This is a genomic window from Pseudarthrobacter sp. MDT3-1 (assembly GCF_054510755.1).
This window is the reverse complement of sequence record NZ_JBTNDX010000029.1, coordinates 1-42,168: the sequence shown is the minus strand read 5'-3', so window position 1 is coordinate 42,168 and position 42,168 is coordinate 1. Positions and strand designations below refer to the sequence as shown.

Below are 42,168 nucleotides of genomic sequence, written 5' to 3'. Positions count from 1 at the left end.
GGTCGGCTGTATCGGAGCCGCGCTACGGGCCGATCTCATGCCCGACCGCCGCACACGCACCCGGCCCCGCGTGATCAAACGCGCGATCTCGAAATACCGGGCCGAAGGCCGTGCCATCGACCGCCGAACCTACCCCGCGACACTCGCCACGAGAATCTTGACACCCGACCCAGACGACTAACCGAACGGCATTGCCGTTAGGATCACCCGCCGCGATGGGGAACCCCTCGTTCTTCTGACATCCACCGAGTTCGACCGGATACACGAAGGGGCAGAGCTGGCGGCTCACCTCGTGACCGCTTCTTTGGGAGATCCGCAGGTCCCGTTTGTGGAGCGGCTCCGCGGCCCCTTCCCCTGGATGGCATTCCTCAGCGAGGCAGACGAGGCCGCCTTCGCACGCGAAATTGTCGCCTCACCCGCGCATGTGCCTCCGTCGGCCGGTTCGACAAGGCATTGGTTTCACTTCGGGCCTGGCGATCCACCGCAGAGGCCATTAGCGCCGGTTACACCCCCGATGACCAGTTGGACTGGATCGAGCCCACGGCCGTTGCCGACCCGCGCACTGCATGAGCGCTAAGAGATCCGGCGTTCCACGGCCCCTCAAGAAGGCAGAGTTCGAAATTCAGTTCGGCGCCAGTCAGGCCGAAAAGGCGTGGAAGGATCTTCTCGCCACCACGCGGAATTCCGTCGTCGACGCTTGGGACTTCCTGACCAAGACACCGCTGGAAGAGTCGGCGAAGAACCATCAGCTCAAAGGCGAGTTGTCTACCCTCACACATAAGGGCGGCACTTTCGGCCGCTGGCAGCACGAACTTCCGGCGGTGCACGGCTTTGGTTCTACGTCGACGGGCAAACCGTCTGCTCAGTTGATGTGCACACGCATCACCCCAACGCCACCAAGTAGCAACCGGCCTACGCGGGCCGGACAGCGAACACGCTGGTTCATCAAGCGCCTGCAGGAGACACGGCCGCTGCAGTAGGGCGCGCCGTCGTTGTTCGCTTATTCAGGCACGTCCATATGGAAGCCGCAGGAACAACGCAGAACCTGAGCCGTCAGGGACACACCCGACGCGTCCTCCGGCGGCCCGTCCGAAAAGCCCCGGGCGCTAAGTCTCCGCACCTTCGAGCCGATCTTGTGCATCGGCTGCTCGCTGTGGACGTAGTGCCCGCCGAAGACCAGGACGCCCTTGGGGCTGTGGAGCCGGCTAAAAACTGCAGCCACAGCAGCCACATCCGCCCGCCCGACATAGTGGAGGTTGCAGGCGTCGCAGGAATAGCCCACCTCCACCAGGACGTCCGACGGCGGGCTGACGGCGGTGATGGAGTGCAGCGTCAGCCCGCCGTCGGCGCCGCAGCGGACGCAGGCAACCGGACCGCCGCCAGCTGGCCCTTCGGGCCGGCTATTTCCGGGCCCATGGGGATGGATGGGCGCCGTCATGCGGCTGCGGGGCGGCTGGACAGACTGGTGGCTTGATCAAGGAACTGGCTGAAATGCGAGGCGGCCATGGCTGGCTCTCTTTCGCTCCGTGCATTCCGGCCGCCGCGTGGCTACAGCGGCAACTCCAGACGTCCCTGCACCGGGCGAACGGGGATTCATCAACTGAAGTGATGTATGCCACTTTGAATTTAGCATTGCCTCCCGCGATGGCCAACGGCCCGTCCTAAGGACCGTGCCTCACGTGAGCCCGTTCGGTTAGACCTCAGGCATGATTGTTTGGGTGATCACAGAACATGCACTGCTCTCCGTCCGGCCCGGCATGGAGGACGAATTCGAGACTGCTTTTGGCAAAGCGAAATCGATCATTGGCTCCATGCCAGGATTCCAGGGCCTCACGCTGTCCCGCTGCATCGAGAATTCATCCACGTACCGAGGCAAGGCTGGAACCGACACCGATGACCCCGTTGGGGGTGGCCACGTTCAGGGCGCCAAGGCCGCTGGTTACCAGTGTCACGAAGAGGATGAGCCACCAGAACTCGGCCACGCCGGCGCGGCCCCCAAACTCGGCATACTGCCGGAAGCCCGCGAGGATCGCGTCGCCGAACGACATGGTGGGGTGCCCTGCAGCCTGGGTCATGACCGGATTCTACCGCCGCGCGTGGTCTGTGGCGATGGCGTTCCGGGCGCCGCGGCACACATCAGAAGGCCCAGCCCGCCCGTGAATGTGGTGGTGTGGAACCGTGGCCCGCGCCACCTCGGTGACGTTCCTGCGGCGGTGCAGCTCGATGGACACGAGGTTGTCCGCATTGACCACGTACCAGGCCTCCGACGCCCGGGCCCAGATTCACTGCAACCGCTCCTCTGTCAGCGCCGCGCCCACCCCGCGCCTGCGCCAGGCCGGCAGGACCGTCACCCCGGCGAGGTAATGCCCGGAAGGTGCAGGCCCGTCGTCGTGGTCCCAGTACCGGCGGGACGCACAGCGGCGACCGTCCCGGCGTCGGGCGTTACGTCCTTTTTGGTGAGATCGGCAAACCCGTGGGAGTCCATCTGGACAGTCAACCGCATCGCGCCTCCGGCGGCCATGGAGGTCACATTTGGAGCGACTTGAGCAAACCTTGAGCCTGTGTTCATAGCCTTGCGGCATGGGTAAGTATGGGGGTCCACAGTACGCGCGCGACACACGGAGCGAGCTCCGCCGTCGCCGACTTCAGGCGGTTTCCTACGTTGCGCTGGCCGCCCTGGCAGTGGCCACGGCAGCGGTGGTGGTGATCGCGCTCAACCGGTGAGCGGCTGCTGCCCTAGGGCGCCTTCTCAATTCCTTGGTTCTGTCGGGACGCCGAGAGAAGCAAGGAAGTGAAATGGCCGAATTCTAGGCGACGCGTTGTGTAGGAGCGCGCGGGCAGGGCGCGAGGGAACAGGCAACCTGAATTCGCACTGAGGGTCGCTCTCAGGCTGTTTGCGGTGGGATCTGTTCGTGGCGGTGGTGGGATCTGAGTTGGATGATCCGCCCGGCGCCTGCCACGGCGACCAGGAACCCGCCGCTGACGGCGGCGATAAACAGGGCCATGCCCAGGGAAATTGTCCCGTCCAGGCCAAAGAACCTGACCCTGACGTTGTCCTGGTTCTGCACGATGAAGGCGATGAGCAGGATCAGCAGCATCAGGGTGGCCACGGTGGCCACCCAGATCATGCCTGAGCGGGTTACTGCCGGCCGATTCGCAACGGCCGGACCGGGCCGGGGGCCGTGCACCGGCTCCGGCGGCGGAAGCGGTTCAGCATTCATGAGGTGGTCCCCTCTTTGGTTCCCCCGGACGTGCCGGGCGGGGCCCGGGGCCAGGCCGGGAAGGCTCCGGGCCCCGGGTTTCGGGTCAGTGTTTCTTGAAGGCGTCTTTGATTTTTTCCCCGGCCTGCTTCAGGCCGGCCTTCGTCTGGTCGGTCTTGCCTTCGGCTTTGAGGCTTTCGTTGCCGGTGGCCTTTCCTGCGGCTTCCTTGCCCTTGCCGCCGGCTTTCTCGGCGGCGTGCCTGATCTTGTCACCTAAACCCATGATGGCTCTCCTATCCATGGCCGGTCCGCCGGCCCATGCCGGCGGGACACTTTCATCCTATCGCCGGGCGAACAAGGCGAACGGGCGAGGGCGATAACATTCACTCGGCACCGTGGTCAGGGCCGCCACCGCCGCCTTGCTCAGCGATGACTACTGCATCATCCTGGCCCGCCGGATCCTGGACGCAGCCCGTGCCATCCGCGATTTATGCGGAGGTGCCGCTGAGCCGGGCTCCGCTCTCTTCCGGGGCACGGGCGGTACCCGGGATGGCGCAAAGTGCCCCGCTGTTCACGGTTGTACGGAGTCAAAGAACCGGTACTCCGGGGGATCGGTCCGGGCCTCGTGTGCCTTGGCCTGGATGAAGTCACGGTCGTCCTGGGAGAGCACCGTCTCGCCGTGCCGGTCACCCTCGTCGGTTCCGCCGGTCTCCTTGCAGATGGTCGCTGTGATCGTGCGCGGCAGGATGAGGCATCCCGGGTGGTCGATGAGCCACTGCTGTGTGGCGTGATCGAGCCGCGCCCATTGGCCTTTGATGTTCATCCCCATGAATGCTGCCTTCCCGAGAACACGTATTGAGGGCCCCGGCGTCGCGCCGGTACCCGGTATGCGCTCAGGGTACGCCCCGCCGGCAGACGAAGGACAGGACCGCGGGACGGAACCGTGCACCGCGGCCCGTCGAACCGTCCCACCAAGGCACGCCGGCTGCGCACAGGCACCTGTTGCCTCATTGGGGACTAAAGATTTCGGTCGTTTGTGAATCAGAGGATCCGTTGCCCAGGATCCTCCGGAAGACGTGCATATGCGGATAGTGTCCGGGTGGTGAGGGCTGAGCTTTTCATGCACTGCCCCGTCGTTCCTGTCGGGGATTCGTTTCGATGGGAGTTCTATGTCTGCTGTTCAGGTCCATCCGGATGTCGCCATGGTGATGAGGGTTCTCGGCGGCCTCGCCCTCGACTGTTCTCCCGCCATAGTCGAGGCCGACAACGCTGAGTACGGTGCCGCGATCTCGGAAATCGGTCGGTCTCCGGTTCGGTTCCGGGTCGGCAAGCTGACCCCGACGAAGGTGGGATTGTTCGTGACGGTGTGGCGGCGCTCTCTCCGTGGGTCGACCGAACCTCTGGCTGCTGAGGAGGACCCCGACATGCTAGTGGTCTGCGTGCGGGAGGATTCCCGAGTCGGAGCATTCGCGTTTCCGAAGGCGGCGCTCGTCAAGCATGGCGTCGTGTCCGTGGGCGGCGCCGGAGGCAAGCGAGGATTCCGCGTCTATCCGCCATGGTCAGCAACGACGAATCGGCAGGCGAAAAAATCCCAGCAATGGCAGTGTAATTACTTCTTCGAGATGGCTGACGGATCCGCCATCGATGCGCAGCGAGCCATTCGACTCTTCGTTGCGGCCTAGCTAGGAGGAGCGCTGGGGAATAGCTCCAGACGCATCCCGTGCAGAAAGCCGGAGATCAGCTCGCGATGATGATCTCCGGCTTTCTGATGCCCGGAACCATATAGCCCTTACAACGCCAGCACTTCGTCGGAATTTTCTGGCTGCTGATCTTCATTCTGGTGGCCGTCTCGTCCGCGCGCCGGCCGTTAGGAACAGCTGCGAGACGGAAATCAATCTTGTCCGGAGGGATCCATCTGGTGACCGGAAGCATGCCCAGCGCGCCGCGTCAATGACGCGATTTGTCAATCCCGTGACGGACCGATAGCGTGACCTCTGATCGCATGGGGGATCACTCTAACGTTCGGAGACGGTTGTGGCTCTCATTGACTATGTCCTGGCGCTGTGCGCACTGTTGGGCACACTGCTGATTCCCTTCTCTGCGATGTACCACGTGCTGCGCCGGAAGCGACGCGCAGTGCGGGTGACCGCCACGAGAAGTATCCGCAGCTAGCCATGCCCTATATCGATATCAACCCGCATAAGGGCCGCCCCAAATGGCAGGCCTACGCCATCCTGGCCGTGCTTCTGGTCCTCACCGGCGCCGTGGTGATTGCCGCGCTCACCCGCGGCTAACCTCGCAATTCCGCCCCAGCGCCTAGACTTACTGATTGAATCAGTCCGTAAAGTGCCGCAGAACCTTGTGCCGAAAGTCCTGGGGGGACAGACATGCCCGATCCGGCGGATCAGAACGCACGCCCCATCGCAGAAGATGCAGGGCTACCGCAACCGCCCCGGCGACGCCGTGACCTCCGTCGCGCCGACAGTGCGCTGCAGGATGCCCAGACAGGAACCATGCCAGCCGTAACGCCAGATCTTTCGAGCACCCCCGACGCCGGCACCCCGGTACCGCGCCGCAGTTCCTGGGCGGAGGCGGCGGCCGCCGCCGACCAGGCCAGTCCCGAACCCTCTGCCCCCATCACCTCTGCCCCCATCACCTCTGTCCCGGCGCCCACCCGCCGGCCCGCCAGGCCGCCGGTGACCCCGCTGCCGCAGTCGACGCCGCAGGACGGGCAGCCGGCCGAGTCGGACTTGGGCGCCCCCGCATGGGCGTACGACGGCGACGAAGCCGCGCCGCCGTCGTCGTACCTTCCTGAGGAAGCACCGGAGCCGGCACCGGCGTTCCGGCGCATCCGCCCCACCACCGCGGACATCATCGCCGACAGCCCCATGCCCGACTTCATCAGCTCCCCGGGCCTGTTCGTCAAGGAGCAGAAGCCCCGGCCGGTGGGCGGCGTCCGCGGCGCCCTCTACTCGCTCACGGGCGGGGCCTGGAACATGGGCCCCAGCGCCAAGCAGCGCGAGGAGGACGAACTGGGCCGCCGCATCTCCCGCCAGCTGCAGGGCAGCTACAACACGGCGGTGCTGAGCCTCAAGGGCGGCATCGGCAAAACCTCCACCACGGTGGGCGTGGGCCTCACGCTGGCCGAATTCCGCGGCGACCCGCCCTGCGCCATCGACGCCAACCCGGACTCCGGCGACCTCGTGGAGCGCGCCCTCGGCGAGGGCATCTACCAGCAGGCCAGCCCGCGCACCATCACGGACCTGCTGGCGAACATCGAGGGCGTTGACTCGCTCACCGCCCTGGCCCGGTACATGCACCACGCCGGCCGGCTGCACCTGATCGCGGGGGAGCAGGACCCGGAGGTCTCCGACTCGCTGACGGCCGCCGAATACCTGCGGATCCGCAAGCTCATCTCCAACTACTACTCCGTGGCCCTGACCGACTGCGGCACCGGCGTGACGCACAACGCCATGAGCGGGATCCTGCAGTCGGCGGACAACATCATCATCGCCGCCGGGTATGCGGTGAGCGGGGCCAAGCGTGCCCGCAGCACCCTGCACTGGCTGGCGAGCCACGGGTACGAGGACCTGGCCCGGAACGCCGTCGTTGTCATCACGGACAAGGATGAGGTCTCCTCCCGCGTGGACAAGGACGCCATCGAGGAACACCTCGCCGGGATCTGCCGCCAGCTGATCGCCGTCCCTCATGACCGCGGTGTGGCCGACGGCGACCTGGTCACCCTGGACGTGCTGAAGCCCGAGACACGGCGGGCGTACAAGGAAATCGCGGCGTCGATCGTGGACGGGTACCGGTAGCTTTCCCCTTCCCCCCGCCCCCTTCCCAACTAGGTAGCGCTAAGTGTCGTTTTGAGCCCTCAAAACGACACTTTGCGCTACCTACTTTTGGGTGAGCAGATCCGGGCTGAGTTCGGCGTTCCCAAGCACCGGGGCTGAGCCCCGGTGGCATATGAGATTATTTTCTCGCCCACCGCACGCCGGGACCTGCAGTCTGTGCCTCCCCGGATACTGCCGGCCATCATCGCATTCGCCTACGGCGACCTCTCCAGAAACCCTCAGCTGGTAGGCAAGGCGTTGGAGCGGGACCTGGCTGGCTTCCACTCGGCCAGGCGTGGCCCCTACCGCGTCCTGCACTCCATTGATGAGGAACACAACAGCATCAGCATCCTGGGGGTCGACCACCGAGCCGACGTGTACCGGCCCAGATAGTCCCGAGTGCGCGCTTGGGGTGTGCGCGACATATCTGAGCTCAAATGTTGCGCAGATCATATTCGTTGCCTACGCTGAATGAGGCTGCAGAGGCGCGGCCATTGGCCGCAGCGTAGCGGCCTCCCCGGCTGCAGCGTCGCAGCCACGCAAGGAAGGCATGATTATCTTGTCCGAAAAGCTCAGCATTCTTGTCCGTGTAGATCTCGACCACGCGAAGGCCCAGGTTCTCGCCAAGGGCCACGTCACCATCCACAGCATCCAGGCCCTCTACGTTGTGGTGAAACGCGCCAACGCATTGAAGCACAACCTGGACCTGGAATTGGACGTGCGGAACGCCCGCGTCGATCCCGAAGCCCTGCGGCAGCTGCAGGCCTGCTCCGAGACCCATCACCTGCCCGCCAGGATCGACCCGCAGCAAACTCACTGCACGCTGAGCATCCTCGCGCCCCGCCGTGTCACCGCCAAGGCCACCGAGTTCAGCCACGCCGCAGCCTGACCCACGCCCTTAGCGCGAACTCCCTTTAGCACGCCTCTTCTTAGCGCGAACGGGCGCCACAACGCGCTTGAAGGAGGGCCGCCGTCGGGGGTTATCCGACGGCGGGAATCCCGCCGGCCAATTCCGCCGCCGCGGCGAGGGCCCAGCGGTCGTTCTCCGGATCGAAGAAGACCACCATGGATGAATCGGCTTCGCGGGCCTCGTCGAGGGCGAACAGCAGGGCATCCTCCAGATGCTGCGCGTGTTCCAGCCGTTCGGGAAGCGTGCCCGGAAGACCGCCGTCGTCAATGACGACGTGGGCCTTGCCGTCCACGATGACCTTCAGCGCAAAACCCTGGTCCTCATGAAGGGACCCCCGGGTGGATGCGATTTCCGTGACTTTGTCGGCCCGGACCAAACCGTTGTTGATGGTGCGGATCCACACTTCACCCATGAGACCTCCTTGGCTGAGAGGGGCAGGCGGAAGCGCCCCACAAGGCAAACGTTAGTCCTCGCGGGGCCGCTTGTGACCCCCTAAAAGCTGGCGAATTTCCCGCGGCATAAGATAAATCTGATGACTTCGCCAGGAACCCCACAGCCGTTCAACTTCCGAAGCATCGCCATACCCGCGTTCGGGCCGGCGCTGCTGTTCTGCATCGGCGAAGGCGCGGTCCTCCCGGTGGTGGTCCTCTCCGCCCGTGACCTCGGCGCCTCGGTGGCGGTCTCCGCGCTGATCGTCACCCTGATCGGGCTCGGCTCGTGGTTTTTCAACCTGCCGGCCTCCCTCATCACGCTCAAGTTCGGCGAACGCTGGTCCATCGTCGGCGCCGCGGCTGTGGGTGCCTTGGCGCTCGCGGCCGCCGCCATGTCATCCATGATTCCCAATGGACTGTGGCTGCTCGCGGTGGCGATGGCCGTCGTCGGGATGGCCGCCAGTGTCTTCAGCCTGGCGCGGCAGAAGTACCTCACCGAGGCGGTGCCCGTCCAGTTCCGGGCGCGGGCGCTGTCGACGCTGGGCGGGGTCAGCCGGATCGGCGTCTTCATCGGGCCGTTCATAGGTGCCGGCGTGATGCAGTTCGCCGGGATCGCCGGAGCGTACTGGGTGGGGGTGGTGGGCATGGCGGCCGCCGCCGTTTTGGCGGTAACCATCCCGGACCTGGTGGTCCCGCCAGCGCCCGACGGCGGCCACAAGGGTCCGGAGCCGACGCTGCGGAATGTGGCGGTTTCGCATGCCCGCGTGTTCCTGACGCTGGGTGTGGGGGTCCTGCTGCTCAGCGCGCTGCGCGCGTCCCGCCAGGTGGTCATCCCGCTGTGGGCGGACCATCTGGGCATGGATCCGGCCCAGGCTTCCGTGATTTACGGACTGTCCGGGGCGATCGACATGCTGGTGTTTTACCCGGCCGGCAAGGTGATGGACCGCCGCGGCAGGCTGTTCGTGGCCATCCCGTCCACCATCGTCATGGGCATCGCGATGCTGCTCATCCCTTTGTCTGCGTCCTTTGGCGGGCTGCTGCTGGCCTCGCTGCTTATCGGCTTCGGCAACGGCATCAGCTCCGGCCTGATCATGACCCTCGGCGCAGACTTCTCGCCCGACCGGGGCCGCGGCCAGTTCCTGGGGCTGTGGCGGTTCATCGCCGACGCAGGATCAACCGGCGGGCCCGTTTTGCTCTCCGGGGTCACGGCGCTGACCACCCTCGGTGCGGGAGTCTCGGCCACCGGTCTGCTGGGGTTTGCTGCAGCTGGTGTGTTTGCCGTTGTGCTTCCGCGGTTGCGGCACTGGCGGAACTACTAACGGTCAGCGCCCCCACTGAGAAGCAAAGTGGTCGCGGAGCAGTTGCACGAAGATCTCTCGATCTAGCTATGCTGGCGCCCTGGGTTGTCGAATCTTAGTTGAGGGCGGGCTGATCAGCTGCAGGTGTATGTGCGAAGCAGCGGCGGACTGGTCCAAGCGTGAGTGGCGTCTAGTTTGTAGATTGCTCGGATTTCGAGCTTGAACACGACTGTCTGACCGCCCGAGTTTGCCGTAAATACCTGATTTCCGTTGTATGTCAGCGCTTGATCCTTCGAGGACACGGTTCCACCGGCGTCCGCCGTGACCCGTAGTGCGTTCGCGTACGGCAGCGAGCCCGTGGCGGCCAAGGTGACAGTGAGCGTCCTCTTGTTCTGGCTGCAGCTGGCATTCAGCGAAATCGTGGAAGTCGTCGGCGTGTTTAGGGTGGCCGTAGAAAAGCCTGTTGACGCTTGGCTGGCGGACCTGAAGGAGGCGCTTGCTGCGGGGGCGAGGGTCAGGCCCAGAACGACGACGAGCGTCACGCCGATGGCGCGCACCACCCTGCCGGCAGCCGAAGTGCGGCTACTCACGGACTGCTGGTTCCGGATCCTTGCGCCAGATGGACGCCAGCAATCCAATCACCAGCACGGCCGGTGCGCCGTACATGAGGGTGTTCAGGACAACCGGCCGGCGCAAAGTGCGAATGACTTGACCCACGTAGGGGACCGTGAGGACGTGCCGGTCAACGGTCGCTCCGTTGAGCGTTGCGGTCCATGGATCTACGCCGTTGTTGCCGTCACCTTTGGTCCGCACAGCCGTCGTCCCGTCCGCATTTGTGAGTATCTGCGTGACGCGGTGGGTTTCCACCCGGTGATTCTCGACAGGAATGAGATAAGTGATGACGTCGCCCACTACGATGTCACCAACTGCGGTGGGGACCGTGACCACAACGTCGCCCGCGTGGATCAGTGGGGACATCGAGCCGGTGAGCATCGTGGACGTCTGATAACCCAGGGCCCGGGGACCAACAGCAAGGAAAAGGAACGCGGACACTGCCACGACGAACATCGTCGTTGTGAGGACGTTGGCCCCGCGGCGAAAGCCGGTTTTGACGCGCAACGCAGCCCGTGCAGAGATGAAGGTCCCAGCGCCGCCGCGGGGGGTGCGGGGGCGCTGGGACAGCTCAGTTACCTGGGCGGCGCTGCGTGCCGCTGTCGGAATTTCAGTTACTGCGCTCATCGCTATCCAACCTTGGGGACGGTCTGTTGGTGCTTCTGGCTATTGGTTGGTGGTGCCGGGTTCGTGACTGCCCCCAACGCTCAGGACTGACGGCTACTTGACTTGGCCAGTGCGCTGCGTCGCGTCGAACGTGAAGCCGATGGTGCTGGTCAGGCCTTGGAAGGTGTCGTCTGCTGTAGAAGGCAGGGAGGTAGTGATCTTGAGCTTGTCCTCAGCGCCAGCCGTAATGGATGACAGGCCGGTAAGTGCCGTGCCCGAGCCGATGATCGCGCTCTTAGCCAAAATGGTGGACTTGATCCCTGAGCAAGTGTCTTCCGCGGCAGCCACGACTGTCCAGGCGACGGTACAGGACTGGATGGTCAACTGCAGGCCGTTAGTTGTCTCAGTGGTGAGCTTTGAGGCGACGGTGGGCGCTGTAGTGAGCGTCACGGTGTTCAGGTTGGAGTTGCCAGTGTTCTTCAGTGTGGCGAACTTTTCGACGGAGTCACCGGGCAGCAGGCCGGTGACGGCGACACTCAGGGTCCCCGGATCGGTCAGGTCGATATCGACGGTGCCAGCAGTGACCTGCTCATCGACCTGTGTTGTGGTTCCCGTGAATGCGCCGTAGGTGCCCATGCCTGCGACTGCGGCGGCGGTGCCCACCAGTGCGACGGAAGCCAGAATCTTGCCGGAAGTGGTTTTCAAGCTGATGCCCATGGGAAGAATCCTTTTCGACGTTGCCCACCCCAGGTGGGCCAGCCGCCCCCCAGTGGGTCGACCGTGAGTGCCAGGCTCACGCGGGCTGGCAAGAACCACTTTTCCCGACGAGACGCAACTTACACCTGCGTAATTCCTCAAGATTCTGTCAAGGTTGTTGACGTTTGCGCAGGTCAGAGGCCAATTCCATCCATTTGTTGGATTAAATGCGGAGATCCCTGCAGTACAGGCGGATCCTTAAACGTCCTGCGCGAGATGGCATTTCGCGGCAGCCGCGGGCCGCCCCGACACTGCCGTGAAATGCCATCTCTAGGCCGGAAAGCGCCCTGCACCTCACCCAACCCGACCTGTTGCCAAAGTGGCGCGAAAGGATCACCCTAAAATAGGCCACGTTGATGGATGAGTGTGGAGGTCAGGCGATGAGCACCACTTCAGATGACCTGTTTCCGGCAACTCCGGAGGCGGAGCCACACGAGCTGAAGCGGGTCCTGGGCCCCAAGCTCCTCCTGCTGTTCATCGTCGGCGACATCCTCGGCGCCGGCGTGTACGCGGTCACCGGAACCATGGCCGGGACAGTGGGTGGCATCGTGTGGCTGCCGTTCCTGCTCGCGTTCGTCGTCGCGACGCTGACCGCGTTTTCCTACCTTGAGCTCGTTACGCAGTACCCGCAGGCGGCAGGGGCGGCTCTCTATACGCACAAGGCGTTCGGCATCCACTTCGTCACGTTCCTGGTGGCATTCGCCGTGGTCTGCTCCGGCATCACCAGCGCCTCCACGTCCGCGAACGTCCTCGCCCAGAACTTCTTCGGCGGCCTGAGGATCAACGGCTGGATGGAGATGCCGGCGCAGGGCGTGATCACCGCCGTGGCCATGGGCTTCATGGTCTTGCTGGCCGCGATCAACCTGCGGGGGGTGGGGGAGAGCGTGAAGTTTAACGTGGTCCTCACACTGGTGGAGGTAATCGCGCTGTCCATCGTGATCGGCGTCGGCTTCTACGTCATGACGCAGGGCACCGGGAACGTGGGCGAAATCTTCGTCTTCAACGATTACCAGGACAAGGGCCTGTTCCTGGCAGTCACAGCAGCGACCTCCATCGCCTTCTTTGCCATGGTGGGCTTTGAAGACTCGGTGAACATGGTGGAGGAGACCAAGCACCCCGAGAAGATTTTCCCGCGGACCATGCTGACCGGCCTGGGCATCGCCGTGCTCCTCTACATGCTGGTGGCCGTCTCCGTGGTCAGCGTGCTGTCGCCCACCGAGCTGGAGAACATCCGCGAGGCTGAAGGCGCCGCGCTGCTCGAAGTGGTGCACAAGGGCTCGCCGGACTTCCCCATCGACAGGGTCTTCCCGTTCCTCGCGGTGTTCGCCGTTGCCAACACGGCGCTGATCAACATGCTGATGGCGAGCCGGCTGATCTACGGCATGGCACGCCAGAACGTCCTGCCGCCTGCCCTGGGGAAGGTCCTGCCTGGCCGCCGCACCCCGTGGGCCGGCATCCTGTTCTCCACCGTCCTCGCGCTCGGGCTGATCTGGTACGTCACCAGCGACCCCAAGAGCAACATCGTGGCAAACCTTTCCGGCACCACGGCGTTCCTGCTGCTGTGCGTCTTCACCGTAGTGAACGTGGCCTGCCTGGTGCTCCGCCACAAGCGCGACCTCACCCGCAAGGTGTTCTTCACCTCGCCCGGGCAACTGCCGCTGCTCGCGGCTCTGCTGTGTGCCTTCCTCGCCGGGCCGTGGGTGGGCCGCAATGTCATCCAGTACCAGATCGCCGGGGGACTGATGGCGATCGGGGTGGTGCTCTGGTTTGTCACCTGGCTGATCAATAGGCGGACGAACAGGGCGGAAAGCGAGCCGGTAGGGACCCAGAACATCGGCAAGGATGACGCTTAGGCGTCCGTAGCGGTGCCTGGGCTAGCCGATGATGGGGCGTTCCTCCGGCAGGCTGTAAAGGCGGGGCCGGGAGGACAAAGCCAGAGCGGACGCGACCGTCACCGTGCCGATTCTGCCGAGGAACATGAGGGCCATAAGCACCCATTCTGCCGACGGCGGGAGGTTATAGGTGATGCCGGTGCTCATCCCGACGGTGGCGAACGCGGAGATGGATTCGAACAGTACCTTCTCCAGGCTGTAGTCGGTCACCATCAGCAGCGCCAGCGTGCCGGCCACCACCGCGGCCACCCCGAGCAGCGCCACGGACAGGGCCTGGCGCTGGGACGAGGCGCTGATGGAACGGTGGGCAATGGTCACCTCGTCCCGGCCGCGGACCTCGTTCCAGATGGAGAAGCCGAGGACCAGGAACGTGGTGATCTTGATGCCGCCAGCGGTGCCGGCGCTGCCGCCGCCGATGAACATCAGGATGTTGGTGACCATGAGCGTTTCCGGTGACGCTAGGCCGTAGTCGATGCTGTTGAATCCGGCAGTGCGGGGGAAGACTCCGCCGGCCAGGGAACCCAGCAGCTTCCCGGTCAGGGACAGGCCGCCGAGTGTTTCGTCCCTGTTCCATTCGAACGCGGCGAAAAGCGTGACGCCAAGCACCAGGAGCAGCAGCGTGCCGTAGATGGTCAGTCGGAGGTGGACGCTCCAGTTCCGGGCCTTGACGTTTCCCCGGAGCAGCTGGATGATCACCGGGAAACCGAGGCCGCCTGCGATGATCGACAGGCAGATGGGGACGATGATCCAGGGATCCTCCGCGAAGCCGATGAGGTTGTCGCTGTAGAGCGCGAACCCGGCGTTGTTGAACGACGAGACGGCGTGGAACACACCGTGCCACAGCGCCGTGCCGGGGTTCTGGTCGTAGGCCAGCCAGAAGCGTCCGGTCAGCACCACGGCGGTGGCTGCTTCGATGCCCACCATGAGCCGGGCCACGCGGAGCAGCACGGCGCTGACGTCGCCCAGGTTGAGCGTGTGCGTTTCGGACTGCGCCACGAGCTGGCCGCGGAGGCCGATGCTTTTCCGGACCAGCAGGGCCAGGAGCGTCGCCAGTGTCATGATGCCGAACCCGCCCACCTGGATCAGTCCCAGAATCACGGTCTGCCCGAAAGGGGTCCAGTACGTGGCCGTGTCCACGGTGATCAGCCCGGTAACGCAGACAGCCGACACGGACGTGAACAGGGCGGCCATCAGGGGGTCGGCTCCGGGGTCGCTGCCGGTCCGGGCAACGGGCAGCATCAGCAGGGCTGCTCCCAGGATGATGACGGCCAGGAATGCCAGGGGCACCGACCGGACCGGGTGTGAGAGGGCCCGCCGGATGGCGCTCTCCTTGCGGGCCCTGGCCGATTTGGCTGTTTTGGCTGCCTTGCCTTTCCACCGCCCCGGGACGGGTCCCTTCACCCCGGCGGTGTCGCCACGTGCGGTCATCGGACTGCCCGTCAGCCTACGTGGATGCCGGGGCGGCGGGCGGGATCGGGCTCGTTTTCCCTGATGATCTCGCGGACCACGGGGGCGGTGTCTCCGCGTCCCAGCAACAGGTAGCGCATGAGGTGCGCCAGGGGATTGCCTTCTGCCCACTCGAAGTACGCGTGCGGCCGGACACCGGTGGCGTCGCGGAGGGCCAGCAGGATGGCGGCGATGGCGTTGGGTGCGGCCGGGCTTTCGGCGCGGAGAACGCGGTGTCCGTCCACTTCGATTCCGCGTACCTCAAGGACGTCGCTGAATCCCGAGGGGTCGGTGACGTCGATTTCCAGGAAGATCACGTCGGCGGTGCCGGGCACGGGGTTGTTCTCCCGCTGCTCGGCTTCCTTCTCACGGTATTCTGCGGCGTCGCGGGCCTGCGGGCGGTTCGCGATCAAGTTTATCCGCCCGTCAAAGTCCAGGGTGTCGGTGATGAAGCGGCGGGCTTCGTCGTCGAATTCGATGTTGTGGACGCGGAGTTCGGTGGTGCGGCTGACCCGGGAAACGAGTGAGACCACAATGATGCCCAGGATGAAGAAGCCGGATATTGCGAGGCCGTCCGGCTTGGCGATGACGTTGGCCCCCAGCGCATAGAGCAGGATCAGGGTCAGGATGGTGAAGCCGACGGCGGCGCGCCGCCTCTTGCTGCGGGCGGCGGAGATGCTGACCGCAACGGCGCCGGAAACCATCATGGCCAGGATGCCGGTGGCGTACGCGCCGGCCTGGGCGTTGACGTCGGCATTGAAACCGATGGTGATCAGGATGCTGATGGCGGTGTACACCAGCACCACCGGGCGCACGGCCCGGGACCAGTCCGGGGCCATGCCGTAGGACGGCAGGTAGCGGGGAACGATGTTGATCAGTCCGGCCATGGCCGAAGCGCCGGCGAACCACAGGATCAGGATGCTGCTGACGTCGTAGACGGAGCCGAAGCCGTTGCCCAGCAGTTCGTGGGCCAGGTAGGCCAGGGCGCGGCCGTTGGCCTCGCCGCCTGCCTGGAACGCTTCGGCGGGGATCAGCACGGTCGTCACGAAACTGCTGCCCAGGAGGTACACGCTCATGATCAGGGCGGCCGAGGTGAGGAGCTTGCGGGTGTTCCGGACGCGGGCGGCCAGGCGTTCCTCGGCGGTGGCGCCCTTCGCCGCGACCAGTGGCATCATGCTGACGCCGGTCTCGAAGCCGGACAGCCCCAGGACCAGCAGGGGGAAGGCGAGCAGGGCGGGTCCTGCGATGTCGCCGAAACCGGTTCCTGAGGAGGTGAGCGCAGCGGTCCAGTCAGCCATGGCACCCGGCTGGGTGACGGCGTCGTACAGTCCCACCCCGATGATGACGGCATTCAGCACCAGGAAGATGGCCACCAGGGGAATGGCGACGGCCACCGCTTCGGAGAAGCCGAGCAGGAACACGCCGCCCAGAATGAGCAGGAGGACCACGGTGATGGCAACCGCCTGGCCGTCGAGGAAGTGCGGCAGGTAGGGGTTCTCCAGCATGTGGACGGTGGCATCAGCGGCGGAGAGGGTGATGGTGATGATCCAGGACGTGGCGACGAAGCCGAGCAGGATGAGCACAAAGATCTTGCCGCGCCAGAACGGCAGGAGCTTTTCCAGCATGGCTACCGATCCCTGTCCGTGCGGGCTTTCGTGCGCCACCCGTCGGTACATCGGCAGCATGCCCAGCAGGGTCAGGCCGACGATCAGCAGGGTGGCCAGCGGGGAGAGCGCCCCGGCGGCGAGGGCGGCGATGCCGGGCAGGTAGGAGAGGGTGGAAAAGTAGTCCACCCCGGTGAGGCACATGACCTTCCACCAGCTCTGGGTGGGGGCTTGGTTCTCAGCAGTTTCCGGGCCCACCGGCTGGTGGACCGTGTGTTCGAGCAGCCACCGGGTGAGCCGGTTTCCGGGTCCGCCGTCGCGTTCGGGGTTGGGAACGCTGGCGGGAATGGAGAAGCGGGTGGGTGCAGTCAACGGGTTACTTTCTTTACCCCGCGCAGGCGGGATTGGGGTGAATAACCAACGGAGCGTAGCACCGCGCCAAGGGCCCTCAGCGGGGAAACCCGGGATCTTAACGCATCCTTAACGCCGCCGGCGCCTTCCTCTCCGAACGGCTTGAAGAGCTCCGCAAGGGAGGAAAGTGATATGGCAGCGAAATGGATCGAGCTGGTGACCGGCTCGCTCGAGCAGAAGAAGCAGTACAAGCATGCCAAGGCGCGGCTGGATGCCCTGCCTGAGCCCTACCTCACCGTGGCGAAGGCCTTCAACCGGTACTTCATGTACTACGGCGGGGTCACCGAGGGGGACACCATGGTGCAGATGTTCTCGGACCTCGCGGACCTGTGGGAACGCGCCGCCATCGACGGCACGCCTGTGGGCGAGATCGTCGGCGAAGATCCCATCGAGTTCGCCGAGAGCTTCGCTCAGGCATACGGCGGAAAGCGGTGGATCGACAAGGAACGGGCCCGGCTCAACGAGGCGGTCGACAAAGCGAAGGGGGCGGAGTCATGACCAGGACCGGCGAACCGGCGAACCGTGTGCAGAACATGGAGAAGTCCTACAAGGACCTGCACGTCCTGCGCGGCGTCGACTTCGAGGTGGCGGCTGGCAGCATCTTCGCGCTCCTCGGCTCCAACGGAGCGGGCAAGACCACCATGGTCAAAATCCTGTCGACGCTCCTCAAAGCAGATGCCGGCACGGCTACCGTGTATGGATTCGACGTCGCGACGGACGCCCTTCAGGTTCGGGAGTCCATCAGTCTGACCGGGCAGTTCGCCGCCGTCGACGAAATCCTCTCAGGCCGGGAGAGCCTGGTGCTGGTTGCCAGGTTGCGGCATCTGAAAGCCCCCGGCCAGGTGGTCGATGAGCTTTTGGCGCGCTTCAACCTCACCGATGCAGGCTCGCGGAAGGTGGCCACCTATTCCGGCGGCATGCGCCGTCGCCTGGACATCGCCATGAGCCTGCGCGAACGGCACGCTCGCCGAGCTGAAGCAACTCCTTCCACCGGCGAAGGTGGAATACGTCGAAAAGCAACCGAGCCTGGAGGATGTCTTCCTCGCACTTGTGGGGAACGACGGCAGGGTCGAGGCAAGTAAGGACAAGTCATGAGCACAAATTTCCTTGCAGACACCTCCGTGCTGCTGGGCCGCTCCATGCGTCACATCTTCCGCAGCGTTGACACCATCATCACCACCGCGATCACGCCGATCGCCCTCATGCTGCTGTTCGTGTACGTCTTCGGCGGCGCTATCAGCACGGGCACGGACAGCTACGTCAATTACCTGCTGCCGGGAATCATGCTGATCGCAATTGCGTCTGGCATTGCCTACACCGCCGTTCGGTTGTTCACCGATATGCAGAGCGGCATCTTCGAGCGATTCCAGTCCATGCCGATCGCACGATCATCCGTGCTGTGGGCCCATGTCCTGACGTCGCTGGTCGCCAACGGGCTCTCGCTCGTGATCATTGTGCTGGTGGCCCTCCTGATGGGGTTCCGCACCTCGGCAAGCCTCCTGGCCTGGCTCGCTGTGGCCGGAATCCTGGCGCTGTTCACCCTGGCACTCACCTGGCTGGCAATCATCGCCGGCCTGACAGCGAAGTCCGTGGACGGCGCCGGCGGATTCTCCTACCCGCTGATCTTCCTGCCGTTCATCAGCTCGGCCTTCGTCCCGACGGAAACCATGCCGGGTCCGGTCCGATGGTTCGCCGAGAACCAGCCCGTCACCTCGATCGTCAACACCATCCAGGACCTGTTTGCCCAGCAACCGGTGGGCAACGACATCTGGATCGCACTGGCCTGGTGCGTCGGTATCCTCGTACTCGCCTACGTGTTCGCCATGGCCGCCTACCGGCGCAGGATCATCTAAGGCGCCACCCCGCCGTCGTCCGCCGACCGCGGCTGGTGCGGTCAGCGCCTTGGCGCGTCCCGCCGTCGTGCGGCATATGCGAACAGCGACGTGGTGGCCACGGTGGCCAGGTACCCGGCGATCACGATGAGCGAGATTCCGGCCCAGAAGTAGTTGGTGGTGCTGTCATCCTGGAGCGGCCCCGGGGCGATCCTGGCCAGCGAATACACGGCCACCCCCGCGGAAGCCAGCCCGATCACCACCGGCAGCGTGAGCCAGATCTTTGCCGAGCCCACGTGACTGTCGAAGCCGTCCCACACGTTCCACGCCGCGCCGTTCCGGATGATCAGCCAGCCGGCGGGGATCATAAACGCGCCCACCAGGAGGAAGGCCGCGACGACGTCGGCCGGGCGGTGCCACTGGTTGATCAGGGTGGAGACTCCCGAGGCGATGGCGAAGGTGCCGCCCACAAAACCGGCCAGCGGACGCCACCGCGGCGAGGCCATCAGGAACACCGCCGCCGCAGCCGACGCCGCCAGCGTGGTGTGACCGGACGGCAGCGAGTTCAACTCGAGCGTCACCACACCCTTGTCCGGGCGGGCGGGCAGCACTTCTTTAAGGACCTGCGTGGCGATATTCGCGCCGATGCACGCGGTGACTGCGATCCCGGCGGCCGACCACCGGCGTCGGATCACCGTGACAAACAGGACCACGACGGCGGCCACCACCAGCGAGATGGTGGGCAGCCAGTCCAGGAACTCGGTGGCTGCCTTGCCCGCCGGCCCGTGGATGTCCACGGCTTCAACCAGCGCGGATTCATCGATGACCTGGCCCGTGGTGGTCTGGACGAAGTAGTAATACGTGGCGATCAAACCGATGACGCAGGCGAGCCAGGCGAACGCGAACATAAAGCCGGAGCCCGGGGAGGGTCGGGCCGGGGTCCGCGGTGGTGCCTGGCGTGGAATGGTCATCGGTTAATGGTGTCACAGAAAACTGGGAGGACCCGCAGGGCTGCCTCGCGGCCGGCACCCAAGTAGGTAGCGCTATCTGTCGTTTTGCGGGGTCTAAACGACAGATAGCGCTACCTAGTTGGGCGGGGTCGCGGCAACCCGAATGTGACACTTGACACGTGTTAGGTCGGCGCCATAAGCTACCTCACACGTGTTAGGAAGGAAATTGATATGACCGGTGCCACAACTGGCCGTCTGCGTGAATTCTCGCGCCGGACCGCCCTGGGTGCCCTGGGAGCAGGAATTGTGGGAGCAACGGTGGCATCGTGGCCCCGGCTCTCCGGATCCGATATTCCCGGGCGGGGCGACAACAGCCTCAGCATTGCCATTATGGGAACCGCCGCCGATGCCGCAGCGCGCCAGCGCGCCATCGACGCGTTCACCCGACTCCACCCGGACATCCGGGTCAAGGTCCAGGCCATCCAGGCCGTGGACTGGAAAGACTTCTTCACCAAGATCCTCACCATGGTGGCCGCCGGCACCCCGCCCGACGTCGTCTACGTCGCCACTGAAGGCGCGCAGCTCTTCGCGGACAAGCTGGCCCATCCGCTGGACGAATACCTGCGCCGCGATGCCGCGGACATGGCCGAGTTCTTCGCCGACGTCCACCCCAGCCTGGTGGAGGCCTTTATGTACAAGGGCAGCCTGTTCCAACTCCCCATGGACTGGAACGCCGCCAACATGTACTACAACACCACCGCCTTCGCGCAGGCGGGGCTGGACCGTCCTGCGGACGACTGGACCCACGTGGACTTCCGCAACAGCCTCGCCGCGATGCGCAAGGCCCGGCCGTCGGACTTCACCCCGTACTACTGGACCAACCGGCTCTTCGGCGGCGTGGTGCCCTGGCTCTACGCCAACGACACCAGCTTCCTGAAGGAGACCCGGTCCACCGGCGGGGACTGGCTCTGGGACTCCTTCTACGCCAACGATCCCTCCCGCAACCTGCGCTCCGGCGGCTACCAGTGGCTGGAACCCAACGCCGATGACCCGCGCGTCTTCGAGACCTTCGACTACCTCCGCGGCCTGGTCAAGGACGGCCTCGGCGTCCGGCCCGAGGAAGGCGGCGGCAGTTCCCTGGTGGGGCTCTTCGCCTCCAACCGGATCGGCACCACGCCGGCCGGCGGCTACTGGGTCCAGGGCCTCCACGAGGCCGGCATGAAGGAGAACGACTACGACGTCCAGTTCTTCCCCAAGTGGCGGAGCCAGCGGCACCAGTTCGGCACGGCCGGCTACGCCATCATGAAAACCGCCAAGGACAAGGACGCCGCCTGGGAGTGGATCAAGTTCAGTGCCAGCCGCGAGGCCATGGAGCTGATTTTCCCCAACCCGATAACCACCCCGGCCCGCCGCTCCATGGTCAACGAGGCGCTGTACGCGGGTAAGGGCCCGGCGCATTGGAAGGTCTTCTACGACACGCTGGACAAGTACCCCACGACAGGCCCCATCCCGGCGCCGCCCCAGCAGGCCGCCGTCGAAACGGCCCTGATGAAGAACGTTTCGCTGGCCGTCAGCGGCGATGAGCGCCAGCTCAAGCAGGCCCTCGAGTCCATGCAGCGCGATCTTGAACTGGCCCTGAGGAGGCAGTCATGAGCACCACCATCCCTCGCCGGGAGCGGCCAAAGCAGGCCGTCAAGCCGGCTCCGCCCGGGGGCGCGCCCGCCGCTTCCCAGACCGCGTCCGGACGGCACAGCCAGCGCTGGCTGGCCTGGATCTTCCTGGCCCCCACCATCCTGGGCATGGGCCTGTTCACGCTGGTGCCCATCGCGGCGTCGGTGGTCCTGGCGTTCTTCCGCTGGGACATCATCTCCGCCCCGACGTTCGTGGGCTTCGACAACTTCGCCGAAGTGGTCCAGGATCCCACGGTCCGGGTGTCCTTCCTGAACACCATTGTGTTTGTGATTGTGGCGGTGGCATTCCAGCTCGGCCTGGCCTTGGCGCTGGCCGTGATGGTGCAGGAGAAGATGCCGTCCTGGCTGCGGACCTTCTTCCGCTCGGCGTTCTTCTTCCCGCTGATCCTCTCCGCCGCCTCCGTGTCCATCTTTATGCGGTACCTCTTCAACGAGCAGTTCGGCGTGGTCAACTGGTTCCTGTCCCTCGCCGGCATCCCCGCGGTGCCGTGGCTGACCACCCCCGGCGGGTCCGCCGCCGTCGTCATCCTGGTCTACGTGTGGCAGAACTTCGGGTTCTCCTTCCTGCTGTTCATCGGCGGGCTGGCGTCGATCCCCGTGGAAACCTATGAGGCGGCCGCGCTGGACGGCGCCACCGGCTGGCGCAAGCACGTCTACGTCACCCTGCCGCTGCTCAGCCCCACCACCCTGCTGGCGTCCGTGATGGCCATCATCAGCGCCCTCCAGGTGTTCGACCAGCCGTACGTCCTGACCCGCGGCGGGCCCGGGGACTCCACCCGCACCGCCGTGATGGTGATCTTCGAATCCGCGTTCCAGCGCCTGGAATTCGGCGAGGCCTCGGCCATCGGCGTGATCCTGACCCTGATCATCATGGCCATCACCGCCGCGCAGTTCCGGCTCAGCAAACGATTCGTCTTCTACCAGTAAGGCCCGCCATGACTACCACTACAGAGCGTGTATCCACCCGCACCCCTGCCGTGCCTGCCCGGTCCCGGCGGAAGCCGAACTGGAACCTGGTCCTCCGCATTGTCCTGCTGATGATCGCGGCCGTCCTGACCCTGGGCCCGGTGATGTGGACCCTGTCCACCTCGCTGCGGTCGCCGTCGGAATCGTTCAAGCTGCCGCCGTCGTTCTTCCCCTGGAATCCGGACTTCACGTCCTACGCGCAGGTCTTCCAGCAGCTGGACATCGTCCTCCTGGTGCTGAACAGCGCCCTGGTCACCGGACTCATCGCCGTGGGGCAGATGGTCACCGCCGCGATGGCCGGCTACGCCTTCGCCAACCTGAAGTTCCGCGGCCGCGGGGCCCTGTTCTCCATCGTGCTGGCCACAATGATGGTGCCGGTGCAGGTGACCATCGTGCCGGTGTTTATGCTGATCCGAGGCATGGGGCTCTCGGACACCCTCCTGGCGCTGATCCTGCCGGCCATCCCGACGGCGTTCGGCACCTTCCTGATGCGGCAGTACTTCATGGGGCTGCCCACCGACCTCGCGGAAGCGGCATCGATCGACGGCGCCACACCCTGGCGGACCTTCCGCTCGGTCTACGCCCCGCTGGCCATTCCGGGGATGGCGATCGTGGGCATCCTGGCCTTCAATTTCCACTGGAACGAGTTCTTCCGGCCGCTCATCATGACCATCTCAGAACAGAACTTCACCCTGCCGCTGGGCCTCGTGTCCCTGCAGGGCAACCTGGGCACCGGCAGCATCTCCGTGGTGCTGGCCGGCGTGGTCCTGTCCATGATCCCCGCCCTGGTGGTCTTCATCTTCGGCCAGCGCGCGCTGCAGGACGGCCTCACCGCCGGCAGCGGCAAATAACCCCAACTTCTGAGAGGCTTACTTCATGTCATCCCCGGACCTTGCCGCCGCCGACTTCGCCCGTCAGGCCGCCGCCCACCCCGACCCCGCGTTCCCGCACTTCCACCCCCGCCCCGCCCAGGGCTGGATCAACGACCCCAACGGCATCAGCCACCTCCACGGCCGCTACCACGTCTTCTTCCAGTACAACCCTGCGTCCGCGCGGCACCACAAGATCGCGTGGGGCCACATCAGCTCCGCGGACCTGGTCCGCTGGGAGGAACACCCCGTGGCGCTCCGCCCGCAGGACGGCGGGCCGGACGAGTACGGCTGCTGGACCGGTGTGGTGACGGACGACGGCGGCGTCCCCACCGCCGCGTACTCCGGCGTCCGCGGCGACGGCGGCCACTCGCAGGTGGTCATCTCCCGCGGTTCGGCGGACCTTGTTTCCTGGACCCAGGATGGGCACGTCGCGGCGTCCATGCCGGCCGACCCCATGGTCACGGCCGTCCGCGACCCCTTCATCTTCCGATTCAACGGCAAGCGCTACGCCATGCAGGGCGCGGGTCTGGCCTCCGGCCACGCGGCGCTCCTGCTCTACACGGTGGAGGACCTGGCTGACTGGAAGTACCAGGGCATCTGGCTCACGTCGGCAAACCCTGTGGCCGGCACCTTCACGCCGGCCGAGATCTGGGAGTGCCCGCAGCTGGTGCGGGTGCCGGCCGTTTCCTCCGCTGAATCCCTTGAATCCGGGTCCGGCGGCGACGCTTCTTCCGACGACGCGTGGGTCATGATGTTCTCCCTGTGGCTGTCCGGCGATGACCACGAGCACGCCAACGGCGTTGGCCACCTCATCGGCTCCCTGGCCGAGGACCCCGCCACCGGGCTGCCGGTATTTTCCCCGGAGACCGGCGGAAAGTCCGACCTGGGCCGCGACTTCTACGCGCCGCAGATCGTGCAGCTGCAGGACGGTGCCGGCGCCGGCGCTCCCGGTGATCCTGTTTCTTCCTCTGCCCTTGCTGCCCTCGCGGAGCCCAAGGGCCTGCTGTGGGGCTGGGCCAATGAAGGACCGGGACGGGACGGCCGCCGGGGCCGCAGCCAGGCCGAGATCGACGCCGCGGGCTGGGCCGGCGTGCTCACGCACCCGCGCCTGCTGTCCGTGGTGGACGGTTCCCTGGCCGTGGCACCGGCGCCGGAGGTGGATGCCTACCGCGGAGCGCAGCTGGCTGCGCAGGCTGCCGGGAGCGTTGAGCTGCCGGCGTATGCCGAGGCTGTGGTGACCGCCCGCTCCGGTGGGCCGGGCGCGCTGGCCGCGGACGACGTCGTCGAACTTTCCCTGGTGGCCGATGGTTCAACCGAGGCGGGGCAAGTGGTCTTCAGCGGGCCTCTGGCTGCGGGGGAGGAGCTGCGGGTGTTTGTGGACGCGTCGCTGGTGGAGGTGTACCGGAGCGGTTCGGTGGCCACCACGCTGCGCGCCTATCCGGCGCCCGGCGAGCGGTGGGTGCTGCGGCTTCCCGAGGCCGCGGCTGCGGACGTCTGGCAGCTGGCACAGCCTAAGTAGCCTGAATAGCGCCGGGTTCCTAAAGGACTCCGGCACTGTTCGCCGGGCCGGTTGACTCGCGCACCACGAGCCGGCACGGGACCAGCGTCTGGGCTGGCACGTCGTGTCCGGCCGGGGCGCCGCCGTCATTGTCGTTGTCCTCCGGTTCCTCCGACAGTTCCCGGAGGAGCCCGGTCATGGCAGCGGCCCCCATCTCCCGCAGCGGGAGGGCCATTGTGGTGAGCGCCGGGACCATGGTGGAGGCGATGCGGAATTCGTCGTCGTACCCCATGATGGAGAGGTCCTGCGGGATGGCCAGGCCCAGCCGGTTGGCCGCGAGCACCACGCCGATGGCCAGGCGGTCGTTCGCGCACACGATCGCGGTGGGCCGGTCCGGCGCAGCCACGCCGTCCAGGAGCTTCATGGCGCCATGGAACCCGGCATCGATGTCCCAGCCAGCTTCGAGGATCCGGGCCGGCCGCACCGGCAACCCGGCGGCCTCAAAGGCATCCCGATGGCCCTGGATCCGGCGCGGCGCGGCGGGCGTGAGGCCGTCACCGGCGAGGAACGCGATGTCCCGGTGGCCAAGCTCCAGCAGATGCGTTGCCGCCTCCCGGCCGCCGCGGACCTCATCCGGAATGACGGCCGGAACGCCTGCCTCGGGACGGTCATCGAAGCAGTTGGCCAGCACCGACGGCACGCGCAGCATGTTGAGCGGGACGTGCAGGGGGCGCAGGCCCACGGTGACGTACATCAGCCCGTCCACCTGGCGGTCCAGCAGCGTTGCCACCGCACTTTCGTCACGGGTCTCGTCCAGCTCCGTATCCATCACCACGGTGACAAAACCCTGGGACCTGGCCACGGCGTCCGCGCCGGCGATGATATTGCCGTCGAACGGGCTGGTGACCACCTGGTCCGAGACGATCCCGATGATCCGCGACCGGCGGTTGCGCAGGCTCACGGCAATGGCGTTGGGCGTGTAGTTCAGCGTGGCCGCCGCTTCCCGGATCCGGACCTGGCTCTCCTTGGCCACATTCCCGTCGCCGCGCCCGTTCAGGACCAGCGACACCGCGCTGCGGGAAACTCCGGCGAGCTTGGCGACGTCGAGCGCTGTGGCTTTGCGGTTCATACTGGGTTTCCTCCCGCGTACGGTATTTCCTGCAGTCTACCTAACGCGTGTGAGGTGCGCCCGGACGCGGGGGGGCGCTTTCCCCCAACTGAGTAGCGCTATCTGTCGTTTTGAGGGGTCAAAACGACAGATAGCGCTACCTACTTGGGCCGGGGCGGGTTCGGGAGGTGCGCTTCAGGCAGGCGCGGCAGGCTGGCCGCCGCGACCAGCAGTGCCAGGGCCCCGAGGCCAAACGGCAGGGCGGTGAGGGTGGCGATGCCGCCCACCAGCAGCGGCCCGCCAGCGTCACCGAGTTCCCGGCCAAGTTCTGCCGAACCCATGGTCCGGCCCATCCGCTCCGGCGGCGTGGTGTCGGCCAGATGCGCGAAGCCGAGCGGCGTGGCCAGGCCGACGCCCGCGCCAATGGCTGCCGCGGCAATGAACAGCGTGACCGGACCCGGGGTGAGGGCGATGAGTGCGACGCCCGCGGCGGTAAGGAGGAGTCCCGCCGTCGTCCCTTTGTTATCGCTGATGCGGTGCGCGTCCCGCAGCCTGCCGATCCAGGGCTGGGTGAGCACCGACGTGATGGCCAGGACACTGACCGCGGCCGTGCCGGCAACCGGGCCAAGGCCGTGTCGCGTGGCGAGAGCGGGAATGAATCCGATCGCCGCGCCGAGCGCCCCGGTCGAGGCCGCCAGCACCAGCGTGGGCACCAGGAAGCGCCGCTCGGTGACCTGGCGGGCGAGATCGAGCACGGTGTAACGCTGCCGGGGGAGCGGCGCCAGGTGCGGAACAGACACCAGCACCCACACGGCGGTGGCCGCCGCCAGCACCGAGAGCGCGCCGAACAGCAGGGCAAACCCGCCCGCCAGGATCAGTCCCGCCCCCAGCAGCGGACCGATGACGTACCCCAGGCTTTTCCACGAACCATACCGGCCGAAGTAGGTCCCGGCCTTCGTCCCCGCCGCCAGCCGCGCAACCATCGCGGACGACGCCGGCGAGAACGCCGAAGCCGCCGCGCCCTGCCCCAGCCGCGCGAGTCCAAGCATCAGCGGATCCGCCGCCCAGAGGCCGATCAGCGACAGCACCGCGAAGGCCAGGAGGCCGCCGACGATGACAGGCTTGGTTCCGATCCGGTCGCTCAGGGCGCCGAAGACCGGCTTGAGGAAGACCTCGGAAACGTCATAGAGGGCCAGCAGGATGCCCAGGTTGAGCAGCGTCAGGCCGATGTTCTCGCTCTGCGCGCCCATGCCAGCGGCGATGCTGTGGGCGCCGAACGCGGTGACGAAGCCGGCCGCGTACAGGGGAACGGTGGACGCCCGGGCGTTGACCACCTGTGCCGCGGCGCTCACGCGCGCACTTCGAGACAGGGCGCCTGCTTTAGGGAAATCACACCGCAAAGCGTAACAACAGCCGAACTGAGTAGCGCCAAGTGTCGTAATGGACTCTGAAAACGACAGTTGGAGCTACTCAGTTGGGCCGGAGGAAGCTCAGGTGAGGGACGCCGCCAGCTCCTCGATGATCTCGAACTGCTCGCGCACGCCGCTTTCCATGCCGGACTGCGCAATCATGTCCCGGACTTCCTCGCTCCCCGCATCGGTGCGGATCCGCACGGTGGTGGCGCCGCCGTCGGCCCCGTCAAAGGTGACCGTATTAAGCACGGCGCCTTCCTCGCTGTCCGGCGCGGTGCCCGGCATCTCCATGACCTCCGTGTGGACGATCCGCTCGTTGGGCACAATCTCGCGGTATATGCCGTGGAAGGCCACCTCGAATTCGCCGTGCGCCACCATGACGTATCGCCACGCGCCGCCGACCCGGAAGTCCATGGCCGCCACAGTCATCTCGCCACGCCGTCCGGGCCACCATTTCTTGACGAGTTCCGGCGTGGTCCAGGCCCGGTAGACGAGGTGCGGGGGTGCGTTGAGGGTCCGCGTGATCAGGATTTCCGTGTCGCTGGGGAACGTCACATCCATGGTGCTGCCGCTTGCCTGTGCCATTGTCCTGCTCCTTTCAGTGCTCTTCCTTGAGATCCTCCAGCACGTCCTCGAGAAGATCGAAGCGCTCCTCCCAGAGGTGCTGGTAGCTGGCCACCCAGTCGTAGATGGGCTTGAGCGCTTGCGGATTGAGCCGGTAGAGCCGCTGCCGGCCTTCGTCACGCACGACGACGGCGCCCACCTCGCGCAGCACCCGCAAGTGCCGTGACACGTGCGGCTGCGCCAGGCCCAAAAGGGTCACCAGCTCGTTGACCGGGCGCTCGCCTTGAGTGAGGGCGTCCAGGATTTCCCGACGGCGGGGCTCAGCCACCGCGTTGAACGTATCTGCCGTTGTTGCTGCCCGTGCCATACGGCGATTGTATACCCATATGGATATGCACTGGAAGGGACGGACAGCTCATCTGCCACGCAGTGCCAATGAGTTGAAAAGTCGAGTACCTACTACTGATGCTTTCGGCATCCCCGGCCGCATAGCGTCGTATGGGGGACCTGCGAGACGTCCATCGGTACACCGCTTCTGGGGGCAGGAAGGACAGCAATGGCGCCGGACGAGGGCAATGCCCTTCCCCTCCTGGATCCGGATGTCCTGGACAGGCTGCGGACAGAGCTCGAGGACGATGAGGGAGTTTGGACGGTGTTCGTGCGGAACTTCATCGACTATCTGCCCCAGAGGACTGAAAAGCTGCGTCTGACCCTGACCACCGGGGACCTGGCCGGCGCAATGGACGCTGTCCTCAGCCTCAAGACTTCCAGCCAGATGGTAGGCGCGGAGCGCCTCGCCGGGCTTGCCATGGACCTGGAACGGTCCCTTCGACACGAGACCCTCGACTCTGAACCCGCCCGGGTCCTGCCCCGGTTGGCAGCGGACCACCTCACCCAGATCAAGCGCTGCGCCCGGCAGACCAGGTATCTGCTGCAGAGATATCTTCATTCCAAGCCGGGCGGGAAGTGACACCGCTGCGTTCGACTGGCGTGCCAATCGGCACTGGTCGCGTCATCAAGCGACAACTGATGCGCAACTCGATGGCCGCCGTGGTGGACGGCCATGGAGCTTACTATGCCGGACTGGTCAATCAGCGTCCCTGGACATCACTGGTCTTTCGCCGGACGGCGTTCAACAACATGGCCAGTGAGCCGTCCTGAGGCAGCAACGCGTAGATGCCCGCAGCGGCTGCTTGCCGTTGCACCCCCGAAGTCGGGGCCAGCATCACGATGCGGGTGCGGGGCGCAGCAGCACGAATGCTGAGCGCGGCAGCCATGCCGTCGTCGTCGCGCAGGAGGTTGTCAAGGATGACGACGTCGGGCGCCAGTTCGCGGACCAGGTCAACGCCCGATTGCGCCGAGTCAGCAGTTCCCACACTGAGCATGTCCGGTTCCCGGTCCAGGGCGACGGCAAGCAGCTCGGTGAACGTCCGGTGGCGGTTGATGGTCATGACTCGAATCTTTTGTGAGTCGGGGGTGGACGCTGACACGGGCATGGCGGTGTTGGCCGTGGACTCAAGAAGCCTGGCGTAAATGGACCTCAAGACGGGACCAGGCGCACAGCCCATTTCCCGGTCCATGGTCCGCCTGCACCGTTCGAACGCACGCAAGGCCTCCGTGGGCTGGCCACCTTGCTCCAGGCCGAGGACAAGAGCCGTCCAGGCCTGCTCGCTGAGGGGATCATCCGCGACGGCCTCCCTGGCCCAGGCAGCGGCCAGCCGGGTTCTTCCCACGGCCAGGGCAGACTCCGCCGCCAGAATCCGGGCATGGAAGACGCGGGCAGCATGGCGGGTTCGCTCGCCCTCGGCCCAGGATGGCAACAGTTCATCGCCCAGCAGTGGAGCCGAAGCCAGGCCAAGAGCCTCCTGGAGCAGCACAATCGCGCGCCGCGGCACTGCGGATTCGGCCCTGCGCACCAGGGCCTCGAAGCGGTCCAGATCCAGGTCCACCAGCGACCTTTCCAGCATGTAGCCGCCGGTTACCGTCCGCAGGGGGCCGTCCTTGCCCATCCCGGGCTGCAGATGACGCCGCAGCACACTGACATAGCTTTCCAGGGTGGGGAGCGCCTCCGGCGGGGCCTGCCCGGCCCAGAGGATGTCGATCAGGCGGTCCTTGGAAACGGGTGCGCCGAGGTTCAACAAGAGGAGTTCGAGGATTTGCCGGGGCTTGGGGCCGCCCAGCTCCCCGTATCCGAGGACCGCATCCCCGCGCTGGATCCGGAGCGGACCGATGATTCTCGCATCGAGTCGGCCGGGGCCCGGCCCTGTGAGGACGGATGGCATCGTGTCATCTGAAACTGCCAGCTCTACTGAGTTCATGGGTGAACCTGCGATTCAGTTGCGAAGTTTGCTCAAGTGTGACTGTCTTGCTGGCGGGGGACACGAGTAGGGGCTACCTGTTTGAGGTTGGTAGCAGCTACTTGTTTTGTCCGGCGAATGGATGTGGAGTCCGGTGTCATTGCAGCCAACAAGGTTGTTGCAAGGTGTCCGGTGCACGATGACGTCATTCCATCCCTCCTAACGGCAGGCATGTCATGAGACCCTTTAGTTGGATGCCCTTGGGCCAGGCCGATGGCAAGGCGCCCGCATCCCCAAGCACTGAACACAGCACCTTCCCACCCAGACAAGGCCGGCACGCCGTCGCCCGCTCAGCAAGAGTCCGGCCGGCACGGGTCCGGATGATCGCAGCCATCGCGGCAATGGTCATGCCCGTCGGCATGGGATTGCCCATCGTTGCAGCCAACGCCGAAACGGCTCCGGTTGGCCAGGGGTTCACGGTGAGCCCCTCCGACCTGGCGTTCATCCTGAAACAGATCAAAATCGCCGAGGCGCACGCTGCAACGCTGTCGCCGGAGCACCCGTGTGACACCATGATCGGCACCGGTCCTGATCAGATCGCGAGCCCCCTCGTTTCCCAGGGGCTGCGGACGGTCGACGGGTCATGCAACAACCTTGTGCCCGGCCAGGAGACGTTCGGCGCGGCCGACCAGACGTTCCCACGCCTGACCACGCCGGTATTCAAGAGTGCCGAGGACTCACCTCCCGCGTTCGGCCCTTCCCAGCCGACCTCGTACGCGCAGAAGAAGGGCTCCGTTTTCGACTCCGAGCCCCGCGTAATCAGCAACCTGATCGTGGACCAGACCTCAACCAACCCGGCCGCGGTGGCAGCGGCCGGTAACCCGGTCAGGTCGCAGGGCAACGAGGGCATCGTCCCGTGCACGCCGGATCCAGATCCCTCGGCCACGCCGCCGGTCGTCGAAGATCCTGCGGGCTGCGTGCCGTCGCACCAGACCCTTTTCATCCCGAACGTGACCACGGACGTCGGCCTCTCGCCGCCCTACAATTCGATGTTCACCCTGTTCGGACAGTTCTTTGACCACGGCGTGGATCAGACCGTCAAGGGCGGAGGCACGGTGTTTGTGCCGCTGAAGGACGACGATCCACTGATCGCGGGCCCGGACCACATCCTGGGCAACGGGGACGACCTGCCGCCGCACCTGCAGTTCATGGTCCTGACCCGAGGTAAGAACCAGCCCGGTCCGGACGGCACCACAGGCGACAACCCCGCGACTCCTGCGGACGAAAGTGCTGACGATATCCAGAATGCGACCAACACGGACTCGCCCTTGGTTGACCAGAGCCAGACCTACACCTCGCACTCGTCGCACCAGGTATTCGTGCGCGAGTACGTCAACAACGCCGACGGCAAGCCGGTCTCAACGGGCAAGCTCCTCGGCGGTCCGGCTGGTCCAACGGCGGGCGGCATGGCTACCTGGGCCACGACCAAGTCCCAGGCGGAGACCTTGCTTGGTCTCAAGCTCGAAGACAAGGACGCCACGAACATCCCGATGATCGCCGCGGACCCCTACGGCAAGTTCCTCCCCGGCCCCTTGCGCGGACTGCCGCAGTACGTGACGGGTGCGGGCCTGATCGAGGGTGACAAAGCCAACCCCGTGCCGGTTCCGGCGGATGTGAAGTACTTCGACACGCCGTTCCTGACCGACATCGCGCACAACGCGGACCCGAGCCCTCAGGACACGGACCACAACCCGGGCACGGCCCCGGTCGCGCCGGCCCCGGATGCTGACAACGTGGCATCTGCCGATTTCGCCAGCCAGCCGCTTGGTACGTACGACGACGAGATGCTCAACGCGCACTTCGTCGCCGGTGATGGGCGGGTCAACGAGAATATCGGACTGACCGCCATCCACCAGATATTCCACTCGGAACACGACCGGCTCGTCGGCGACATCAAGAACGTGCTGACCACCGATACTTCCGCGAGCGGCACGGCGGCCCTGGCCGAATGGCAGGCGGCCGCCGGCGCCAACGGCTGGAACGGTGAGCGCCTGTTCCAGGCGGCACGGTTCATCACCGAAATGGAGTACCAGCACCTGGTCTTCGAGGAGTTCGCCCGCAAGATTCAACCTGCGATCAACCCCTTCGAGCCGTTTGCGTTCACTCAGACCGAGCTCAACCCCGCGGTCAAGGCTGAATTCGCCCACGCCGTGTACCGCTTCGGTCACTCCATGCTGACCGAGACAATCTCCCGCAGGAACGAGGACAGCCCCGGTCCCGACGACCAGTTCGGCACCTCCGACGACATCTTGGGGAGTCAGAACGACATCTCCTTGCTCGAGGGTTTCCTCAACCCGCCGGAGTACACCAACGGCGGCCCTGCAGGTTCGCTCACCTCTGAGGAGGCTGCGGGCAGCATCATCATGGGTATGTCGGACCAGGCCGGTAACGAGCTCGATGAGTTCGTGACGGAAACGCTCCGCAACAACCTGCTGGGTCTGCCTCTGGACCTTCCGACGATCAACATGACACGGGCACGCTCCGAAGGAATTCCGCGGTTGAACGTCCTTCGCCGGGACCTGTTCAACTCAACGAATGACGGCCAGCTGAAGCCCTACATCAACTGGATCGACTTCGGAGAGAACCTCAAGCACCCGGAGTCGCTCGTAAACTTCGTCGCGGCCTACGGCCAGCACCCGTCCATCACCGGCCCTACGACGTTGGCGGGCAAGCGGGAGGCTGCACGGCTGATCGTCAACCCCAACACCGGGGACGTTGCTCCCACTGATGCTGCTGCGTTCATGAACAGCACGGACGCCTGGGCCAACAACGGCACCCAGTCGATCACCGGCCTGGACAACGTGGACCTTTGGGTCGGCGGTCTCGCGGAGCAGACCGTTGTTTTCGGTGGCCTGCTTGGAAGCACGTTCAACTACGTCTTCGAGAACCAGCTGACGGACCTGCAGAACGGCGACCGCCTGTATTACCTGGCGCGCACGCCGGGCATGAACCTGCGCAGTGCGCTGGAGGGTAACTCGTTCGCCGAGCTGATGATGCGCAACACGAACGTGCACACCCTGAAGGCCGACTCGTTCGCCACGGCGGACTGCAAGTTTGAACTGAAGAAGCTTGCGGGCACCACCGACGGCTTTGCGGCCTCCGGCAACACCGTAGCGGATGACCCGGACTCAGACTGCGATGAGGCCGCCCTGCTGATCCGCATGCCCGACGGTACGATCAAGTACCGCGCGAGGAACACCGTAGACCCCTCCGGGATCAACGGACAGAGCGTCTACAACGGCACTGCCGGCGTGGACCGCATCTTCGGTGGAAACGACAGCGACACCTTCTGGGGTGGTGCCAGCAACGACATCATCGAAGGTGGTGACGGAGCCGACGTCGCACTCGGCGGCGAAGGCGAAGACATCATCACCGACCTCGCCGGCGACGACGTGCACAAGGGCGGTCCCGGAAACGACGCGATCGACGCCGGCCCGGGCCTGGACATCATCATGGGCGGCGATGGCAAAGACTTCACGAACGGTGGAGCCAATGCCAACGAGACCTTCGGTGGAACTGGTGACGACTTCATCATGCTCGGTCAAGGCATCGATGCCGCGTTCGGTGACAGCGGCGACGATTGGGAAGAGGGCGGGGACCAACCTGACCTCATGATCGGGGACAGCAGCAACCTGTTCTTCCTGGACGACTCCCAAAAGCCCGGACACGACATCCTGATCGGCCAGGGCGGTGACGACGACTACGACATGGAAGGCGGCGACGACGTCGGCCTCGCAGGACCCGGCGTCGAGAAGGTCGCCGGAGCCTCGGGATACGACTGGGAGATCGGTCTTCAGGATCCACAGGCACAGGATGCCGACCTGAACCTCCCGATCCCGCCGCTGGACATCCTGCAGGTGGGAGTCCGGGACAAGTTCAACGAGGTGGAGGCACTCTCAGGCGCGAACCTCGATGACGTCCTGCGTGGCGACGACGTGGTTCCCAGCGCCGTCGGCGGCGCCGGATTCATCGGATGCGACGTGCTGGACCAGGCGGGCCTTGACCGCATCGCGGGCCTTGACCCACTGGTACCGGCGCTCAGCACTCCGGCGAACACCGTCATCGCGGCGTCGGCATCCAAGAACTGCCCGCTACTGGTCCCCGACAGCAACGTCTGGGGCGATGGCAACATCCTCCTCGGCGGCGGTGGCAGCGACCTGATCGAGGGACGGGGCGCCGATGACATCATCGACGGCGACAGGTACCTCAGCGTCCGGCTCAGCGTCCGCACGGACGCGAACAACCGGCTCTCCGAGGTTGGCAGCGCGGCCGGAATGACCACGCAGTACCTGCGGGACGGAGACGGTAACCTCACCGGTGCCACCCTCCAGGAAGCCGTGTTCGCGGGAACCGTGAACCCGGGCAACATCGTGGCAGTCCGCGAGATCCTGGAAGGCACCGGCGGCACCGACACCGCGGTCTTCTCGGGACCGCTGTCGAACTACACGATCGTTGCCACCCCCGCAACGGCAACCGAACTGGCCAAGCTGACGGTCACCCAGACCGGCGCCAATGTGGCTGGCCAGCGGGCCAGCGACGGGATCGACACGCTGCGGAACATCGAGCGGCTGCAGTTCACCGATCAGGTGGTCACAGTGCAGGTGCCTGATGCGCCGGCCATCGGCTCGGCGACCGCAGGCAACAGCTCCGCGACGGTGACGTTTACGGCCCCGGCGCCCAACGGGTCCTCGGCGATCACGGGCTTCGAAGTGGTCGTGAACACCGGCGGCGCGGCAGTCCAGACGGTCACCGGCATTGCGGCCTCGGCCACCAGTGCCACGGTAACCGGACTGACCAACGGCACCTCGTACACCCTCCAGGTGCGCGCGGTGAACCAGTTCGGCGCAGGCCCGCTGTCCGCGGAATCCAACGCGGTCACACCGGCGCCCTCGGTGCCCGATGCCCCGACCGGAGTCACAGCCAGCGCGGGTGTCGCCTCGGCAACCGTTACCTGGACGGCGCCGGCCAGTGACGGAGGATCCCCGATCACAGGGTCCGAAGTCGAGGTCCGCACGGGAACCACGGTGGTCACCACCGTCTCCTTCGCCGACGCGGCCACCAGCCAGGTGGTCACCGGCCTGGCAAACGGGACCGCGTACACGTTCGTGGTCCGGGCGGTGAACGCGGCCGGAACCAGCCTGGGTTCGGCACCGTCGATTGCAATTACGACGCCGGGCACGCCAGATGCTCCGGTGATCGGAAGGGCAAGGCAAGGGGACAGAAGGGGTCCCATAACAGCCATCATCGACTGGACGCCGCCGGCCGCGACCGGCGGGTCTGCGATCACGGGCTACAAGGTGACGGCCCTGCGGATGAGTTCAGCCGCAGCCAACGCCACGGTGATCTCACGGACGGACTCCGCCGTCCTGCCGGCAACGGCGAGGACCCTGGAGATGACCCTTACAAACAACAACTACCGGTTCGTTGTAGTGGCCATCAACGCAGTAGGGACCAGCCCGGAGTCCGCCCGCTCGAACAGCGTGGTGGCACGATAGGGAAGGCAAAGCGCAGCTAGTACCTGCAGCTGGCAAGTGAAGGGGGTGGCCCCGCGGCCACCCCCTTTGCTGTGCGTGCGGAGCTGCCTGTGGGGGCACGCCACCACGGTGCCGAGCTCCCTCTGCTGCGCCGCCCCCTGTGCCGGCACACCCCTGCCTGCAGCTCCCTCGGCGGGGAAGGTAACGGGGGCATTTTTATCCAGGCATGGAAGAGGGGCCAGGCTGGCTGAGATGCAGCCTCAGCCAGCCTGGCCCTTCGTGGTTAGTTAGCGGGCAGCGGTGCTGTTCTGATCAATGGCCGTGTACCGGTTCCCGGGCAACGGACGCATCTGCGGGCTCTTTGTCCATGTCCACGCCCGTTCCTGTCCCCGAGCGCGGAGCCACTTTGACGTCGTCGGCGGTGTTCCCTGCGGCGCGCGCAACGCCGAGGCGGACAGCCTCCACAGTCTTGTCGCTCAGGAGCGGGCCGGTGTAGCCCAGTTCGAGCTCGCCGTCGCTTGCATGGGTGTCGTAGTTGCCCAGCGCATCGGCGAGGATGCCTTCCAGCGCGATTGCCTCGGCCAGAGCCCCGGGGTTGGCTGAGCTGGCGGTGAACCGGAGGTCGTGCACCAGGACCTGGGCCACATGAACGTGGTCCAGCCCCGGAAACGCCAGGTCGTGGCCGAATGCAAGGTTAACCAGTTCGCCGCCATCATCGATGGTGGCATCACTGGGCAGGGCAACAATAAGCTCTGGCACCGTGTGTTGCAGCACGTTGGCGCCCAGGACATCCGGTGAGATAGGGGACACGGCCAGCCCCAGGCTGCCGGCAGCAGAGGAGAGCGCTGCACTGAGCGTAACCAGATCCGCGTCCGGGGCCGGGTGGATGGCCACCACAATACGGCGCCGGACCATCAGCCCGTCGTAGCTCACCTGGGGCCGGCCGTTCCCCAGCTCGGAACCCGAACCGGACGTCAGGACCGCGCCGGACGGGTCGGAAGGAGAACCGGGTGGCGCTCCGGCAGTGCAGCCGGCCAACAGTGAAGAGGCCAGAACCACCGAGACGGCAACAGCAGCCGCCTTCATCTCACGTACCCGCCGGGTAACCCGGCTGGTAGCGCGGGATGAAATGGTTCGCTGGCAGGGTGTCCGGAACGGAGGGGTCGGAGGTGATGGGATCGTTGTTCCGCGGATCGCCCACGGAGAACTGCACCATCATGTCGTGGTCCTCGTGCACCAGGTTATGGCAGTGCACCATGTAGCGTCCGCCCGCCTGGGCTCCGGTGTCGAACTGCGTGAGTAAGGTGATGGACTCGTTCTCACCCGCATAGAAGACATCCTTGGGCCCCCCCTCCCACGCGAACGGTTTCCCGCCGTTGGTGTTGCGGGCGATGATCTTGGCATCGACCAGATGGATGTGGACAGGGTGGAACCACCCGCCGGATCCGTTGGTGATGGTCCACTGCTCAACGTCAAAAGGCTGCGGGTTGCCGAACAGCTTAGTGAACCCTGAACTTTCCACATCGGCCCACGTAACCCCGTTGATGGTCCATTCCCCGTTCTCCCGCTCCACCCTGAGCTCCCGCTTGGCCACAGCCATCTCCGGCGTCAGGCTCATGGTGGGCAGTCCGCCGCGGGCCGCATTCGGCGACCCGCCGTCGTCGAGCGTCTTGGGAATCGAGGAGATGCCTCCCTTCCCCGAGCCGGAGTTGCGCACTACCTCGAACTGCATGATTTTGTCCGTATTGGCAAAATCCTCGTTGTTCTTGTTGCTGAGGTTCCGCAACTGGATCTTTTGCCCCACTTTGTACTTCCGGAAGTCGATGAGGATCTCGTAGCGTTCCGCGGTGCCCTGCCGCCACGACTGCACCGCCTGGACCTTGGGCGTCATACCGCCGTCGGTGCCGACGATGTAAACCGGCTCTCCGGTGGAGAGGGTGGGCCGGTACGAACGGGTAATCGAGGCCACGAGGACCCGGAAACGGTAGATGCGCGGCTTCACTTTCATGGTTGGCCACGGCACCCCGTTGACCATGACGATGTCGCCCCACAAGCCGTCGTGGTCGTTGTCGTTGTAGCCGAACGAGCCGTCAGCATTGAACAGGGCATCCGAAATCATCAGCGGCACGTCGAACTCACCCTGCGGCAGCTGGGCGCGCTCGAACTTATCGGACAGGGGGTAGAAGCCGGCCAGCCCGGAGTACACGTTCTGGGCCGTCACGTGGTGCTTGTGGTCGTGGTACCAGAGTGTCCGCCCGGTTTGCCAGTTGGGGTAGTGGTAGTTCTTGACGTATCCCGGTGGAGTGGTGTCATTGGCGTACCCGTCGTATTGCGGCAGCGACGCCGAGCCGTGGAGGTGGGTAACGGTATGGAAGGCCATGGGATGCAGCAGGCCCAGCGCCGGGAAGTCATTGCGGATCCGCACCTCGGTCCGGGTCCCCTGGAGGGCCCGGATGGTAGGGGCGGGGAAAATACCGTTGTACCCGGCGAGCGTGGTGGTGAGCCCCGGCACAAACTGGGCTTGTCCAAGCTTCTGCGTCAGCGCGTACTTGGCATACGGGCGGTTGGGGTCGCCGTCGTCGAAGCCGGTTTCGTAAGGCTCCAGCACCGGCGGCCGCCGGAAGACCCCGGCGTACGGAACCGGGGTGTTTTGGGGCGCGAGCTGGCTCGTCGTGATGGGCGGCGTGGAGGGCGGCGTGGTGGACGAAGGAAGGGTGAGCGGGGCCCCCTTCATGCCCACGAGGCTGAATGCCCCAAGCGCTCCGCCCAGTTTTAGAACTTCCCTGCGAGATGTCATGACCTCTCCTCATGGTGAGTGGCTGCTCAACCCTGCTCAGATCATGCGCCGCGCAACTTGTAAAAAGGCTGGAGTGGCCAACCCCGGAGGCCCCTGCCAAGGGAGTGGTCGCCCGCATTACCGTCAGAGGCGGCCGGTAGAGTGAAATCATGCCCGCCGACCCAGCACGCCAGCCCCGGAACGGGTTCCCGAACCGTCCCTCCTTGGACGAACTGCTCGCCACCGCGCATGTGGTGAGCCTGCCCATGCGGGTGAAGTTCCGCGGCATCATGGAACGCGAAACGCTGCTGCTGCGCGGGCCGCACGGCTGGGGCGAGTTTTGCCCGTTCCCCGAATACGCCGACGCCGAGGCCTCCCGCTGGCTCGCCGCCACCATCGAGGCCGGCTGGCACGGCTTCCCTTTGCCAGTGCGTTCGGTGATCCCCGTTAACGCCACCGTGCCGGCAGTTGCGGCAGAGCTTGTGCCTGAGGTCCTGGCCCGGTTCGGCCGGGTGGACGCCGTCAAGATCAAGGTGGCCGAGCACGGGCAGACGCTCGACGACGACGCCGCCCGTGTCGCCGCCGTCCGCGCAGCCCTGCCCGACGCCGCCATCCGCGTCGACGCCAACGGCGGCTGGGACGTGCCCTTTGCAGTGTCGGCACTCACCCGGCTCGCCGCCGTCGGACTTGAATATGCCGAGCAGCCGGTGCCCACAATTGAGGGGCTCGCCGAGGTACGGCGGCAGCTGCGCGCCGCCGGGACGCCGGTGCTGATCGCCGCCGACGAAAGCGTGCGCAAGGAATCCGATCCCCTTAAGGTGGCGCGGGCCGGCGCGGCGGATCTGCTGGTTGTCAAGGTCGCGCCGCTCGGGGGAGTGCGGCGCGCGCTGGACATCGTGGCGCAGGCCGGGCTCCCCGCCGTCGTCAGTTCCGCGCTGGACACGTCCGTGGGCATCCGCGCCGGGCTGGCTCTGGCCGCTGCCCTGCCCGAGCTGCCGTATGCGTGCGGGCTGGGGACGGTGTCGCTGTTCACCTCGGACATCACGCGGGATCCGTTAGTGGCCGACGACGGCGCCATCCGCCTCCGCGATGTCGCCGCCGACGCCGGGCTGCTGGAGCAGTTTGCGGCTTCCGCGGAACGCCGCGACTGGTGGCTGGCCCGGCTCGCCAGGGTCCACGCCCTCCTCGCCCTCGGACGCTCTCTCACTTAACGCGGGATTCTTACGGACGCTCTCTCACTTAACGCGGGTTTTTGGGCAACGCTCTCTCACATCCCTGCGGGTCACCGCCGGTTAACCTGAACTTCACCTTGCCGACGGCTTGGCGTCGACCTGCGCTGAAAGGGTGGCCGGGACCCGATCGTCATATTGGAGGCACCCCTTGTCTGAATCGACAGCCCGTAAGTTCACCCTGCTGCCCATGCTCGGCCACACCAAAGGCAAGCGCAGTGCAGTCACCTGCGCCCTGAAATGCGACAACGCCTGCTCCGGCGACGTCTGCAACACCAGCTCCAACAGCTACTTCCGCGATATCGCGTCCGCCACCATGTCCCGCCGCGCCGCCCTGGGCTTCGGCGCCGCCGGTGCGCTCGCCGTCGTACTTGGCAGCGCCGTCACCTCCGCGGAACCGGCTGTTGCCGGCGGCCCCGGCCTGGCACCCGCCGCGAAGGAAGGCTTCACCAAGTCGAAGCTGAAGTTCACGCCCATCCCTTCAATTGACGCAGCGGTGGACGCTGTCACGGTTCCGGAAGGCTTCACCTGGCAGCCCGTGATCCGCTGGGGCGACCCCATTTTCAACGGCACCCCGGACTTCGACCTGAACAACCAGACGGCAGCCGCACAGGAAAAGCAGTTTGGCTACAACAACGACTACACCGACATCCTGGAGATTCCGGGCTCAAAGGGCCGCCGCGCGGTGCTGTTCGCCAACCACGAATACACCAACGAGAACATCATGTTCCCGGCCACCATGCCGGCAGAGCAGATGCGCGCTGTGGGACAGGCTGCACACGGCCTGTCCGTCGTCGAGCTCGAGCGCAAGAACAAGAACAAGCCGTGGACCTATGTCAAGGGCGCGCCGCTGAACCGCCGTTACCTGAACAACACCGTGTACGAGCTCACCGGCCCGGCAGCGGGCTCGGCACTGGTCACGACCGCTGAGGACTCCAAAGGCCGCTTCATCAAGGGCACGCTGGGCAACTGCGCCGGCGGCACCACCCCGTGGGGCACCATCCTCTCCGGCGAGGAGAACTTCCAGGGCTACTTCGTGGGGAACGGCACGTCCGCCGGGGACAAGCGCTACGGCATCACTTCCAAGCCGACGGCCCGCAAGTGGGAGCTCGACGACCCGCGCTTCGACACCCGCACAGCCGGCTACGAAAACGAGGCCAACCGCTTCGGTTACATCGTGGAAGTTGACCCGTTCGATCCCACCTCCATGCCGAAGAAGCACTCCTCACTGGGCCGCTTCAAGCACGAGGGCGCCAACGTGATCATCGCCGAATCCGGCCACGTGGTGGCTTACTCCGGCGACGACGAGCGCTTCGACTACCTGTACAAGTTCGTCTCCAAGGACAAGTACATCGAGGGCGACCGCAAGCACAACATGACGCTGCTCTCCGCCGGCAACCTCTACGTTGCCAAGTTCACGGGCAACTCGCCTGTCGCTGAAATCGACGGCAAGGGCACAGTCCCGGCCGACGGCTCGTTCGACGGTACCGGCGAATGGCTTCCGTTGGTGGTGGACGGCGCTTCGGCTGTGAAGGGCATGTCCGTCGAGGAGGTCCTGGTGTACACCCGCCTGGCCGCCGACAAGGTTGGCCCCACCAAGATGGACCGGGCCGAGGACGTTGAGCCCAGCCTGCACACCGGCAAGGTCTACGTTGCCTGCACCAACAACTCGGACCGTGGCAAAGCCGGCAAGGAAGGCGCCACGGAGGTCAACCCGCGCAACCTGAACCGCGACGGCCACATCGTGGAAATCACTGAAACCGGCGACCAGACCTCCACGAAGTTCCAGTGGAACCTGCTGATGGTCTGCGGCGATCCGGCCCAGGGTGACGTTACCTACTTCTCCGGCTTCCCGGTGGACAAGGTTTCGCCCATCTCCTGCCCCGACAACCTCGCGTTCGACTCCGTAGGCAACCTGTGGATCTCCACCGACGGCGCCCCCTCCGGCATCGGCAAGGCCGACGGCCTGTTCAAGGTCACCCTCGAAGGTGCCGAGCGCGGCAAGGTGGAGCAGTTCCTGGCCGTGCCGCGGGACGGCGAGACCTGCGGACCCATCATCCACGACGAGGAGCGCACCGTGTTCGTCTCCGTGCAGCACCCGGGTGAGGACGGCTCGTTCGATGACCAGCACTCCTTCTTCCCGGACTACGTCGCGGAAGGCACGACGCCGGCCCGCGGCCAGGCGCGCGCGCCCCGTCCGTCAGTGGTCCAGGTGTTCCGAGGCTAGGTCCGTTCCCTCCCACCAGGACGCTCTCTCACCTTTGGCGGGTTTTCGGCCAACGCTCTCTCACTTTCTTCAGGAAAGTGAGAGAGCGTTCGGTCGTATGGCGCATCAAGTGAGAGAGCCCCTCTCCGTCAAGCTGGTTGTGAGTCATTCATTAACTTTTTGATTGAAGGAGCCGGCGATGCCCGTTGATAACAAGGGTTTTACGCGTGA

At 65.6% G+C, this 42,168-nt stretch carries 42 protein-coding genes and 2 pseudogenes; 24 read left to right on the top strand and 20 right to left on the bottom strand.

Annotated features, from left to right (window positions below; translation table 11 throughout):
- Both ACX80X_RS18065 and ACX80X_RS18060 read left to right on the top strand, forming a co-directional pair.
- Positions 1-181, top strand: a 181-nt coding sequence (locus ACX80X_RS18065) for a hypothetical protein (protein ID WP_459312956.1), incomplete at its 5' end; no start/stop codon positions are given.
- 385 nt (positions 182-566) lie between these two features.
- On the top strand, positions 567-980 hold the full coding sequence (locus ACX80X_RS18060; protein ID WP_459312954.1) for a hypothetical protein: 414 nt from the start codon (positions 567-569) through the stop codon (positions 978-980).
- Between the two features lie 20 nt (positions 981-1,000).
- On the opposite strand, the gene ACX80X_RS18055 is transcribed toward ACX80X_RS18060, so the two are convergent.
- Positions 1,001-1,438: a hypothetical protein gene (locus tag ACX80X_RS18055; protein ID WP_459312952.1), complete on the bottom strand. Its 438-nt coding sequence runs from the start codon at positions 1,436-1,438 to the stop codon at positions 1,001-1,003.
- A gap of 32 nt (positions 1,439-1,470) precedes the next feature.
- Here ACX80X_RS18055 and ACX80X_RS18050 point away from each other — a divergent pair, with 32 nt between their 5' ends.
- Together ACX80X_RS18050 and ACX80X_RS18045 are read left to right on the top strand one after the other, a co-directional pair.
- Positions 1,471-1,665, top strand: coding sequence for a hypothetical protein (locus ACX80X_RS18050; RefSeq protein WP_459312950.1), 195 nt, complete (start codon positions 1,471-1,473; stop codon positions 1,663-1,665).
- A gap of 41 nt (positions 1,666-1,706) precedes the next feature.
- A pseudogene (locus ACX80X_RS18045) lies at positions 1,707-1,808 on the top strand (hypothetical protein); the annotation flags it as partial.
- Between the two features lie 48 nt (positions 1,809-1,856).
- Here the strand turns inward: ACX80X_RS18045 and ACX80X_RS18040 are convergent.
- The gene (locus ACX80X_RS18040) at positions 1,857-2,075 is read right to left on the bottom strand and encodes a DUF805 domain-containing protein (RefSeq protein WP_459312963.1); all 219 of its coding nucleotides are present in this window, start codon (positions 2,073-2,075) and stop codon (positions 1,857-1,859) included.
- Positions 2,076-2,178: 103 nt separating this feature from the next.
- Here ACX80X_RS18040 and ACX80X_RS18035 point away from each other — a divergent pair, with 103 nt between their 5' ends.
- Positions 2,179-2,364, top strand: coding sequence for a hypothetical protein (locus tag ACX80X_RS18035; RefSeq protein WP_459312961.1), 186 nt, complete (start codon positions 2,179-2,181; stop codon positions 2,362-2,364).
- On the opposite strand, the gene ACX80X_RS18030 is transcribed toward ACX80X_RS18035, so the two are convergent.
- Positions 2,348-2,521 (bottom strand): hypothetical protein, encoded by a 174-nt coding sequence (locus ACX80X_RS18030; RefSeq protein WP_459312958.1) that lies wholly within the window; start codon positions 2,519-2,521, stop codon positions 2,348-2,350. The genes ACX80X_RS18035 and ACX80X_RS18030 overlap by 17 nt on opposite strands.
- Before the next feature lie 59 nt (positions 2,522-2,580).
- Here ACX80X_RS18030 and ACX80X_RS18025 point away from each other — a divergent pair, with 59 nt between their 5' ends.
- Complete coding sequence (locus tag ACX80X_RS18025) at positions 2,581-2,724, top strand: hypothetical protein (protein WP_252613795.1); 144 nt, start codon at positions 2,581-2,583, stop codon at positions 2,722-2,724.
- A 161-nt stretch (positions 2,725-2,885) separates the two neighbouring features.
- On the opposite strand, the gene ACX80X_RS18020 is transcribed toward ACX80X_RS18025, so the two are convergent.
- The 3 genes from ACX80X_RS18020 to ACX80X_RS18010 form a co-directional block, all read right to left on the bottom strand.
- Positions 2,886-3,221, bottom strand: a complete 336-nt coding sequence (locus ACX80X_RS18020; protein ID WP_459312948.1) for a LapA family protein — start codon at positions 3,219-3,221, stop codon at positions 2,886-2,888.
- 85 nt (positions 3,222-3,306) lie between these two features.
- Positions 3,307-3,483 (bottom strand): CsbD family protein, encoded by a 177-nt coding sequence (locus ACX80X_RS18015; protein WP_104061730.1) that lies wholly within the window; start codon positions 3,481-3,483, stop codon positions 3,307-3,309.
- Positions 3,484-3,771: 288 nt separating this feature from the next.
- Entirely contained in the window at positions 3,772-4,029 is a 258-nt protein-coding gene (locus ACX80X_RS18010; protein WP_308470675.1) for a hypothetical protein, read from the bottom strand.
- A gap of 340 nt (positions 4,030-4,369) precedes the next feature.
- Between ACX80X_RS18010 and ACX80X_RS18005 the strand changes: the two genes are divergently transcribed.
- From ACX80X_RS18005 to ACX80X_RS17985, 5 genes are all read left to right on the top strand, one after another.
- A complete protein-coding gene (locus tag ACX80X_RS18005; protein WP_459312946.1) occupies positions 4,370-4,882 on the top strand; it encodes a MepB family protein in 513 nt (170 codons plus the stop codon).
- Positions 4,883-5,234: 352 nt separating this feature from the next.
- On the top strand, positions 5,235-5,372 hold the full coding sequence (locus ACX80X_RS18000; protein WP_157769002.1) for a hypothetical protein: 138 nt from the start codon (positions 5,235-5,237) through the stop codon (positions 5,370-5,372).
- Positions 5,373-5,713: 341 nt separating this feature from the next.
- Positions 5,714-7,018, top strand: coding sequence for a MinD/ParA family ATP-binding protein (locus tag ACX80X_RS17995; protein WP_459312944.1), 1,305 nt, complete (start codon positions 5,714-5,716; stop codon positions 7,016-7,018).
- 144 nt (positions 7,019-7,162) lie between these two features.
- Positions 7,163-7,429 (top strand): type II toxin-antitoxin system RelE family toxin, encoded by a 267-nt coding sequence (locus ACX80X_RS17990; protein ID WP_459312942.1) that lies wholly within the window; start codon positions 7,163-7,165, stop codon positions 7,427-7,429.
- 157 nt (positions 7,430-7,586) lie between these two features.
- Positions 7,587-7,925 (top strand): hypothetical protein, encoded by a 339-nt coding sequence (locus tag ACX80X_RS17985; RefSeq protein ID WP_308216150.1) that lies wholly within the window; start codon positions 7,587-7,589, stop codon positions 7,923-7,925.
- Between the two features lie 91 nt (positions 7,926-8,016).
- Here the strand turns inward: ACX80X_RS17985 and ACX80X_RS17980 are convergent, their stop codons facing one another.
- Positions 8,017-8,358, bottom strand: a complete 342-nt coding sequence (locus ACX80X_RS17980; RefSeq protein ID WP_252573588.1) for a hypothetical protein — start codon at positions 8,356-8,358, stop codon at positions 8,017-8,019.
- Positions 8,359-8,478: 120 nt separating this feature from the next.
- Here ACX80X_RS17980 and ACX80X_RS17975 point away from each other — a divergent pair, with 120 nt between their 5' ends.
- Positions 8,479-9,696, top strand: coding sequence for an MFS transporter (locus ACX80X_RS17975; protein WP_459312941.1), 1,218 nt, complete (start codon positions 8,479-8,481; stop codon positions 9,694-9,696).
- A gap of 113 nt (positions 9,697-9,809) precedes the next feature.
- Here ACX80X_RS17975 and ACX80X_RS17970 read toward each other — a convergent pair whose 3' ends face one another.
- The 3 genes from ACX80X_RS17970 to ACX80X_RS17960 all read right to left on the bottom strand — a co-directional run bounded on the left by ACX80X_RS17970 (position 9,810) and on the right by ACX80X_RS17960 (position 11,610).
- Positions 9,810-10,265 carry a hypothetical protein gene (locus ACX80X_RS17970; RefSeq protein ID WP_459312939.1) on the bottom strand — a complete coding sequence of 152 codons (456 nt, stop codon included), beginning with the start codon at positions 10,263-10,265 and terminating at the stop codon, positions 9,810-9,812.
- A complete protein-coding gene (locus ACX80X_RS17965) occupies positions 10,258-10,914 on the bottom strand; it encodes a signal peptidase I (protein WP_459312937.1) in 657 nt (218 codons plus the stop codon). Before ACX80X_RS17965 ends, ACX80X_RS17970 begins: the two co-directional genes overlap by 8 nt.
- A gap of 93 nt (positions 10,915-11,007) precedes the next feature.
- Positions 11,008-11,610, bottom strand: coding sequence for a TasA family protein (locus tag ACX80X_RS17960; protein ID WP_459312935.1), 603 nt, complete (start codon positions 11,608-11,610; stop codon positions 11,008-11,010).
- A 419-nt stretch (positions 11,611-12,029) separates the two neighbouring features.
- On the opposite strand from ACX80X_RS17960, the gene ACX80X_RS17955 reads away from it, so the two are divergent.
- A complete protein-coding gene (locus ACX80X_RS17955; protein ID WP_459312933.1) occupies positions 12,030-13,502 on the top strand; it encodes an APC family permease in 1,473 nt (490 codons plus the stop codon).
- A gap of 21 nt (positions 13,503-13,523) precedes the next feature.
- On the opposite strand, the gene ACX80X_RS17950 is transcribed toward ACX80X_RS17955, so the two are convergent.
- Positions 13,524-14,969: a TrkH family potassium uptake protein gene (locus ACX80X_RS17950; RefSeq protein ID WP_252598564.1), complete on the bottom strand. Its 1,446-nt coding sequence runs from the start codon at positions 14,967-14,969 to the stop codon at positions 13,524-13,526.
- Between the two features lie 11 nt (positions 14,970-14,980).
- Positions 14,981-16,963 carry an APC family permease gene (locus ACX80X_RS17945; RefSeq protein ID WP_459312931.1) on the bottom strand — a complete coding sequence of 661 codons (1,983 nt, stop codon included), beginning with the start codon at positions 16,961-16,963 and terminating at the stop codon, positions 14,981-14,983.
- Positions 16,964-17,134: 171 nt separating this feature from the next.
- On the opposite strand from ACX80X_RS17945, the gene ACX80X_RS17940 reads away from it, so the two are divergent.
- The 3 genes and pseudogenes from ACX80X_RS17940 to ACX80X_RS17930 all read left to right on the top strand — a co-directional run bounded on the left by ACX80X_RS17940 (position 17,135) and on the right by ACX80X_RS17930 (position 18,855).
- Positions 17,135-17,500 carry a DUF1048 domain-containing protein gene (locus ACX80X_RS17940; protein ID WP_459312929.1) on the top strand — a complete coding sequence of 122 codons (366 nt, stop codon included), beginning with the start codon at positions 17,135-17,137 and terminating at the stop codon, positions 17,498-17,500.
- Positions 17,497-18,097: pseudogene (locus tag ACX80X_RS17935) on the top strand (ATP-binding cassette domain-containing protein). Before ACX80X_RS17940 ends, ACX80X_RS17935 begins: the two are co-directional and overlap by 4 nt.
- Positions 18,094-18,855 (top strand): ABC transporter permease, encoded by a 762-nt coding sequence (locus ACX80X_RS17930; RefSeq protein ID WP_252598561.1) that lies wholly within the window; start codon positions 18,094-18,096, stop codon positions 18,853-18,855. The pseudogene ACX80X_RS17935 and the gene ACX80X_RS17930 overlap by 4 nt, the downstream one beginning before the upstream one ends.
- Before the next feature lie 41 nt (positions 18,856-18,896).
- On the opposite strand, the gene ACX80X_RS17925 is transcribed toward ACX80X_RS17930, so the two are convergent.
- Positions 18,897-19,805 (bottom strand): phosphatase PAP2 family protein, encoded by a 909-nt coding sequence (locus ACX80X_RS17925; protein WP_459312927.1) that lies wholly within the window; start codon positions 19,803-19,805, stop codon positions 18,897-18,899.
- Positions 19,806-20,015: 210 nt separating this feature from the next.
- Here ACX80X_RS17925 and ACX80X_RS17920 point away from each other — a divergent pair, with 210 nt between their 5' ends.
- The 4 genes from ACX80X_RS17920 to ACX80X_RS17905 are packed head-to-tail and all read left to right on the top strand — an operon-like array spanning position 20,016 to position 24,832.
- Positions 20,016-21,437, top strand: coding sequence for an extracellular solute-binding protein (locus ACX80X_RS17920; RefSeq protein WP_459312925.1), 1,422 nt, complete (start codon positions 20,016-20,018; stop codon positions 21,435-21,437).
- Complete coding sequence (locus tag ACX80X_RS17915) at positions 21,434-22,402, top strand: carbohydrate ABC transporter permease (protein ID WP_459308239.1); 969 nt, start codon at positions 21,434-21,436, stop codon at positions 22,400-22,402. Before ACX80X_RS17920 ends, ACX80X_RS17915 begins: the two co-directional genes overlap by 4 nt.
- Before the next feature lie 8 nt (positions 22,403-22,410).
- Positions 22,411-23,292 carry a carbohydrate ABC transporter permease gene (locus tag ACX80X_RS17910; RefSeq protein WP_459312923.1) on the top strand — a complete coding sequence of 294 codons (882 nt, stop codon included), beginning with the start codon at positions 22,411-22,413 and terminating at the stop codon, positions 23,290-23,292.
- 25 nt (positions 23,293-23,317) lie between these two features.
- Positions 23,318-24,832: a glycoside hydrolase family 32 protein gene (locus tag ACX80X_RS17905; protein ID WP_459312921.1), complete on the top strand. Its 1,515-nt coding sequence runs from the start codon at positions 23,318-23,320 to the stop codon at positions 24,830-24,832.
- A 19-nt stretch (positions 24,833-24,851) separates the two neighbouring features.
- Here ACX80X_RS17905 and ACX80X_RS17900 read toward each other — a convergent pair whose 3' ends face one another.
- From ACX80X_RS17900 to ACX80X_RS17885, 4 genes are all read right to left on the bottom strand, one after another.
- Entirely contained in the window at positions 24,852-25,940 is a 1,089-nt protein-coding gene (locus ACX80X_RS17900) for a LacI family DNA-binding transcriptional regulator (protein ID WP_459312919.1), read from the bottom strand.
- A gap of 140 nt (positions 25,941-26,080) precedes the next feature.
- Positions 26,081-27,271, bottom strand: a complete 1,191-nt coding sequence (locus tag ACX80X_RS17895) for an MFS transporter (protein ID WP_252598554.1) — start codon at positions 27,269-27,271, stop codon at positions 26,081-26,083.
- A 138-nt stretch (positions 27,272-27,409) separates the two neighbouring features.
- Positions 27,410-27,916, bottom strand: coding sequence for an SRPBCC family protein (locus tag ACX80X_RS17890; RefSeq protein WP_252598553.1), 507 nt, complete (start codon positions 27,914-27,916; stop codon positions 27,410-27,412).
- Between the two features lie 13 nt (positions 27,917-27,929).
- Positions 27,930-28,262 (bottom strand): ArsR/SmtB family transcription factor, encoded by a 333-nt coding sequence (locus ACX80X_RS17885; RefSeq protein WP_252598552.1) that lies wholly within the window; start codon positions 28,260-28,262, stop codon positions 27,930-27,932.
- A 189-nt stretch (positions 28,263-28,451) separates the two neighbouring features.
- Between ACX80X_RS17885 and ACX80X_RS17880 the strand changes: the two genes are divergently transcribed.
- Positions 28,452-28,865 (top strand): Hpt domain-containing protein, encoded by a 414-nt coding sequence (locus tag ACX80X_RS17880; protein ID WP_252613824.1) that lies wholly within the window; start codon positions 28,452-28,454, stop codon positions 28,863-28,865.
- Between the two features lie 121 nt (positions 28,866-28,986).
- Here ACX80X_RS17880 and ACX80X_RS17875 read toward each other — a convergent pair whose 3' ends face one another.
- Entirely contained in the window at positions 28,987-30,213 is a 1,227-nt protein-coding gene (locus ACX80X_RS17875) for a BTAD domain-containing putative transcriptional regulator (protein ID WP_459312916.1), read from the bottom strand.
- A 359-nt stretch (positions 30,214-30,572) separates the two neighbouring features.
- On the opposite strand from ACX80X_RS17875, the gene ACX80X_RS17870 reads away from it, so the two are divergent.
- Positions 30,573-35,747 (top strand): peroxidase family protein, encoded by a 5,175-nt coding sequence (locus ACX80X_RS17870; protein ID WP_459312914.1) that lies wholly within the window; start codon positions 30,573-30,575, stop codon positions 35,745-35,747.
- A gap of 291 nt (positions 35,748-36,038) precedes the next feature.
- Here ACX80X_RS17870 and ACX80X_RS17865 read toward each other — a convergent pair whose 3' ends face one another.
- Together ACX80X_RS17865 and ACX80X_RS17860 are read right to left on the bottom strand one after the other, a co-directional pair.
- Complete coding sequence (locus ACX80X_RS17865; RefSeq protein WP_252613827.1) at positions 36,039-36,812, bottom strand: hypothetical protein; 774 nt, start codon at positions 36,810-36,812, stop codon at positions 36,039-36,041.
- A 1-nt stretch (position 36,813) separates the two neighbouring features.
- Entirely contained in the window at positions 36,814-38,523 is a 1,710-nt protein-coding gene (locus tag ACX80X_RS17860) for a multicopper oxidase family protein (RefSeq protein ID WP_252613828.1), read from the bottom strand.
- A 149-nt stretch (positions 38,524-38,672) separates the two neighbouring features.
- Here ACX80X_RS17860 and ACX80X_RS17855 point away from each other — a divergent pair, with 149 nt between their 5' ends.
- Together ACX80X_RS17855 and ACX80X_RS17850 are read left to right on the top strand one after the other, a co-directional pair.
- Complete coding sequence (locus ACX80X_RS17855) at positions 38,673-39,713, top strand: o-succinylbenzoate synthase (RefSeq protein WP_459312912.1); 1,041 nt, start codon at positions 38,673-38,675, stop codon at positions 39,711-39,713.
- 169 nt (positions 39,714-39,882) lie between these two features.
- Positions 39,883-41,958: a PhoX family protein gene (locus ACX80X_RS17850; protein WP_252598548.1), complete on the top strand. Its 2,076-nt coding sequence runs from the start codon at positions 39,883-39,885 to the stop codon at positions 41,956-41,958.
- The last annotated feature ends 210 nt before the right edge of the window (positions 41,959-42,168 follow it).

Bases quoted from the DNA above. Each gene is read 5' to 3' on its own strand.
- ACX80X_RS18060 (WP_459312954.1), top strand. From the start codon at position 567: ATGAGCGCTAAGAGATCCGGCGTTCCACGGCCCCTCAAGAAGGCAGAG.
- ACX80X_RS18055 (WP_459312952.1), bottom strand. From the start codon at position 1,438: ATGACGGCGCCCATCCATCCCCATGGGCCCGGAAATAGCCGGCCCGAA.
- ACX80X_RS18040 (WP_459312963.1), bottom strand. From the start codon at position 2,075: ATGACCCAGGCTGCAGGGCACCCCACCATGTCGTTCGGCGACGCGATC.
- ACX80X_RS18030 (WP_459312958.1), bottom strand. From the start codon at position 2,521: ATGGCCGCCGGAGGCGCGATGCGGTTGACTGTCCAGATGGACTCCCAC.
- ACX80X_RS18025 (WP_252613795.1), top strand. From the start codon at position 2,581: ATGGGTAAGTATGGGGGTCCACAGTACGCGCGCGACACACGGAGCGAG.
- ACX80X_RS18020 (WP_459312948.1), bottom strand. From the start codon at position 3,221: ATGAATGCTGAACCGCTTCCGCCGCCGGAGCCGGTGCACGGCCCCCGG.
- ACX80X_RS18015 (WP_104061730.1), bottom strand. From the start codon at position 3,483: ATGGGTTTAGGTGACAAGATCAGGCACGCCGCCGAGAAAGCCGGCGGC.
- ACX80X_RS18010 (WP_308470675.1), bottom strand. From the start codon at position 4,029: ATGGGGATGAACATCAAAGGCCAATGGGCGCGGCTCGATCACGCCACA.
- ACX80X_RS18005 (WP_459312946.1), top strand. From the start codon at position 4,370: ATGTCTGCTGTTCAGGTCCATCCGGATGTCGCCATGGTGATGAGGGTT.
- ACX80X_RS17995 (WP_459312944.1), top strand. From the start codon at position 5,714: ATGCCAGCCGTAACGCCAGATCTTTCGAGCACCCCCGACGCCGGCACC.
- ACX80X_RS17985 (WP_308216150.1), top strand. From the start codon at position 7,587: ATGATTATCTTGTCCGAAAAGCTCAGCATTCTTGTCCGTGTAGATCTC.
- ACX80X_RS17980 (WP_252573588.1), bottom strand. From the start codon at position 8,358: ATGGGTGAAGTGTGGATCCGCACCATCAACAACGGTTTGGTCCGGGCC.
- ACX80X_RS17975 (WP_459312941.1), top strand. From the start codon at position 8,479: ATGACTTCGCCAGGAACCCCACAGCCGTTCAACTTCCGAAGCATCGCC.
- ACX80X_RS17965 (WP_459312937.1), bottom strand. From the start codon at position 10,914: ATGAGCGCAGTAACTGAAATTCCGACAGCGGCACGCAGCGCCGCCCAG.
- ACX80X_RS17960 (WP_459312935.1), bottom strand. From the start codon at position 11,610: ATGGGCATCAGCTTGAAAACCACTTCCGGCAAGATTCTGGCTTCCGTC.
- ACX80X_RS17955 (WP_459312933.1), top strand. From the start codon at position 12,030: ATGAGCACCACTTCAGATGACCTGTTTCCGGCAACTCCGGAGGCGGAG.
- ACX80X_RS17950 (WP_252598564.1), bottom strand. From the start codon at position 14,969: ATGACCGCACGTGGCGACACCGCCGGGGTGAAGGGACCCGTCCCGGGG.
- ACX80X_RS17940 (WP_459312929.1), top strand. From the start codon at position 17,135: ATGGCAGCGAAATGGATCGAGCTGGTGACCGGCTCGCTCGAGCAGAAG.
- ACX80X_RS17930 (WP_252598561.1), top strand. From the start codon at position 18,094: ATGAGCACAAATTTCCTTGCAGACACCTCCGTGCTGCTGGGCCGCTCC.
- ACX80X_RS17925 (WP_459312927.1), bottom strand. From the start codon at position 19,805: ATGACCATTCCACGCCAGGCACCACCGCGGACCCCGGCCCGACCCTCC.
- ACX80X_RS17920 (WP_459312925.1), top strand. From the start codon at position 20,016: ATGACCGGTGCCACAACTGGCCGTCTGCGTGAATTCTCGCGCCGGACC.
- ACX80X_RS17915 (WP_459308239.1), top strand. From the start codon at position 21,434: ATGAGCACCACCATCCCTCGCCGGGAGCGGCCAAAGCAGGCCGTCAAG.
- ACX80X_RS17910 (WP_459312923.1), top strand. From the start codon at position 22,411: ATGACTACCACTACAGAGCGTGTATCCACCCGCACCCCTGCCGTGCCT.
- ACX80X_RS17905 (WP_459312921.1), top strand. From the start codon at position 23,318: ATGTCATCCCCGGACCTTGCCGCCGCCGACTTCGCCCGTCAGGCCGCC.
- ACX80X_RS17900 (WP_459312919.1), bottom strand. From the start codon at position 25,940: ATGAACCGCAAAGCCACAGCGCTCGACGTCGCCAAGCTCGCCGGAGTT.
- ACX80X_RS17890 (WP_252598553.1), bottom strand. From the start codon at position 27,916: ATGGCACAGGCAAGCGGCAGCACCATGGATGTGACGTTCCCCAGCGAC.
- ACX80X_RS17885 (WP_252598552.1), bottom strand. From the start codon at position 28,262: ATGGCACGGGCAGCAACAACGGCAGATACGTTCAACGCGGTGGCTGAG.
- ACX80X_RS17880 (WP_252613824.1), top strand. From the start codon at position 28,452: ATGGCGCCGGACGAGGGCAATGCCCTTCCCCTCCTGGATCCGGATGTC.
- ACX80X_RS17875 (WP_459312916.1), bottom strand. From the start codon at position 30,213: ATGAACTCAGTAGAGCTGGCAGTTTCAGATGACACGATGCCATCCGTC.
- ACX80X_RS17870 (WP_459312914.1), top strand. From the start codon at position 30,573: ATGATCGCAGCCATCGCGGCAATGGTCATGCCCGTCGGCATGGGATTG.
- ACX80X_RS17865 (WP_252613827.1), bottom strand. From the start codon at position 36,812: ATGAAGGCGGCTGCTGTTGCCGTCTCGGTGGTTCTGGCCTCTTCACTG.
- ACX80X_RS17860 (WP_252613828.1), bottom strand. From the start codon at position 38,523: ATGACATCTCGCAGGGAAGTTCTAAAACTGGGCGGAGCGCTTGGGGCA.
- ACX80X_RS17855 (WP_459312912.1), top strand. From the start codon at position 38,673: ATGCCCGCCGACCCAGCACGCCAGCCCCGGAACGGGTTCCCGAACCGT.